We start from the raw sequence: 56,611 nt of genomic DNA on the forward strand, positions 1-56,611 counted from the left end.
CCTGGCTCAACCACTACAACACTCAACGCCCACACACCGCACTCGGCGGCCGACCACCCATCACCAGACTGCAACCAACCTCATGACCGGGTACAACTAGACCGTCAACTGGCCGAAACGGAGCATGCCGGTGGCAGCGTCCTGCTCCGGTGGGAGGTACACACGCTGGATGGCGACCACGATGGCCTCGGCGATCACGTCGCGGAAGGCCGGGTCGGCCAGGCGAGCGGAGTCGTGCGGGTTGGTCACGTAGCCGATCTCGAGGCGGACCGCGGGCATCTTGGTGCGCCGCAGAAGATCCCAGGTCTTGGCGTGGGTGCGGCAGTTCAGCAGGTCCGTACGGGCGACGATCTCGCGTTGCACGAGGCCGGCGAACTGCTCACCGACGCTCGACGAGGCGCCGTGCAGATCGTTGCCGTAGTAGTACGTCGCCACACCCTGGGCCTCCGGGTTCATCGACCCGTCGGTGTGCAGCGACACGCACAGGTTGGCGTCCGTCTCGTTCGCGAACGCGGCCCGGGCCAACTCGTCCGGACCCTGGTCCCGCCCCCGGGACAGATACGCCCGTACGCCGGTCGCACCCAGGCGACCCTCGATCCGGGAGGCCAGGTCGTACGCGACGTCGGACTCGCGCAGGCCGTAGCCCTCCCAGCCGTAGTCGAAACCGCCGTGACCGGCGTCGATCACCACGGTCTTGCCGGACAGCCGCGGGCCTGCGGCGCGAACGGCCTCGGACGCGCGCAACGCATCCGGCCGGCCGCCCGTCGCCATCGGCTTGATCCGCTGCAAGGCCTTGAAGGTGGACGGGCCACAGGTGCCGTCGCCCGGCAAACCCATGTTGCGCTGGAAGTCGGTCACCGCACGTTGGGTGTCCGGTCCGAAGATCCCGTCGATCCGGGCGACCGCGAACCCGAGCTCCTGCAGTTTCGCCTGAAGGGCCAGTACGTCGTCACCGGTCAGCGGGTGCGAGACGACGTACGTCAGCAGCCGGTCGCCCAGCCGCCAGCGTGCGTCGTCGATCGCCCGGTACGTCTGCGGGCCGACAACCCCGTCGATCATCAAGCCCCGTTGCTGCTGGAAGCCCCGAACGGCATGGGCGGTCGCTTCGTCGTAGACGTCGTGACCGCCCGTGAGCAGTCCTAACCGCTGGAGCTTGCCGATGATCTCGGCGACCGCCTCACCGCTGTCGCCGATCCGGTACACGCCCTGGGGGCCAGACGGTGACACTGTCATCAGAAACTGCTCCTTGCCGTGGCGGACGGGGTCCTACCGAGCTTTCAGGACGTGAAGTCAGCCAGCTCCTTCAGCAGCGCCGCCTTCGGCTTGGCGCCGACGATGGACTTGGCCAGCTCACCGTTCACGTAGACGTTGATGGTAGGGATACCCGTAACACGGTAGTTGCTCGGGGTGACCGGGTTCTCGTCGACGTTCATCTTCAGGAAGGTGAGCTTGTCGCTGTGGTCCTGCGCCAGCTCCTCGAGGATCGGGGAGACCTGGCGGCACGGGCCGCACCACTCGGCCCAGAAGTCCACCAGCACCGGCTTGTCGCTCTTCAGCACGGTCTGGTCGAACTCGGCGTCGGTGACGGCGTTCATCTTCTCGCCCACGGGCGTAACTCCTTCAGTGGTTGTGAGGTTCAGACGGAGACAGGCTCGGTGGCCGCGGCAGCCGCGGCCGTCGCCTCGTGCTCCAAGGTGGCCAGGAAGCGCTCGGCGTCCAGGGCGGCGGCACAGCCCGTGCCGGCGGCGGTGATCGCCTGCCGGTAGGTGTGGTCGACCAGGTCACCGGCGGCGAAGACGCCCGGCAGGTTGGTCTCGGTGCTGCCTTCCCGGACCAGGACGTAGCCGTCCTCGTCCAAGTGCACCTGACCCTTCACCAGCTCCGAGCGTGGGTCGTGCCCGATCGCGATGAACAGGCCGGTCACCGGCAGCTCCCGGGTCTCACCGGTCACGGTGTCCCGCAGCGTGACGCCGGTCAGCTTGTCGTCGCCGTGGATCGCGGCGATCTCGGAGTTCCAGGCGAAGTCGATCTTGTCGTTCGCGAACGCCCGGTCGGCCATGATCTTCGACGCGCGCAGCTCGCCGCGGCGGTGCACCAGCGTGACCTTCTTGCCGAACCGGGTCAGGAAGGTGGCCTCCTCGACCGCGGAGTCGCCACCGCCGACGACGGCGATCTCGTGCTCACGGAAGAAGAATCCGTCACAGGTCGCACACCAGGACACGCCGTGGCCGGACATCCGGTCCTCGTCCGGCAGGCCCAGCTTGCGGTAGCCGGAGCCCATGGCCAGGATGACGGCCTTGGCTCGGTGCTCGGTGCCCGCGGAGTCGGTGACCACCTTGATCTCGCCGGTCAGGTCGACCGAGACGATGTCGTCCGCCACCAGCTCAGCGCCGAAGCGCTCGGCCTGCTGGCGCATCTCGTCCATCAGCGCGGGACCCATGATGCCCTGCGAGAAGCCGGGGTAGTTCTCGACGTCGGTGGTGGTCATCAGTGCGCCACCGGCCGTGACGGAGCCCTCGAACACGAGCGGTTCCAGGCGGGCGCGTGCGGCGTACACGGCGGCCGTGTAACCGGCCGGACCGGAGCCGACGATGATGACGTTGCGAACTCCTGAGTCGCTCATGCAGGCGTTTCCTCGTTGTCGTCGAGACTGGTACGTCGTACTCAACGGATCCTAGAGGCCGACCATTCCCACGGTACCCATCGTCGGGCCGTGGTGCCGCATCGCCGCCTCAGCGATTGCGCAGCGTCACCGTGGTGTCGTAGAAGGGGTCAGCGGCGCCCCCGGAATCGCTACATCCGGTCACCACGAAGACCTGGATGTCCTGGGGCGACCCACCCTGCAGACCGATCACCGTGGCGCGCTTGTCGTCGACCTTGGCGGGCTGCACCAGCCGGAGCTGCGGGTTGGGCCGGCCGGCCGCGAAGTTCTTCGCGCAGGCGAGCTCGTCCGGCGAGCCGTTCAGCAGCGTGCCACCGGAGTTCTCCATCCAACGCTGTGCGTCGGGGCCGACATCCGAGGTGGAGATCGTCGGCGCACCGGTCGGCAGCGCGGTCGTCGGGGTCGTATCGGCCGTGTTCCCGGGCGCGTTGTCCTTGGTGGCGAAGACCACGCCGACACCGATCGCCGCGACGACCACAACGGCCGCCGCGGCACCCAGCAGCTTAGGGAGATGCCGACGCGGCTCCTCGCGGATCTGCGCGAGGGAGTGCACGCCGATCGTCGACGAGCGCAGCATCGACTCCGAGACGATCACGGCGTCGAGGTGCTCGGCGACGTCGGCCGGCATCGGGATGTCCGTCCGGCCCTCGTCGGCCAGGTCCGCGGACAGTTGCAGCAGCGCGTCGAAGGTCTGCTGGCAGTCCGGACAGGCCTTCACATGTTCACGAGCCCGGTGGGCCTCGGGTGCGGGTAGCAGGTTCTCGATCAGGTCGGCGATGGTGTCCGGGTCCAGGTGCTCGAGGTGCTCACTGGTCGGAAGACCGGAATCGGTCATCGGGAACTCGCCTCCTCACGGGAGGTGCCCAGGATCGGGCGCGGTGTGCTCATGGCTGAAGTGCTCCGGTCGAGGCATCGGGCAGCGTAGTCGCCAGAACGAGGCGACTTCGCTTCGACGGTGTACCCGCTCATTCGGTTCCCACCGCCTCGGCAGCAGTTCTCGCGGGTACGTCGGGCGCCTCGGAACCGGCTCGAGTTGTCTGCCAGTGTCTGAGCAGCGGCAGCAGCCGGGCCCGTCCACGGGCACAGCGAGACTTCACCGTGCCGGGTGCGCAGCCCAGGATCGCGGCGGCCTCCTCGATCGAGTAGCCCTCCATGTCGACCAGGACGAGCGCACTGCGCTGGTCGGAGTTGATCTGCTTGAGCGCGTTCAATACGTCGAGCCGGCGTTCGCGGACCTCGGCCGGATCGTCCTCGGCGGGGCCGGCCAACTCGGCGGCGCGGTCCTCGTCCTCCGGCAACGGGTCCGCGGCCCGGACCTGACGGCGACGGATCCGGTCCAGGCAGGCGTTCACCACGATCCGGTGCAGCCAGGTGGTCACCTTGGCCTCGCCGCGGAACGAGTCGGCCCGGCGGAACGCCGAGATGAACGCCTCCTGCAGCGCGTCGGCGGCCTCCTCCGGCTCACCCAGGGTGCGGATCGCGACCGCCCACATCCGGTCCCGGTGCCGCCGCACCAGGTACCCGAACGCGTCCGGGTTGCCCGCGACGTGCAGCCGGAGCAGCTCGTGGTCGTCCAGCTGGTCGTAGCTGACCGGTCCAGCCGGTGCGGCAGGCTGGCCGACGGGTTCAGGCGGCCCGATCCGACTGATCTCGGGTGTCATTTCTGGATTGTGACCTCCGAGATCTCGCCCCGGTACCCGCTGCCGTCCTTCGGGATCTTCGTCAGCCACACCAGAACGTACTGCGTCTGGGTCGGCGCCGACGGAGTCAGGGTCGTCGTCCCCTCGGGCTGGTCCTCCGCGGTGGCGACGGACGTCCAGCCGCTGACCGTGGTGGGCGACTTGGTCGTGTCACCCTTCGGCACCATCAGCTCCAGGCTGGTCTTGTCGCCCTTGAGCGCGACCTGCACCTTCGACACGGCCGTCGGCTCGCCGAGGTCGTAGATGATGCCGACGCCCTCCTTCTGGCCACCGAAGTTCGGCTTGTTCTTGTACGACATCGTGGTCCAGCTCGTGTCCTGCTTGCCGTCGTAGGACTTCCCGACGTCGTCCGGGTGCTCGTTGCCGTTGCCGTCCGGCGGCGGGTCGAAGTCCTTGGCGCTGACGATCGTGGCCGGGCCACCGGTCGCGGACGGCGTCGTACTCGTGGCCGGCGGCTTGCTGGCGCCGCTGTCGGTGCCGTCGTCCTGGTCGTTGTTCATCGCGCCCTTGAGCAGGAACTGCGCCATCGCGACCACGGACAGCAGCGCGAGGATGGCGAGCAGGATCAGGATCCGGCCGCCCCACGAGCCCTTCTGCTTCGGCTTCGGGTCGTCGGCCCGGCGCCGGCCGTTCCCGTTCGACGGCGGTGGTGGCGGTGGCTGCCGCCGCATCGGCCGGGTCTCGGCCGCGGTCGAGTACGCCGAGTGCGTCTCGTGCCCGTTGCTGCTCTGGTACGCCGGCGGCGTCGGGTCGAGGGCCGGCGGCGGCGTCTGCGGCACCACCTGGGTGGCGTCGTCGATACTGCCGTTCTGCCGGGCGACCTGAACGGTCTCGTCCATCTGGTTCGGCGGCTCGTGTGAACTGCCGACGACGCCGGACAGCGCGGCGGACAGGCCGGCGGCGCTGGTGATCGGCGGAGTGTGGTGCCGCGGCGGGTTGCTCAGCAGCCGGTCGCAGATGTCGTCCAGGGAGCGCGGTACGCCGGCTCGCACCTGGCGGGGACTGAGGAGCCGGCCATGCTCGAACGGCGCCGGCTGCATCCCCCAGGCCGGGCCGGGACCGGGCCAACGGCCGGTCAGGGAGGCGTAGAGCAGCTCACCGAGCGCATGAATGTCGTGCTCAGGCGAACCCGGGCCGGTGGACCGCAGCGCCGCCTCGGTGGCGAGTCCGACGACCTTGATCGCGCCCGCGTCGGTGACCACGACGGTCGACGGGCTGATCGAGCCGTGGGACAGACCGGTGCGGTGCAGGTTCTCCAGCGCCTCGGACACCTCGCGCGCGAGCCAGCCGGCCTGTTGACCGGTCAGCGGGCCGGTCGCGAGCATCCGCTCCAGTGGACGGCCGCCCGCCCATTCGCGGACGCAGTAGGTGACGCCGTCCTGCATGTCGCAGTCGAGCACGCGGAGGAAGCGGGGGTCGGCCGCGGCGGCCGCGCGCCGCGCGGCATCGAAGAGCAGGTTGGTCCTGGGGTCGCCGACCGGCAGGATGTCCACGACGACGGCCCGACTGAGTACCTCGTCCACTGCCCGCCACACCCGTGCACCGTCGATCTCCGCGAGTAGCTCGGCGATCCGGTACCGGCCGGCAAGCAGGGCACCAGGACTGACGGTCTGGTTCGACACGGTGTCTCTCGCCCTCCTCGATGCACTGGTCGGCCTGCGTCTGACGCCCCGGATCCGGTCGGCGGGGACCCGGTCACGATCAGCTGGCGGTCAGCCCCATCGTAGTGCCCCCCTGATCCCTCAAGTGGTGCACGAGTGCACAAGCCATCGGGTCAGCGGCGTCCGGGCAGTTTCGATGTGACCATGGACACCACGTCGTTGACTTCGTGGATCCTCAGTACCCTCGCCACCCCGGCGTACACCGGGAGCATCACGACGGCGGCCACCGCGAGTTCGAGGATCGCGCCGAGGGGTCCGGACCACTCGACCGCCATGCCCAGCAGCCAGAGCACCCCGCGCCCGGCCAGCACCGCGAGGACGGCGGCGATCACCATCGCGAGCAGCGGCAGCCCGATCCCGGCACCGTGCACCGCCGGCACCTTGCGGCGGAGGACCGGCCGGGACACCAGTACGGCGATCAGGTACGTCAGCGCGTACGCCCCGCCGAGGACGACACCGCTGAACCGGAGGTTCTCCTGGTCCAGCACCACCCGGACCCCGATCACGGCCGCCGCGATGTTCGTCGCCGCGATCACGCACTGCAGGAAGAACGGCGAGCGGGTGTCCTCGAACGCGTAGAAGGTGCGCAGCTGGAAGTACTGCACGGTGAACGGCACGATGCCGAGCGCCAGCGCCATCAGCGTGTACGACATCAGCGTCAGGTTGTCCTTGCCCGAGCCGTAGCCGGCGATCACCGTGACGATCGGGTACGCGAACGCGACCATCGCGGCCGCCGCCGGTACGACGATCGCCAGCGTCTGCCGGATCGACCGGGCCGACAACCGTTCCACCTCGGTCAGCTCGCCGTCCGCCGCGAGCGCCGACATCTGCGGCAGCGCGGCGGTCGCGAGCGACACAGTCACGATGCCGTGTGGCACCAGGATGATCAGCATCGCCGTGCTGTAGGCGAACAGACCCGCCTTCGCGCCCGGGTCGTCCGACGCGCTACCCGCGATGGCGAGCCGCGTGACCACGGCCAGCGTCACCTGGTTCACCGCGACGAACAGCACGGTCCAGATGCCCAATCGGGCAGTGTGACCCAGACCAGTACCGCGCAGGCCGAACTTCGGCCGATACAGGTGCCCGCTCGCCCTCAGGTACGGCAGCAGCACCAGCAGTTGGACGGCGATGCCCACCGTGTGCCCGAGACCGAGCAGCAGCTCCTCGCTGTGGCTGTACGTGGCTGGAGGGTCGCCGGTGCGGTAGATCATCAGGAAGATCACGATCGACGCGCAGGCGACGATGTTGTTCGCGATCGGCGCCCACATCATCGGGCCGAAGCGACGCCGCGCGTTCAGCACCTGGCCGACCAGGACGAACGCGCCGTAGAAGAAGATCTGCGGCAGGCAGAGCCGGACGAACATCACCATCGACGCCCGCTCGGACGCCCGGGACGGGTCGTCCAGCTCCGACGGCATGTAGATCTGGGCGATCGCCGGCGCCAGCAGGACACAGCCGACCGTCACGACAGCCAGTACGACGAAGCCGAACGTGAGCAGACGGTTGGTGAAGTCCTGACCGCCGTCGTCGTGGTTCTTGATCGCGCGGACCAGCTGCGGGACCAGCACGGTGTTGAACACGCCGCCGGCCAGCAGGATGTAGAGGCTGTTCGGGATCGTGTTCGCGGCGGTGAAGATGTCGGCGCGCAGCGCGGTGCCGACGGCGGCCGCGAGGAGGGCGATCCGGACGAATCCGAGCAGGCGGGACAGCACCGTTCCGGCTGCCATCACCCCCGCGGAGCGCAGGGTGCGGTCAGCCATCCTTCGAACCGACTCCTTCTATCAGCGACGCCTCGGGCACTTCGTCGGGGGCGGGGTCACCGGTCGTCGTGTCGGTCGTCGTGTCGGTGGTGGTGTCGGTGCTGGTCTCGAGGGGAGCCGGGTGCAGCGGATCGGGGGTGGTGGCCTCAGTCAGGGGTTGTGACGGGCTCCGGCGCTCGGTCCGGATCCGGCGGTAGATGCGGACGAACGACGTACCGAACAGCAGGGCGCAGGCTGCGCCGACCAGGACCCAGCCGACGCTGCCGTACTGGCTGGCCTGGATCAGCAGCTCCTCGGAGTCGCCGACCGGACGACCAGACGACGTGATCACCTGCGCGTTGGCGCGGATCAGGCCGTTCTGCTCCGCGCTCGCGTTGATCCGGGGCGTCCACTTCTGGCCCGCGGCCAGGATCCGGCTCTGCTGTGGCTCGATCCGCAGGTCGGTGCGGTTGGCGGGCGTCACGATGATCCCGACCCGGACCGACCACTGCGTGCTGTTCGTGATGGTCAGCGGGAACGTGCCTTTACTCCCGGCCAGGTTGACCTTGATCTCCCGGCGCTCGCCGTTGACCGGGTTGTTGACCAGGTGCACCTTGTTCAGCTGCAGGTTGACCGAGCCCAGCTCGACCGCGGCGAAGTACCGGGACTCGTCCGGGAAGCCGCGCCAGCTGGTCGAGGTGGAGCGCAGCAGCGCCTGCGGCATGACCTGGGGCAGATCGTCCGGGTTCGCCAGCAGGTTCTGCATGGTCGTGATCGCTTCGTCGAGCTGCTTGATGCCGTCGAGCTGTACACCGGTCAGGCCGCCGTTCGACTTCGGTGCCGCGGGTGCCTTGGTGGTCGGCGGCCTCGGCGTGCTCGCGACCGCCTGGGCGACGTCGGTGGCCGTGATCCACGGCAGAGTCAGGCTCCCGGCCAGTGCAGCGGTGGCCTGGCCCTCGACGTCCCAGCCGCGCGGCGGTAGCGCGACCACGGTGGCCGGCTTCTTGTCATTGCCCTCGGCAGCGATCAGCGCGGTCTCGGCGGCGAACCGCTGCCGGACCTGGAGCGGGCTGTCGTCGCTGTCCGCATCCGGACCGCCACTGGTGAGCGCGGAGTCCGCGATGACGGTGCGGACGGTGCGGTTCGGCCCCTCCGGGGTGATGACGTCGTACACCGGGCTCTTGGTCAGCGCCGGACGGTCGTCAGCGGACCAGGACGAGCTGCTGAGCAGGTTCAGGTCCTGGTCGGTGGCACCGGCGAAGCCGCCGGACGCGGCGGCGAGGTAGCGGCTGGCCGCGGCACCGCCCTCGAGCCAGAGCCCATTGGTGAAGGCAGGGGCCAGGTTGTAGCGCTCGGTGGTGGTTCGTGCCTGCGCGACCAGTTTCTTCAACGGTTCGCCCGAGTCGAGCAGGCCGGCCACGTCCGGGTCGCCGTACGGGAGCAGGATCACCTGGTCGCCGCGGATGCGGCTCGCCTCGAACTCCTTGAGCCACGCTGCCGCGGTCGCCTGTCCGGTGCCCTTGGTCGTCTGGCCGCCGGCACCGACGATCTCGTACCCCTTGGCCATCTGGCGGACCTCGTCGATCATCGCGGGATCGACGAGCCAGCTGACCGTGTGCTGCTTGCCCAGGGCGAGCAACCGGCCGAGGGACCCGGTCGGTGACAGCGACTGGGCCAGCGAGTCGTTCGTGAACCTCGACCCGCCGAGCTGGGTCGGCCGGTGCCGCAACGGGATGACGAGCGCGGTCTTCACCTTGCGGGGCAGCGGTTCGGAGCCGATCACCGGCATCAGCGTGCGGGCACGGCCAATGGTGATGCGGTCGCTGTCCGGCGGCTGACCGCGGAACACGACGCCGACGACGTACGCGCCGGTGCGGTCCGAGATCCGCCACTGCTCCCACGGCACGGTAAGGGTGAAGTCCACCGAGGCCTTCGGTGCGAGCGGCTGCTCGAAAGGCTGGAACGCCGTTCCGTCGGTCAGGTTGGCGCAGCTGTCCCGGTCCCGCATCGCGACGTCCTGTTCGGCGGACACGTCGGCGATGTCGGCCGAGCTGGCCAGCCGGGTCCGGTCGATGCAGGCGAGCGCCTGGGGCTCGTCGAACGTCACCGAACTGGTGTTCGTCACCCGGCCCTTGATCACCACGGGGTCGCCGGGTTTCGGTGCCACCGGCGCGAACGAGTCGATGCTGACGTCGACAGTCAGTTCGTCGCCGGGCGCCGCGGCGGTCGGCTGGACGCCGAGGAACGCTGCGCAGGCAACAACCAGCAGGCCCGCACCCGCCGCCGCGGAGAGCCTCAGTCGCCGTCTGAACACGCCGTCACCGTAACCTAGTTCCCCGTGTCACCCTTTGCCGACCAGTCAGCCTCTGCCGGATCGTTGTCCGCCGTCCAGCAGCAAGCGGTCCAGTCCCTGCTGCGGATCGCGCCGGTCGTCGACGAGCTCGGCAGCCGGTTCGCCGCCGCCGGCCACGAAATCGCCCTGGTCGGAGGACCCGTCCGGGACATTCTCCTGGGCCGGGGAAGCAAGGATCTCGACTTCGCCACGTCAGCGCACCCGGACGTGGTCGAGCGGTTGCTGTCCGGCTGGGCGGACCATGTCTGGGACATCGGCAAGGCGTTCGGCACCATCGGTAGTCGTAAGGGCGAGTGGGTTCTGGAGATCACGACCTACAGGTCGGAGTCCTACGATCTCACCTCGCGCAAGCCGCAGGTCGCGTACGGGGACAGCCTCGAGGGCGACCTGGCTCGGCGCGACTTCGCCATGAACGCGATGGCGATACTGCTCCCGTCGCACCGGTTCGTCGACCCGTACGGCGGCATCGAGGACGTCGCGCGCAAGACGATCCGTACGCCGGGCACCCCGGAGGACTCGTTCTCCGACGACCCGCTGCGGATGATGCGGGCGGCCCGGTTCGCCGCGCAGCTCGGGTTCACCCCGGACCCGGCGGTCGTGGCCGCGATGACCGCGATGGCCGAGCGGATCACGATCGTGTCGGCCGAACGGGTCCGCGACGAACTGGTCAAGCTGATCTGCTCCGACCACCCGCGGATCGGCCTCGACCTGCTGGTGTCCACCGGCCTGGCCGACCACGTCCTGCCCGAGCTCCCCGCGCTGCGGCTGGAGGTGGACGAGCACCACCGGCACAAAGATGTGTACGAGCACTCGCTCACCGTCCTCGATCAGGCCATCGACCTAGAATCCCGCCTCACTGTTCCGACGCCCGATTTCGTCGTCCGGTTCGCCGCACTGATCCACGACATCGGCAAGCCGAGGACCCGGCGCTTCGAGGGCGCTGGCAAGGTGACGTTCCATCACCACGACGTGGTCGGCGCGAAGCTTGCCCGGAAACGCATGAAGGCGCTGCGCTTCAGCAACGAGCAGATCGACCAGGTCGGCAAGCTCGTCGAGCTCCACCTGCGCTTCCACGGGTACGGCACCGGCGAGTGGACCGATTCCGCCGTACGGCGTTATGTCCGCGACGCCGGCGACCAGCTCGACCGGCTGCACATCCTCACCCGCGCCGACTGCACCACCCGCAACCGGCGCCGGGCCGAGGCGCTGCGGGCGGCGTACGACGACCTCGAGGCGCGGATCGAGCGGCTCCAGGAGCAGGAGGAGCTCGATGCCCTGCGCCCCGATCTCGACGGCAACCAGATCATGGAGATCCTCGGCATCGAGCCCGGCCGCGAGGTCGGCGAGGCGTACAGGTTCCTGATGGACCTCCGCCTCGACCAGGGCCCGATCGGCCCGGAGCGCGCTCGCGAAGCACTCCTGCAGTGGTGGTCCGAGCGCTCCTGAGCGTTCCGCGCGTGTACTCACGGCGGTACCGTCGGTGGATGGAGTGGCTGTTGGCTGCCCTGGGGGCCGGTGGGTTGGCCCTGGCGGCCCGCTATCTGTGGGTCCGGCGGGGATCGAGGCGCCTCGATCGCGCCGAGCTCGAGCAGATCCGCGTGCTCGCGGACGACGATGTCACACTGCTCGGGGAAGAGCTCCGGCGGCTGGGCGAACGCGTCGCGGGTCGTGATCTGGATGCCGAATCGCGGCAGGACTATCAGCAAGCTCTCGACGCCTACCAATCCGCGCAACGATCGGTGCGGCAGCTGACGTCGGCGGAGGACATCAGCACAATCACCGACACGCTCGCCGGCGCCCGCTACGCGATGGTGTGTGTCCTGGCTCGCGTCGACGGCCGGCCGGTCCCGGAGCGCCGGGTGCCGTGCTTCTTCAATCCGCAGCACGGCCCGTCGACGACGGACGTGGTCTGGACCTGGCCGGGTCGAGGCACTCGCACGGTGCCGGCCTGCGCACAGGATGCGGCCAGGGTGAAGGTGCGCGACGATCCCGAGATTCGCTATGTCCGCTATGGCACGCGGCGGGTTCCGTACTGGGAGGCCGGCACCGCTGTCGCGCCGTACGGCCGCGGCTACTTCACGCACGGCGGGGGCTCCACCTTCATCGCGTTGGCTGCGTTCGAAGGCCAGTCCGGCGCGCCCGGCGGATGGGGAGGCTGGGACGGCGGGATCAGCCACGGCGGGTTCGACGGGGGCCATGGCGGCTTCGACGGGGGAGGCGACGGCGGCGGAGGCGGCGACGGGTGAACGCCTGGAACCTACGAGCCCTGCTGGGGGCACGACGCGCCAGCACCCTCGCACTGATGCGGACCCTCACCGAGGAGGACGTCTCGGAGCTGGGCACGAAGGTCGGCAGGCTGTCGACCCAGGCGATGGACCGTGAGAGCCGACGCAACTACGTCGCCGCCCAGCAGGCGTATGCCACCGCGAGGGGAGCGCTGGCCGAACTACAAGGCAACCAGGCAATACATGCCGCGACGGAGGCCGTGGCGACGGGACAGTACGAGCTGCTCTGTCTCCGTGTCCGGCTTGCCGGAGAGCCCGTTCCCGAGCGCCGGGTGCCGTGCGTCTTCGACACGAGGCACGGCCAGTCCACGACCGATGTGCTGTGGAGCGAATCGGATCACGGTCGGCTCCCGGCCTGCGCCGACGACGCTGCCCGGCTGGAGGCAGGCGACGAACCGCTCGTCCGCGACGTGGAGTACTCCGGACGTCGGATGCCGTACTGGCAGGTGGGCGCCGGGCTCGCGCCGTACGCGACCGGTTACTTCGGCTCCGGTGCGGCGGGCGCCGGTCAGCAAGCGCTCGCGCTGTTCGAGGGTGGACCGACTGCGCGAGTTCACACGGCCGGCTGACGCTCAGATGGGTTGTGGGTGCAGGGCTGCGTAGGCCTTGGTAATCGTGTCGCGCGAGGGCGGATGAGCAACGTACGTCGTGGTGCCTTGCTCGGTCGTGATCGACGCGACCGGGAGGGCCGGGTCGATCGAGTTCGTCAGGTAGGCGGCGTCGTACGACGGGAGGTCCGCGAGGGGGATCGGGGTGGTGGCGAAGTCGGGCAGGCCTTGCTGCAGGAGTTGCTGGCGGATGCCTGGCAGGACCGGCGCGGCCGGGAACACGATCGTGGTGCCGCGGGCGAAGCAGATGTTCCAGATCGAGGCCTCGGAGATCTCGCCGGTGGTGGTGTGGAAGATCGCGTCGTCGTACCCGGCGGCCTCGGCCCGGCGGCCGTAGTACACGAGGTCGAACGTGCCGGTGTGCTTGAGGTGCGGGACGGCACGCTCATGCTCGAACGCGAGCAGGCGTGGCGGCTGTACGCCGGGCTCGATCGGTGGGCTGACGCGGATGAGCAGACCGGGCTCGCCATCGGAGGCGAAGACGTTGACGCGGACAGAGAGGTCGCCGGAGCCGGCGTGGTCGAGTGCGGTCCGGAGGTCGGCGCGGACGCGGTCGGCAGGGACGGGGCGGCCGAAGACCTCGCGGGAACTGCGGTCGAGGCGGTCGAAGTGCAGGTCGAGCCCGTCGACCCGGCCGGCCCGGACCTGCATCGAGGTGAAGTGTCCGTAGCTGGTTGCCCGGAGCAACGCAGCGTCGACGGTGCGCAGCGGTTCGCCGTTGAGCAGGAGAAAGTCGGTCACAGCGACAGTCTGACCTGAGCGGACCACCGGCCTGTCTGGTCTACCCTCGCGCTGTGGACGTCTTGAGCATCATCGGGTGGGGCGGATCCGCGCTGGTCGTCGCGTCCCTGCTGCAGGCGCGGATCCTGCGACTGCGGGTGCTGAACCTGATCGGCTGCGTGATCCTGGTCGGGTTCAACCTGGCGATCGGGGTGTGGCCGATGGTCGGCATGAACGCCGTCCTGGCGGTGATCAACGTGGTGCACCTGTGGCGCCTGCTCCGGCACAGGCACGACGAGGCCGAGTACCAGGTGCTTCAGGTCAACGACACCGACGCGTACCTGGGCCACGTACTGGCGCAGCACGAGAAGGACATCAGCCGGTTCAACCCCGGCTTCACACCGAGCGCCAGCCCGTACGCGTTCCTGGTCCAGCACGGCGACCGCACCGTCGGCGTCGTCCTCGCCCACGACGCCGGCGACGGCCGTGCGCAGATCGACCTCGACTACGTGCTGCCGAAGTACCGCGACTTCACCCCCGGCGAGTTCGTCTACCGCCGCAGCGACGTCTTCACCGACCACGGCTTCCGCCAGGTCCTCGCCCCACCCCGCATGCGCGACTCCACGCCATACCTCAACAAACTCGGCTTCCACCCCGAAGGCGAACACCTCGTCCTGAACCTCTAGAGATCCTTCGCGTAGCAGAGGGAGGCTGGTTCTGTTTCGAAGGGTGGGTACGGCGGGGTGGGGGTGTAGCCGTGGTTCGTGTAGAGGGCGATGGCTTGGGTTTGGTGGGTGCCGGTCTCGAGGCGGAGGCGGGTGAGGCCGGTGGCGCGGGCCTGGGACTCGACCGCTTCGAGGAGGATCCGGGACAGACCCCAGCCGCGTGAGGACGGTTCGACGTACATGCGCTTGATCTCGCCGACGCCGGGGGAGACGGGTTGCAGGCCGACGCAGCCGACCGGAGTGCCGTCGAGGACGAGCAGGGTGAAGGAGATGTCGGCGTGGAGAGCGACGAGCGGCTGGTCCTCGCCGTACATCGCGGCGAGCTCGGCCTGCTGAGCGGTGGTCAGCGCGACCAGTGCGGGGTCGGTGCCGGGGACCGCCCGGACCTCCAGACCCTCGACCTGCTCCGTCGTCATGCATCCGGACGGTAGCAACCTGGCATGACGCTGCTGTTTCCGTTTCCTCTCAGGCGCGACGGACAAGCGTGAGGACTGCCAGGGACAGCTCCACGCTCGACGTGCTCTGATGAGCGGGAGCTGCCGCGAGGCCGGCTAGGCGTCTCGGACGGGTTGGTAGGTGAGGAGGGCGATGCCGCTTCCGATCGTGCGGGTTTCGATGAGGCGCAGGGGCTTCACGAGACTGGTCTCGCCGAAGAGCCGTCCGCCGGCCCCGACCACGATCGGGTAGGTCATCAACCGCAGTTCGTCGACGAGGTCGTGCTCGATCAGCGTGGGCACGAGGCTGCCGCTGCCGTAGACCACGATCTCCCCGTCCACCTGTTGCTTCAGCGCCGCGACCTGCTCCACCACGTCACCCTTCAGGACTGTCGAGTTGCTCCAGTCGGGACCCTCGAGGGGTGAGGACGAGACGACGTACTTCGGCACCGCGGCCAGCCGGTTCGCCCAGACGTCGGTGCGGGTTGTCCAGCCGCGTGCGATGAACCAGTGGTACGTACGTCGCCCCATCAGCAGCGCGTCGGCTCCCAGCGCCTCCGCGATTTCAGCCTTGGCCCACTCTTCGCGGTCGCGGTCGGTGATCCAGGTGAACCAGCTGCCGCGCCCGAGGCCCTCGTCTCCGGTCGCGTCCTCGATGACTCCGTCGACCGAGATGTTCTCGCTGACGACGATCTTTCCCATGTCATGCTCCTTCGTCGATTTGTCGCTACGACTGGTGCAGACGCGGCGCCGGCGAAGAAGGGGGCGCCCCTTTCGGGACTCGGCCGGCGTCTGTAGAGAGTGGAAGGACCAGCGAGGGCGAGAGTGGAGTCGATGAGAGCAGACCTGATCAGCAGGGCGCGGGGCGGGGACGGCGACGCGTTCCGGGCGTTGACCGAACCGCACCGCCGCGAGTTACACGTGCACTGCTACCGGATGCTCGGTTCGTTCCAGGATGCCGAGGACGCCCTTCAGGACACCCTGTTGTCGGCCTGGCGAGGTCTCGGCACGTTCGAGGGCCGCGCCTCGATCCGCACCTGGCTCTACCGGATCGCGACCAACAGATGCCTCAGTGCGCTGCGCTCGGCCAGTCGGCGTCCGGCCAAGGAGTGGGACATCCCCGGTATCGAACCGCCCGAGCCGACCCGGCTCGGCGAAGTCGCCTGGCTCGAGCCGTACCCGGACGAGCTTCTCGAGGATGCGGTCAACCTGCCGCTCGGCCCGGAGGCCCGCTACGAGCAGACCGAGTCCATCTCGCTGGCTTTCGTGACTGCGCTGCAACTGCTGCCGCCACGTCAGCTGGCCGTACTCGTCCTGCGCGACGTCCTCGGATTCCACGCGCGGGAGACGGCCGACATGCTGGACACGACCGTCGACTCGGTCAAGAGCGCCCTCAAGCGGGCGCGCGCCGGCCTGCAACAACGGCGGCCGGACTCTGCCGTCGCAGGGTCGCCTGCCGACGATGCGCTCGTGGCCAAGTTCGTCAGCGCGTACGAAGCAGCCGACATCGCTGCGCTGGTGGACCTGCTGACGGACGACGTGTTCATGTCGATGCCGCCGCTGCCGCTCGAGTACCAGGGCCGGGACGTCGTGGGCCGCTTCTGTTCCGACTTGTTCGGCACGGGACGCAGGTTCGATCTCGTACCGACCCGGGCCAACAGGCAGCCGGCGTTCGGGATCTATCTGCACGCTCCGACCGGCGTCCGCCATGGCACCGGGCTGCTCGTCCTGACTGTTGCCGGTGACCGGATCTGCGCCATGACCCGGTTCGAGAACAGTGTGTTCCCGTCGTTCGGACTGCCCCGATCACTGCCCGGACCGCGGGACTTGGGATAGGGCCGACGTGGTGTGATGAGAGCGTGCAATCGCTGGAGGAGATCGCGGCCGATGTCAGGGCCGGCAAGGTGGATCCTGTTGAGCTGGTCCGGACCGCGCTGATCCGGGCCGAGGAGACGGCTGAGACGAACGCTGTCGTCCACCTCGACGCCGATGGATCCTTACAGCGCGCAGCACGTCACGACCGGACTGGCGCGCTCGCGGGTGTGCCGGTTCTGATGAAGGAGATCGTCGAAGTCGAGGGATGGCCGTACCGTTGCGGGTCGGCGTCGATGGACGAGGTCGGGCAGCAGGACGCTGACGTCGTACGCCGGTTGCGGGCGGCCGGTGCGATCGTCATCGGGCTGAGTCACACGCACGAGTTCGCGTACGGCTGCACGGGTACGTCGAATCGCCTCGGGCCTTGCCGCAATCCGCATGACCCGTCGCGGATGACGGGTGGGTCCAGCGCGGGCGCCGGTGCTGCGGTTGCGGCTGGGGTGGTTCCTTTGGCGATCGGGACGGATACGGCGGGGTCGGTGCGGATCCCCGCGGCGTTGTGCGGAGTGGTCGGCTTCAAACCGGCGTACGGGACGCTGCCGGCCGACCGGGTCTTCCCGTTGTCGCAGAGCCTTGACCACGTCGGCGTACTGACCTCGACTGTTGCCGATGCGGTCTATGCACTATCTGTACTTTCTGACACCGCGTTTGTCGCCGCCCGGCCGACGCGGCTTGGTGTGGTGACCAATCCGGAGTACCTCGAGTTCACTGACGAGGTTGGTGCGGCGTGGGCCGCCGCGCTGGGTCGTCTCTCGGCGGCGGGCGTGGAGTTGGTAGACGTCGAGTTGCCCGATTGGCGAGACAGCTTTACTACTGCCGCTCAGATCCAGGGCCCCGAGGCGGTGGCGAATCATGCTGGACGGTCGATGGCGCAGTACCAAACCGACGTGCAGGAGCGGCTCCACGAGGCGGCTGAGGTCACGCCCTCGGAGTACGACGCTGCCCGGTCCAGAGCGATCGAGATCACGGCCGAGATGGAGCGCGTCCTCGCACGGGTGGACGCCGTACTCACTCCGACCGTTCTCTGCACGGCGCCCCTGATCGCCGACGCCGCCACACCCGAAGGCAGCAAGGCGATCCGGTCCCAGCTACTCAAGAACACCCGCCTCGCCAACCTCACCAAACACCCAGCCATCAGCCTCCCCCTCCCGACCAACGGCCTCCCGGTCGGCCTCCAGCTGATCGCCACCACCAACAACCAAGCCGCCACCACAGCCCGCTGGATCGAATCCCAACTGTCGTAGCAGGGTCAGCGGTAGAGGCGGAGGTCGGCGAGGGTCCACCAGTGGTCGCTGGTGGAGGTTGAGGTCAGGCGGATGTACCTGGCGAGGGTCGGGTGCAGGGTGACGGTCGTCAGCTGGCCGGTTGAGTTGCCGGTGATCGGCTTGGACCAGTGGGTGCCGTCGTTGCTTACGGCAACGTTCCAGGTGGCGGCGAAGTCGCCGAGTTGGCCGCCGCTGTCGAGGGCAAGCTGGCGGAAGACCCGAGGCGAGCCCAGGTCCACCTGCACCGATTGACCCGGAGCCTGTGCCTCCTTGCTCGTCCACACCGTCGAGCCGTCGGCGTCGATCGCCCTACCGGCCTCGGCGCCGTTCACCGATGCAGTCGCCGTCGCGCCCTTGAGTGAGACAGGCTGCGGCACGTCCGCCGACACGCCTCCCCAGGTGAACGTCGCGATCGCGCCACCCGGCAGCTCGTACTCGAAGGACTTGTCACCGACCGCCACCGCGAAGCTCCGGGGGTCGTCGTTCTCGTTGTGTACGACGAGCGCCGTCGTACCGTCCGGGTTGCGGAAGGCCGCGGACATCAGCTGCCCGTTCCACCCGGTCGTCCCGTACGACGTACTGCCGATCCGGACCGCACCCGTCTTCACGAACTTCGACAGGTGGCCGATCGTGTAGTACTCCGCATCGGTCGTGACCGTGCCGTCCGGCTGCAGCGTGACCAGGCCGGTGCAGGTGTCGCAGCCGCCGAGGTGCGGGCCGCCGGTCGAGTCGAGCGCGATGTTCCAGTTGACCACCGACTTCGCCCAGTTGCGGGTGGTGCCGAGCATCAGGTTGCGCGCGTGCCAGGTGAGCGTGCCGCGGAAGATCTGCGGCGGGGTGTCGTCCGGCCCGTGCGATCCGGAGCACTCGCTGAACCAGATCCCCTTCGACGGGAACGCGTTGTGCAGTGCGGTCTGGGCCGAGGCGTCACCGGAGTAGCAGTGGTACGCCGTACCCGCGATCCACCTCGCCGCCGGTGTCTGCAGCAGCTTGTACGGGTAGTCGGTCTCCGGGTCTTCGCCGGGCGGTGTGGACTCGATGTCGCCGGGGTGCGTGGTCCAGTTGTGGTCGTAGCCGAGGATCTTCGTCCGCGGACTCGCCTTGTGGAGCAGCGGTCCGAGCGCCGAGATCACCGCGGCCTCCTGACGGACGGGCATGTCCGTGCCGGGGTACGCGCTGGGCTTGCGGTTCTGCGGCTCGTTCTGCACGGAGATGAAGTCGACCGGTACGCCGGCCTTGGCATACGCCTGGACGAACTTCACCAGGTACCGCGCATAGGCGTCGTACACCGCGGGGTCGTCCTTCAACCGGCCGCCGACGAGCGAGTCGCCGGTCTTCATCCACGCCGGCGGGCTCCACGGGGTCGCCATCACCTTCAGCGTGGGGTTGAGCTGCTTTGCGCGGCGGAGCAGCGGGAGTACCTGTTGCTGGTCGTGCGCGATGCTGAACTGCTTCAGCGCGAGGTCGGTCTGGCCCGCCGGTACGTCGTCGTACGTGTAGTGCTCGGCCTCGGCGGTGAAGTCGGACGACCCGACCGGTTGGCGCAGGAAGCTGACGCCGATGCCCTGCTTCGGGTCGAACAGCTTGCGCATCGTCTGCTCGCGGTCCTGCGGGCTGAGCCGGTACAGCACGTTCGCGGACGAGTCAGTGATCGAGGCGCCGAAGCCATCCATCGTCTGGTACGACGTCCGTGGGTCGACCGTGATCGTGGTCAGATCGCTGGCCCCGCGCTGGAACGCAACCGGGGCCCGCTCATGCAGCAGCTCCACCCGATCCGGAGTCGTCACCCAAACCCGCGCCTGACTGGTCGAGGGCTGGGCCTCGGCGGCGGGAACGGTCAGCGAACTCACGGCCAGCGCCAGCGCAACCCCGAATGCCTGCGTCCTCATCGCACTCCTTACGTCGACCCCGACTCCCACGAGCGGCCCTCAGACAACGCTCGGGTGTGGGGTCTGTCAAGAGTGCGGCGGTTCGGCTTACAGCTTCCGCAACAAATGGAGGGCTTCTATGGCGTGGGTGACCAGTTCTTTGTCGGTTGACTGGCGGTCTTTCTCCGGGAGGCCGGACCATTCGATGGCGAGGTCTTCGGTGTACGCGAGCCAGGCGTGAACCCGGGTGTACTCGCTCGAGGCCGGTGACTCCGCGACCTCGGGGAGGCCCAGGTATGTCAGGACGCGCTTGGTCAGGCCGGCGCGGGTCTCGTCGTACACCTTGACGGCGTAGTCGTCACCGCCGGCGGCGCCCCGGACGAAGGAGATGTACGCCGTGCGCCGGCGGGTGATGAACGCGACGAACTGGATCAGCATCTCGTGCAGTTGCTCGTCGGGCGGGAGGGAGTCGTCCGGCTTGGTGACGCGCAGGAGGCGGCGGCCGGCGGCTGAGATCACGGCGACGTAGTAGTCGCGCTTACTCGGGAAGTAGTGGAACAGCAGGCTGCGGGAGATACCGGCCTGCCCGGCGATCGCGTCGATCGACAGCTCGTGGATCGGCTGGGTGCGCAGCATCATCAGCCCGATCCGGACCAGTTGCTTCTTGCGGTCCTCCGCTGTCAGTCGGTGATCCATGCTATTGAGCATTGCTTAGGCGCTGAGCTACGGTCAAGGCGACCTGAAGGAGTCTTGATGGGATTCGAACCTTCCGCCCGGGCGAGTGAGCTGATCGGCCGGGTAGCGGAGTTCATCCGGACCGAGATCGAGCCGGTCGAGGCGGAGATGCAGGCCGCCACCCGGGCGGCCGCCGATCCGTGGCAGCCGCAGCCTGTCTTCGCGGAGCTGCAGGCGAAGGCCCGCAAGCAGGGACTCTGGAATCTCTTCCTCCCGCCGGCCGAGCCCGGCAACGAGCAATACGGCGAGGGCCTGCCGAACCTGGACTACGCCCCGATCGCCGAGCTCACCGGCCGGTCGTTCATGGCGCCGTACGTGTTCAACTGCAACGCGCCCGACACCGGCAACATGGAAGTGCTGCTCCGGTACGGCGACGCCGAGCAGAAGAAGCAGTGGCTGGAGCCACTGCTCGACGGCGCGATCCGGTCGGCGTTCTGTATGACCGAGCCGGGCGTCGCGTCGGCGGACGCCACCAACATGGCGGCGACCGCGGTCATCGAGGGCGACGAGGTCGTCATCAACGGCCGCAAGTGGTGGAGCACCGGCGTCGGTCACCCGGACTGCCAGCTCCTGATCTTCATGGGCCTCACGGACCCGGACGCCCCTCGGTACGCGCGGCACACGATGGTGCTGGTCCCGCGGGACACCCCTGGTGTGAAGGTCGAGCGCCTGCTCCCGACGATGCACCGGTACGACGAGCCGCACGGCCACGGCGAAGTGTCGTTCACCGATGTCCGCGTGCCGGCGTCGAACATCCTGGTCGGGCCCGGACGGGCGTTCGAGATCGCGCAGGGGCGGCTGGGTCCGGGCCGCGTTCACCACTGCATGCGCTTGATCGGCCTGGCGGAGATGGCGCTCGAGCTCGCGCTGGAGCGCGGCACCACCCGGACCGCGTTCGGCAAGCCGATCGTCAACCTGGGCGGCAACCGCGAGCGGATCGCCGACGCCCGGATCGCGATCAACCAGGCCCGGTTGCTCGTGCTGCAGACGGCGTACCTGCTGGACACCGAAGGGCTGGCGGGTGCGCTGAGCGAGGTGAGCCAGATCAAGGTCGCGGTGCCGCGGATGGCGCAGGACGTGATCGACATGGCGATCCAGTTGCACGGTGGCGGCGGGCTGTCGGACGACTTCCCGCTCGCGGCCGCGTGGACGAGTGCGCGGGCGTTGCGGCTGGCGGACGGCCCCGACGAGGTGCACCGTGGAGTCATCGCCAGGCTCGAACTGGCGTCGTACCTGCCCCGGGAGGTCAAGTGAGCCGCGTCCTCGTCACCGGCGGCGCCAGCGGGCTCGGCGCCGCGCTGGTCGCCCGGTTCGTTGCCGACGGCCACCAGGTGCTGTGTACGGACGTCGCCGACGACGGGCCCAAGGACTATCTGCGGCTGAACGTCCGCAGCTCCGAGGACTGGGCCGCGGCGGTCGAGTGGTGCGAGCAGAACTGGGGCGGCCTGGACATCCTGGTGAACAACGCCGGGATCGCCACCGGCGGCCGGATCGACGTCGAGACGCTGGACGAGTGGGACCGGGTCGTCGACATCAACCTGATGGGTGTCGTCCGCGGCTGTCGTGCGTTCACGCCGGTCTTCAAGCGGCAGCGCTCCGGTCACATCGTCAACACCGCGTCCGCGGCCGGTCTGGTTCACCCACCGATGATGAGCTCGTACAACACGGTCAAGGCCGGTGTCGTCGCGCTCTCGGAGACGCTGTCGCACGAGCTGCATCCGTACGGCGTCAACGTCTCCGTCGTCTGCCCGTCGTTCTTCCGGACGAATCTCGGCGACTCGATCCAGGGCGAGGACACCGCCATGGGCGCGACGGCGCGGCAGCTGATCGAGAAGTCTCCGCGTACGGCGGACGACATCGCGGCCGGGGTGATCACGGGGATCAAGAAGAAGCAGTTCCTGATCATCCCGGACCGGCCGGCGCTGATGGCGTGGCGGACCAAGCGGTTCGCCCGGCCGCTGTACAACCGGCAGATGCGCAAGATCGCCGCCCGGGCCCGCGAGCGCGCCGAGGCCGCCGCCCGTGGGTGATGGCGCGCGGGCGGTCCGCGAGGAAGACGCCTTCGACGTACCGGCGGTGGACCGCTGGCTCCGGCAGCAGACCGAGTTGCCGACCGGGCTGCCGGAGGTCAAGCAGTTCTCCGGCGGTGCGTCCAACCTGACCTATCTCTTGCAGTACGACGGCCACGACCTGATCCTGCGCCGCCCGCCGGCCGGGACCAAGGCGAAGGGCGCGCACGACATGGGCCGCGAGTACCGGATCCAGTCCGGTCTCAAACCGGTCTTCCCGTACGTCCCGACCATGGTTGCCCACTGCAACGACGACGCGGTGATCGGTTCCGAGTTCTATGTGATGGAGCGAATCGTGGGCACGATCCCGCGGACGTCCGCGCTCGGCGTCGACCTGACCGCCGACCAGACCCGGCAGCTCGGCTACACGCTGATCGACACCCTGGTGGAGCTGCACGCCGTCGATGCCGGGGCCGCCGGCCTGGCCGACCTCGGCCGAGGCGCGGGGTACGTCGAACGCCAGGTCAAGGGCTGGTCGGATCGGTACCGCAAGGCCAAGACCTGGAACGTGCCGAGCTACGAGCGCGTCATGGCCTGGCTGGCCGAGAACCAACCGGCCGACGTCCGTACCTGCGTCATCCACAACGACTTCCGCCTCGACAACGTGGTGCTGGCGCCGGACGACCCGCTCCGGGTGGTCGGCGTTCTCGACTGGGAGCTCGCGACCCTCGGTGACCCGTTGATGGATCTCGGCAGCGCGATGGCGTACTGGGTCCAGGCGGACGACGACTGGGCGTTCCGCCGGTTCCGCCTGCAGCCTTCCGACGTACCCGGCATGCTGACGCGGGACGAGATCGTCGCGTACTACGCCGAGCGGTCCGGACTGAAATCGGAGAACTGGGCCTTCTACGAGGTGTTCGGGTTGTTCCGGCTGGCCGTGATCGCGCAGCAGATCTACTACCGCTACCACCACAAGCAGACCCACAACCCGCGGTTCAAGACCATGTGGCGGCCGGTCAACCTGCTCGAGTGGCGCTGCCGCCGGATCATGCGGCGAGCCTGATGGCCGTCATCTACCTCGTCCGGCACGCCCAGGCGTCCTTCCGCCGGACCGACTACGACCAGCTCTCGCCCCAGGGCGAGCAACAGGCGATCGTGCTCGGCAAGGCTCTGCTCGCTCGCGGGGTGACCGCGGATCTCGTGCTGCGTGGTTCGATGCGGCGCCACGCCCAGACCGCGGCGCTCGCGCTCGCCGAAGCGACCGCGGAAGAGGACAAGGGCTTCGACGAGTTCGATCACACCGAGCTGATCGTGGCGCACAAGCCCGCCTACAAGCGACGTGCGGTGATGCTGGCCGACCTCACCCGGACAGGCCACCCCGAACGTGCCTTCCAGCAGATGTTCACCGCCGCAACCCAGCGCTGGGTCGAAGGCGGTGACGGCTACACCGAGACGTTCCGCGCCTTCTGTGACCGGTCCGAAGCCGCAGTACGACGTACCGCCGAGCGACTGGGCAAGGGCGAGACTGCTGTGGTCTTCACGTCGGGCGGTCCGATCGCGGCCGTGGTGAGCCGGCTGCTGTCCGGTAGCGATGAGCTGTGGTCACGGCTCAACCCGATCACGATCAACACCGCGATTACCAAGGTCGTGTCCGGCCGGAGCGGACTGACTGTGGTGAGCTACAACGAGCACGGGCATCTCGACGGCAGCGAGTTGCTCTCCTACAGATAGGGCTCCCGATGAGACGCAACATCTTGATCACCGGCGCCAGTGCCGGGCTGGGGGAGGAGATGGCCCGGCAGTTCGCCGCCAAAGGCCACAACCTCGCGCTCACCGCGCGGCGCGAGGACCGGCTGGAGGCGCTCCGGGCCGAGCTGACCGAGCGGCATCCCGGGCTGACCGTGGTGATCCACAAGCTCGATGTCACCGATCACGAGCAGGTCTTCGAGGTGTTCCGGAAGGCAGATGCCGAGCTCGGCGGACTCGACCGGGTCATCGTGAACGCGGGCCTCGGAAAGGGCGCACCGCTGGGCACCGGGCGGTTCGACGCGAACCTGCAGACCGCGGAGACCAACTTCGTCGGCGCACTCGCCCAGGCCGAGGCGGCGATGGAGCTGTTCCGGGCACGGAACGCCGGGCACCTCGTGTTCATCTCGTCCGTCTCGGCGGTGCGCGGGCTGCCGAAGACAGTCACGACGTACGCCGCGACGAAGGCCGGTGTCGCCGCGCTGGCCGAAGGGCTCCGGTTGGAGCTGCTCCGCAAGCCGATCAAGGTCAGCACGATCTTCCCCGGGTACATCCGCTCGGAGATGAACGAGCATGTCGCGAACACCCCGCTGATCGTCGACACTGTTCCCGGCGTCCGTGCGATCGTCGCGGCGATCGAGGCCGAGAAGGCGACGGCGTACGTGCCGCCGTGGCCGTGGAGCCCGCTCGCCCGGGTGATGCGGTACGCACCACTGCCGTTGCTGAAGAGGATGATCTGACTGATGCGTTGGGGTCTGACCGTTCCGTTGACCGGGGTGCCGCTGCGCGACCATCGGCCGCTGGTCGCCGAGCTGGCGTCGCTGGGCTATACCGATCTGTGGTCGGCCGAGGTGGCCGGCGCGGACGCGTTCACCCCGCTCGTGCTGGCGTCCGAGTGGGATGACCGGTTGCGGCTGGGGACTGCCGTCGTACCTGTGCACACGCGGGGGCCTGCTGCGTTGGCGATGAGCGCGGCCGCGCTCGCGGAGCTGGCGCCGGGGCGGTTCGTGCTCGGGATCGGGGCGTCGTCGGAGACCATCGTGACCGGCTGGAACGGGATCGCGTACGACCCGCCGCTGGCCCGGACCCGCGACGTACTGCGGTTCCTGCGGCAGGCGTTCGCCGGGGAGCGGGTGGACGGGGAGTTCGACAGCTTCACCATCCAGCGGTTCCGCCTGGAGAAGGCGCCGGACGTGCCGCCGGCGATCATGCTCGCGGCGCTGCGTCCGCAGATGCTGAAGTTGGCCGCGCGGGAGGCGGACGGCGCGATCACCAACTGGTTGTCGGCCGACGACGTACGCCAGGTGCGGGCCGAGCTGGGCCCGGACAAGGAACTGGCCGCGCGGATCTTCGTCTGCGTCACCGAGGACGCGGAGATGGCGCGCAACATCGGCCGCTTCCTGATCGCGACCTACCTGACCGTGCCGGGGTACGCCGCCTTCCACGACTGGCTCGGCCGGGGCGCCGCGATGAAGGAGATGCGCGAGGCCTGGGCCACGGGCGACCGGAACGCCGCGATGGCCGCCGTACCGGTCGAGGTCCTGGACGACCTGATCGTCCACGGCACCCCGGACGAGTGCCGCGAGCACATCGCCCGGTACGTCGCCAACGGCCTGGACACCCCGATCATCGCAACCTTGCCGACTGGCACCGACCTCCTCGACACCGCCCGCGCCCTCGCGCCGCTCAGCCTGGGGTGACCGAGAAGGCGCGGACGCAGGTCGGCTCCGGCGCAAGCTGCTGGATCACGACGATGCCCGACACCGTCGCGCCTTTGGTGATGCCCGACAGTTGGACGACGAACGTGATCCGCTGACCGATCGGGGTCGTCGCTGTGGTGAGCCTGGTCGGCGGCTTCAGGTACTGCTGCATGAGGAAGGGGATCACCTGCTTCGCGCTCCGACAGGCCAACGCGGCCTGACGACGAGGACGCCGCCCGTGATCAGGACCCCGACCAGGAGCGCCACGAGCAGGGTGATGATCAGACCGGCTCGGTTCTTGCGCGGTGGTTGTCCGTAGTTGGGCGCGGCCGGTCCGCCCGGTGGGTAGCTCACCTGCTCAGTTTGGCAGTCGGGAGGTCAGCTCAGCCGATGGTCGGCGAGCCAGGTGGTGGCGCGGCGGTTGGAGGCCTGGGCGAGCCAGGCGTCTTGGACGATCTCGGTCAGTTCCTGCTTGGTGAGCTCGCCGATCCGGCTCGCCCGGACGAGGACCGAGGGGTGGCCGTCGAAGTGCGGGGTGGTGAAGAACGGGTTCGACTCGTCCGCCACCAGCGCGAGCTTGTCGTCCTGGGACTCCACCCAGAACACGATCACGTCGTCGTACCGCTCGCCTGTGTCCGGGTCGAACGCATCCGGTCGCGCCGTCCGGAAGAACACGAACGACTTCCCGCCGACCTGGTACACCGGGCGTTCGCTGTCGGTGTCCTTCTTCCAGACGGTGACGTGCGGCATCCCCAAGGCAACCTCATGCACATCCGCCACTCGCGCTTTCCGGCCCGCCACAGGCCGAGTTAACCAGCCGGGACCCAGATCGTGAAGACCGATCCGTCGCCGGGGCGGCTGGTGACGGTGATGCGGCCGCCGTGTGCTTCGGCGAGGTGTTTGGTGATCGCGAGACCCAGGCCGCTGCCGCCGGTCGTCCGGTTGCGGGACTGCTCAGCGCGGTAGAACCGGTCGAACAAGTGTGGCAGGTGCTCGTCCGCGATCCCGCTGCCGTTGTCGGTGACGGTCAGGTCGTAGCCGTCGGCAACACGTCGTACGCCGAGCACGACCTGGCCGCCGGACGGCGTGAAGCGGATCGCGTTCGAGACCAGGTTGCCGAGTGCCTGGCGGATCCGGGCGCTGTCGATCGAGGCCGGAGCCGACTCGGGTACGTCGGCCGTCAGCGATACGCCGGCGGTCTCCGCGGCCGGTCGATGTGCCGACACCACCTGCTGCGCCAGCTCGGACAGGTCGCGCGGAGCGCGGTGCAGCCGGAGCATGCCCGCGTCCGCGAGCGCCAGATCCTGCAGGTCGGCGACCAGATGCTCGAGCAGTCCGGTCTCCTCCAGCAACGACGTCACCAGCTCACGATCCAGCGGTACGACGCCGTCCTCGGACGCAACCAGGTAGCCCTTGATATTGGCCAGTGGGGTCCGCAGTTCATGGGCGACATCGCTGACCATGGCCTTGCGCTGGTGGTCGTGCTGCTGGATCGACTCGGCCATCGCGTTGAACGCGTGCCCGAGCCGGGCCACCTCGTCCTTCCCGGTCACCGGGACCCGAGCCGCATGGTCGCCGTTCCGCATCCGCTGGGCCGCTCCGGTCAGCGCCACGATCGGACGGACCAGCCGGCGCCCGGCGAAGACCATCACCAGCGCCGCGATCAGCAGTACGCCGAGCGCGGTCGCCGCGGTCCGCAGCATGCCCTCACCGGAGAACACGTTGAACGTGCTCTTCGCACCCAGGTAGAGCTTTGCCTCCGGAGCGACGTACGGCGTCAGGGCCTGTGTGCGGGCCTCCGTCGTACAGTTGGCGAACGTCGGTGTGACATCGGTCTTGTTGTCCGGCAGCACCATCCGAAGGCCGTTCTCGGCGGCGATCGTGTACGTCTCGCCGGCCTTGTCCAGGCACTCGGTCGACCGGCGGACCTCGTCATCGTTGACCACCTTGGCCTTCGCGCTCGGCGCATTCAGCCCGGCCGGCACGCACTTGTCCTTGGCCTCCTGGCCGGGCTTGGCGAACTGCATCATGCTGACGCCGTCGACCGACCGGTCCGACTCGACCATCACCTGGGGCGTGCCCTGCATTTTCGACACCACGGTGCTCTTGCCTTCGGCCTGATAGCAAGCGGCGGCCTTGTCCGCGAGCCGATCGCGTGCGCGCGACTCCTCGTCGGTCATTCCCCAGCCGAAGTACATCGGTGGGAGCGGCGCGGACGGCTTGCTGGTGATCGCCTGGCCTGCCATCACCACCGCGGCCTTGCGGAACGCGACAGCGCTCACCGCTCCGGTGTACGCGAAGCCGCCGCCCTGGCTTCGTGCGTCGATGGTTGCCGCCGGCACTGACGGGAGCGCCGGCCCGGCACCGAGCATGCGGGCCGAGTCGGCGATGACGGTGCCGTCCGGCTCGGTCAGCGCGACCCGTCGCCCGAGCTGGTCCGCGAGCCGGTGGACCTCTCGGTCGACACCGGCCCAGGTCGGGTGGTTGGCCGCGTAGTCGGACAGGGTGCCGAAGATCTCGCCGTCGACCTGCAACTGGCCGGTGTTCGCGTCGATCTCGCCCTGGAGCTTCTCCGAGGTGCTGTACGTCGCGATCACCGCGGTCGCGATCACCGCGCCGAGCGCGACCGCGAGCGACAGGCCGAGGAAGCGGACCAGCACACTACGACGCATCCGACGCCACCACCTTGTCCGCCAGTTTGTAGCCCACGCCGTACACGGTTTTCAGGTACGCCGGTGTGCCGGGCGACGGCTCGACCTTCTTGCGCAGGTTCATCACGTGAACGTCGATGGTCCGGTCGAAGACGTAGTGGTCGAACCCGAACGCGTGCTCCAGCAACTGCTGCCGGGAGAAGGCCCGCCCGGGTGAGGCGGCCAGGCAGGCCAGGATCTTGAACTCGGCCGGTGTCACCTCGAGCAGGCGACCGGCCAGCCGGACCTCGTGCCGGCTCGGGTCGATCTCCAGTTCGCCGACGCGGTACACCTCACCCTCGGCCTTGCTCCGGGTGCGCCGCAGTACGGTCCGCACCCGGGCCACCAGTTCGCGCGGGTTGTACGGCTTGGTCAGGTAGTCGTCGGCGCCGAGGTCCAGGCCGAGCAGCAGGTCGTCCTCGGTGGAGCGCGCCGTGAGCATGATGATCGGCACCTCTGCGCCAGTGTCACGGTCCGCCCGTAGTACCCGGCAGACGTCCAGGCCGTCGACCTTCGGCATCATCACGTCGAGCACCAGCAGATCAGGGCTGCGCCGGCGGGCCTCGTCGATCGCGGCCCGTCCGTCGTGCACGACGACGGTCAGGTGCCCCTCCCGCTCGAGGTACCGCCGGATCAGCTCCGCCTGCTTCAGGTCGTCTTCGGCGACGAGAATCCGCGCTGGCATGCCCTCAATGTGAACCAGATTCATGAGAATCCGATGAAGATCGACTGAGAGCATCGGGTGCAAATGGCTCCTTCACACGTTCTTCACCGGCCGGACGGCACGCTCCACAGCCATGAGAACCTCACGGAAAGCACTCGCCCTGGTGGCGGTCCTGGCGCTGGCCGGCTGTGGGAGCGGCCAGGCTCCGGCCGCGAGCGGCGATCAGAAGGACAGCGACAAGAGCCCGCTCGCGGAGTACATGGGTGAGGGGTTCATGAGCTCCGGTGGCGGCGGGATGCGGATCTCGATCCGGGCCGGCGGCGGGCAGGGGTCGTCCGAGGAGGAGCTGGCCAAGCAGCGCAAGGTCGAGGACGCCACCGTCGCCTGCATGAAGGACGCCGGTTTCGAGTACGTCGCCGTACCGCCGGAGTCGCAGCCGAAGAACAAGTTCAACGACGCCTTCAACCTGCCGCCGGACAAGTTCGCCCAGCAGTACGGCTACGGGATCAGCACGATCGACTGGTCCAAGGCCGCCGACGGCACTGACCCGAACACGAAGATCCGCAACGCCCTGTCGGCGAAGGCGAAGAAGGCCTACGACACCGCCCTGAACGGCCCGAACGCGACCGCCAACGGCACGGTCGTGATCGCACCGAAGGAGGGCGGCGGCCCGGCCGACAGCGGCAAGCAGGACCTGGGCTGCCGCGGGAAGGCCGTCGAGGAGGTCTACGGCAAGTCCCAGGACCGCGCGGCCGAGTTCCAGGAGTACGAGTCGCTGTTCAAGGACATCCAGGCGCTGCAGAAGCGGATCGACGACGACCAGCGCGTGGTCGACGCGACGACCGCCTGGGCCGGCTGCTTGGCCGACGCGGGCCACTCCGGCTTCACCAAGATCGACGACCCGCGGCAGAAGGTCGAGCAGAAGCTGAACGAGCTGACCGGCACGCAGCCGCCGACCAAGTCGGGCGCGGGCAAGACGATCACCGGCCCGCCGTCGTTCGACAAGGTGGACTCGGCCAAGCTGTCCGAGCTGCGCAAGTTCGAGACCGACCTCGCGGTGGCCGACCAGAAGTGCCGCGCCAAGGTGTACGACGAGTCGTACAAGACGGTGCAGTACGCGATGGAGAAGGAGTTCGTCGACCAGCACAAGGCCGAGCTGGAGGCCTACCGCGACGGAATGGCGAACCGGTGACCGCATCGCCCAAGTCGCGGCGCCGGGTCCTGGTCGGGGTGTCCACGGTGGCGGCCGTCTCGCTCGGGGTCGGCGTCGTGGCCGGCACGCGGATCACCTCACCGGAGGACGCGGCGGCGAAGACCGCGGCACCGAAGGCCTCCCAGATCACCGTGCCGGTGGAGAAGAAGGCGCTGTCCAGCAAGGTGGTCGGCCGGGGTGACGCGTCGTTCGACGGCGCGGTGAACATCCGGGTCGAGACCAGCGGGTTGACCACCCCGGCGATCGTCACCGGCAAGGTGCCGAAGGTCGGGTCGACCATCACCGAGGGGAAGGCGCTGCTGGAGATCACCGGCCGCCCGGTGATCGGCCTGGCCGGCGTACTGCCGATGTACCGCACGCTCACGCCGGGCAGCAAGGGACCGGACGTGCTCCAGCTCGAGCAGACCCTCGACCGGCTCGGCCTCGACCCGGGCACGGTCGACGACGAGTACGACGGCAGCACCTCGCGGGCCGTGGAGCGCCTGTACGAGGAGGCCGGGTACGACGCTCCCGAACCGGACGAGCGGCTCACCCAGGCGGTCGACGCCGCGGAGAAGGGGGTCGACGCGGCGAAGAACGCGCTCCGCCAGGCCAAGGCTGCGTTGAAGCAGGCCAAGGCCGCGAAGGCCAACGACGTGAGCGTTCAGCAGGGCGCGGTCGACGATGCGGAGGAGAACCTGGACGACGCCGAGGACGAGCTGGCCGATGCGCAGTCGAAGGCCGGCACCCCGCTGCCGGTGTCCGAGGTGGTCTACGTGAAGACCCTGCCGCGCCGGGTCGATGACGTGAAGGTCGAGCGGGGCGGCACCGTGAACGGCGTGGTCATGTCGGCCAGCGGCGCCTCCCTGGTCGTCACCCTCAAGGTCGACACACAGACCGCGGAGCGGCTGAAGGCAGGCATGACCGCGAGCCTGACGCTCGGCGATGGTACGTCGGTCGCCGCGAAGGTCCGCCGGGTCACCCGCAACGGCGAGCAGTACGACGTCGTGGTCGGGCCCAACACGCTGACGGCGAAGCAGTTGGAGCAGCTGCGGGACGCGAACGTCCGGGTGACGATCCCGGTCAAGAGCACGAACGGCAAGGTACTCACGGTTCCGGTCGCGGCCCTGTCTGCCGGCTCGGACGGCGGATCCCGGGTCGAGGTGCTGCGCGACGGAAAGGTCGAGCTCGTGCCTGTCACGGTCGGATTGTCGGCCGACGGGTTCGCGCAGGTCAGCCCGAGTGGCGACGCATCATTGGCCGACGGCGAACAGGTGGTGGTCGGACGATGACCGCCGTGGCTCTGCCGGCGCCGGTGGTCGAGATGATCGGCGTACGCCGATTCTTCCCCGGTCCACCCGAAGTACAGGCGATCCGGGACGTCGACCTCACCATCGGGCAGGGCGAGTACCTGTCGATCGTCGGGCCGTCCGGATCGGGGAAGTCGACGCTGCTGCATCTGCTCGGGCTGCTCGACAACCCGACCGGCGGCGTCTACCGGCTGGACGGGGTCGACACGATGAGCCTGCGGGAGCGGCGTCGCGCCGTACTGCGAGGAGAACGGATCGGGTTCGTGTTCCAGTCGTTCCACCTGCTCGACCACCGGACCGTGCTGGAGAACGTCGCACTCTCGATGGTGTACGTCGGGGTGCCGCGGCGCGTGCGGTTGGCCCGGGCGCGAGTCGCGTTGGAGCGGGTCGGTCTGGCGCACCGGATGGACTTCGCGCCGACCACGCTCTCGGGCGGTGAGCGGCAACGGGTCGCGATCGCGCGAGCGCTCGTCGCGGAGCCGAGTCTGCTGCTCGCGGACGAACCGACCGGAAACCTGGACAGCGCCAACGCGGAGGCGATCCTCGCAGTGTTCGACGAGTTGCACCACGAGGGGATGACGCTGGCCGTCATCACCCACGACGATCACGTCAGCCGCCGCGCCCAGCGCCAGGTCCGCATCGTCGACGGAACCCTCCAGTGGTAACCCCAGCAGGCCCCCCGGATCCCGCCGGCGGGCCGTCCACCACCAGGCGCGGGCCGCGGCGGCCGCGGCCCCGCCTGGCGCTCGCCGGTCTCATCCGCCGTGCGGGCTTGCCCCGTCCCAGCCGGTCGCGCCTTCGATCTCGTCCCGCTGTGCGGGACCTGCTCGACGAGGCGCTGGCCGGGGTGGCCGCCCGGCCGACACGGCTGATTCTCACCACGCTCGGGACTGTGCTCGGTATCGCCGCCTTGGTTGGAACTGTGGGGCTCGGGCAGACGGCGGCTGGGCAGATCACTCAGCGGTTCGACCTGGCCGCGGCGACGCGGGTCGTCGTACAGCCGGACGACAAGGGCGGGCAGGAAGGCGAGGCGGCGACGCAGTTGCCGTGGGACGCGCCGGAGCGGATCCAGCGGCTGAACGGCGTCGACGCGGTGGGGACCGTCAGCAACCTCGACATCGGCGACGACCTGGTTCGCAACGTCGCCGGGGTGAACGGCGGCGAGGGCAAGGCGCTCCAGGTGATGGCGGCGTCCGCCGGTCTGTTCGACGCGGTCCGCGGCGTACTGGGCACCGGACGGTTCTTCGACGCCGGTCACGACCAGCGCGGCGACAAGGTCGTTGTGCTCGGCAAGCATGCGGCCGAGCGGCTCGGCATCAACCGGGTCGACGCGCAACCGGCGGTCTTCATCGGCGACGAGCCCTACACGGTCATCGGCATTCTCGAGTCCGTCACCGGCCGGGCCGAGCTGAACGACGCGGTGATCATGCCGAACGGTACGGCCAAGGCGGCGTACGACCTGGAATCGCCGGACGCGGTCGAGATCCGGACCCAGGTCGGCGCGGCGCAACTGATCGCCGGTCAGGCGCCGATCGCGATCCAGCCGAACAACCCGAGCACGCTGAAGGTCGACGCGCCGCCGAAGCAGGGCGCGGTCCGCAAGGGCGTCGAGTCGGACTTGAATGCGCTGTTCCTGCTGCTCGGAGCGGTCGCACTCCTCGTCGGCGGCCTCGGTATCGCGAACGTGACGCTGCTGTCGGTGCTCGAACGCATCTCCGAGATCGGCCTGCGCCGCGCCCTCGGAGCCGCGCGGCGGCACGTCGCGATCCAGTTCCTGGTCGAGAGCGTGATCGTCGGCTTCCTCGGCGGGTTGCTCGGTACGGCGGTCGGCGTACTGCTCACTGTCGGGGTGTCGTGGGTGCGCGACTGGACCCCGATCCTGGACAACCGGCTGGCCTTCGGTTCACCCCTGCTGGGTGCGTTCATCGGCCTGGTCGCCGGCACGTACCCCGCCTGGAAGGCCTCCGCCATCCAGCCGATCACGGCCCTGCGTGGCACCTGACCCGTCCCGGCTGAGCCGTGCGTAGACGAAGGCGGTGACGGCGAAGCCGAGGGCGACGAAGGCGAGGACCGCGTACGACTTCCCGCTGTCGGGCAGGATCACCGCGCCGAGTGCGGCCGCGGAGACCTGCCCGACGTTGAAGATCATGTCGTAGAGGGAGAACACCCGGCCGCGATAGACGTCGTCGACACCCGTCTGGACGAGGGTGTCGACGCTGATCTTCACGCCCTGCGCGCAGAAGCCGGTGAGGAAGCCGAAGGTGATGATCGCGGGCTGCGTGTAGAGGCCGCCGGGCATCGCGGTGACCACGGCGGCAGCGACGAACAGCAAGGTGATCCACTGCCGCAGCGTCATCACCCGGGTGGCCCACGGCGTGACGAGTGCGGCGATGAACAAGCCGGCCCCGACCGCGCCGGTGGCGATGGCGAGCGCACCGAACGCCTCGTCGAGCCGGTCGGGTCCGTAGAAGTAGTTCCGGTACAGCAGGATCATCGCGACGGTGATGAGCCCGAAGAAGAAGCGCAGCGCGCCGATCGCGGCCAGTCCGAGCGCAGCCTGCTTGCGCTGTCGCAGATGCCGGCCGCCGTCGACGAGTCCCTTGGCGATACCGCGGACGGCTTCGATCACGCCGGGCTCGTCACCTGTCAGGTCCGGGCCGAGCTGGTCGCGCCGCAGCCTGAGCGCGAGGAACGCGGCGGTCAGGTAGACGATCACGGTGAGTGCGAGGACGGCGAGATCCGAGTCGACGATCAGCTTGACCCCTGCGCCGACACCGCCACCGATGAGGAAGGACGCCGTACCGGAGGTCGGAGTGACGGCGTTCGCCATCACGAGCTCGTCCCGCTCGACCACGTGGGGGAGGCCGGCGGACAGACCCGACAACAGGAACCTGTTCACGCCGAGGGTGAGCAGGACCGCCAGGTAGAACGGCACGCCCGCGTTGCCCACTGCAACGATGGCGCCGATGCCGACGACCAGGACCGCCCGGGTCAGGTTGGCGCCGAACAGGATCTGCCGCCGCGACCACCGGTCCAGCAGTACGCCGGTGAACGGCCCGAGGATCGAGTACGGCAGCAAGGCCACCGCGAACAGCCCCGCGATCGCCCCGGCGTCCGGCGCCCGCTCCGGCGAGAACAGCACGTACGACGCCAGCGCGACCTGGAACACCCCGTCGCCGAACTGCGACGTCAACCGCACCGCGAACAGCCGCCGGAAGTCGCGGCGCCGCAGCAGCGTCCCAAGATCCCGGATGAACCGCACGCCTGCACTGTAACCGCCGGGCCAGTCGAGCCTGGTCGGCTCAGTCCTGCCCGGCTCAGTCCTGCCCGGCTCAGTCCTGCCCGGCTCAGTCTTGCCCGGTTCAGTCGTCGGCTGGTCGGTGCAGGCGTTCGGCGGCTGTCTCACCGCGCTGGCCGACCGGGACCACGCCGGCGACCTTGCCGAGGCCGATGGGCGGCATGTTGCCGTAGACGGTCTCGGTGTTGCCGGCCGGGACGATGTACGTCTCATGCCAGATGCCGGCGCCGCCGCCCTTGAACGAGGTGCGGAAGTAGTCCAGCCAGGCCGGGCGGTGCGTCCGGTTGCTGTCATTGGCGAACGCCTCCAGCTTCTCGACCGACTCCCAGTACTGGATCATCGTCACGCCGCGCCACGTCGGCAGCGTCCGGAACCCGAGCAGCCCGCTGTCCGGATCCTTCGACAACTCCCGCAGCATCGGGTTCATCGCCCTCCCCACCGGCAACCACGCCTTGAGCGCGCGCAGCGAGTTGATCCGGAACCCGATCAGAAACACCACGATCTCGCCCTCGTACGCGGCCGTCTGCCGCCCCTCGACCACACTCATCCCTGGCCCCTCCCCTTCAGCTCAGCAGATACTCCACCAGCGCCACCGGATGCCCGAGCACCATCGCCGCCGGGTCATCGCACGGCAGGTCGACCGGAGTCACCGCGGCGCCGCGGCGCCGCGGTTCGTCGGTGACCGGGTGCCAGTGCCACGACGTACAGGCGGCGCCCGGAAACAGGACGTAGTGCATACCGATCACCTTATGGTGGGCGGATGGATCGGACGTCGTTTCCGCATTTTCTGGCGATCACGTTGCGGTGGAAGGACAACGACGTCTACGGGCATGTGAACAACGTCGAGTACTACAGCTTCTTCGACACCGTGATCAACGACTTCCTGGTCCGGGCCGGCGGGCTCGACATCCACCGCGGCTCGGTGATCGGCCTGTGTGTGGACTCGCAGTGCACCTTCAAGGACTCGCTGGAGTTCCCCGGCACGGTCGACGCGGGATTGCGGGCCGGACAGCTGGGTAACTCGAGTGTGCGGTACGAGATCGGCCTGTTTCGCGAGGGCTCGGACCAGCCGGCCGCCACCGGGCGGTTCGTGCACGTGTTCGTGGCGCGGGAGGACCGCCGGCCGGTGCCGATCCCGGACCGCATCCGCCAGGCCTTGGAAGGGATCACCGGATGATCGTGCGCGGCGCCGTACTGCGAGAGATGGGTCTGCCCGGTCCGTACGCCGAGTCACGGCCGCTCCGGATCGAGGAGCTCGAGCTGGCGCCGCCCGGCCCCGGTGAGCTCCTGGTCCGGATCCGCGCCGCCGGGCTGTGCCACTCGGACCTGTCCGTGATCGACGGCTCGCGACCCCGGGTCATGCCGATGCTGCTCGGGCATGAGGCCACGGGTGAGGTCGTCCGGTCGGAGGCGCCCGGGTTCGCCGTTGGTGACAGTGTGGCCTTCGCCTTCGTACCCGCCTGTGGCGAGTGCGGTCCGTGTGCCGAGGGCCGGGCGGCGTTGTGCGAGCCGGGTGCCGCCGCGAACACGGCCGGCACGCTCCTGTCCGGCGTACGGCGGCTTGAGGGGGTGCACCACCACCTCGGGGTGTCCGGGTTCGCCGACCACGCTGTGGTGTCGGCGCGGTCCGCGGTCAAGATCGACCCGTCGTTGCCGCCGGAGATCGCGGCGTTGTTCGGCTGCGCGGTGATGACCGGAGTCGGCGCGGTCGTCAACACCGCACAGGTCCGGGCGGGGCGTAGTGCGGTCGTCTTCGGCCTTGGCGGTGTCGGGCTGTCGGTGCTCCTCGGTGCTGCGCTGGTCGGCGCGCATCCGCTGGTCGCGGTGGACGTCGTACCGTCGAAGCTGGCCTTGGCCCAGTCCCTTGGCGCGACGCACACAGTTCGTGCGGGTGAGGGCGCCGTCGAGGAGGTGCGGGAGGCGACCTCAGGTGGAGCCGACTACGCCTTCGAGACCGTCGGGAACGCGAAGGTGCTCGAACAGGCGTACGCCGCCACCCGGCGCGGCGGCACCACGGTCACGGTGGGGCTGCCGCATCCGTCGCAGACGTTCAGCGTGCCCGCGGTCAGCCTGGTCGCCGAGGAACGCACGGTGAAGGGTTCGTACCTCGGCTCGTCGGTCCCGAGCCGCGACATCCCCCGCTACATCGCCCTCTACCAAGCCGGCCGGCTCCCGGTCGACCGCCTGCTGAGCGCGACGGTCGGACTGGACGACCTCAACCAGGCCTTCGACAACCTGGCCGCCGGGACCTCGGTCCGTCAGGTGTTGCTCTTCTGAAGGTTCTCCGCGGCCTTCAGGAAGGTCGCCGCTTCGCGGGCGCGGGCCTCGGGAGTGAACTCATCACCGAAGTCCTCGGGGGCGGCGACCTGCCGGAGCTCGAGCGTCCCGGTGTTGCCGTCGTCGGCCGCCAAGCAGCGCCAGCCCCATTCGACCGCCTCCTCGCGGGAGGCTACCTCGATCAGGCAGAACCCGGCGATCAGTTCCTTGGTCTCCGCGAACGGGCCGTCGACCACCCGCCGCTTGCCACCGCCGTCCAGCTGCATCCGGAAGCCCTGGGAGCTCGGCAGCAGACCCTCGCCGGCCAGCAGGACACCCTTCTCGGCCATCTCCGCCATCACCAGACCCATGTCGGTCAGGCTCCGCTCGCTCGCCAGCTCGCCGCCCTCGGATGTGTCCGTGGCCTGGAAAATCATCAGATAACGCACTGGGAACCCCTCCCAAGTCGCTGTTAAATCCTGGGAAGAATCTAGACCCGGCGGCAACCCTTCAGGCAGGCTACGCACAGTGTGTTCACGGGCACCGCTCGTGAGGAACGTCAAGTGATACACGCGGAGTCCCTGAGGAGGACCCCAGTGATGCAAACCCGCCCCCGCCGCATCGGTGCCGTCATCGCCGGTGCTGCCGCCTTCGGCGTGATCGCCGTCATCGCCGGTAACCAGGCCGATGCCCAGCAACCCGCCCCCACCCCGATCGACCAACTGCTCGGCCAGGAGCTCCAGGGCAAGTCGGCCCTCGGCCGGATCCAGTCCCCGGTCACCGAGCTCGCCGACCGCAACGGCATGCCGGCCGCCCAGCTGGAACAGATCCTGGCCACCGACAAGACCAGCTGGCTGGACCGCGACGGCAAGCTCTTCTACCGCGAGCCAGTCTCCGGCGCCAAGCAGACTGCCGCCGCGCCGTCCCCGCGCTGGGCGACGCGTGCTGTTGCCGCCGCGACAGGTCCGGCGTTCGAGCTGCACAGCAAGCCAGGCTCCAACCGGGTGATCTACCTGGACTTCGACGGCCACACCATCAGCGGTACGGCGTGGAACACGAACGGCAAACCCGCCACCGTGAACGTGACGGCGTACGACACGAACGGGAATCCGGACACCTGGAGCACCGCCGAGCAGGACGTCGTCCGTGACGTCTGGGCCCGGGTGGCCGAGGACTACGCGCCGTTCGACGTGGACGTGACCACGCAGCAGCCGGCCGCGGCGGCGATCACCCGCTCCGGCGCGTCCGACCAGCAGTACGGCACCCGCGTCCTGATCGACCCGACCACCTGGTACCAGTCCGGCTGCGGGTGCGGCGGCGTCGCGTACGTGGGTGTGTACGACAACACCAGCCAGCACTCGTACTACCAGCCCGCTCTGGTGTTCACGAAGGGCGTCGGCACCGGCGCCAAGAACATCGCCGAGGCAGCGTCGCACGAGGCCGGCCACAACGTCGGCCTGAGCCACGACGGTACGGCGTCCGTCGGGTACTACGCCGGTCACGGCGCCTGGGCTCCGATCATGGGCGTCGGCTACTCCAAGGCGATCAGCCAGTGGAGCAAGGGCGAGTACACCGGTGCCAACAACAAGGAAGACGACTTCGCCGTCATCGGCCAGAACGGTCTGGCGCTGCGCGCCGACGACCACGGCAACACCACCGCTGCCGCCACCGCACTCACCCTCGGCACCAGCGCCAACGGCATCTACGCGAATGACTCGGACGTCGACATGTTCCGGATCGACCTGTCCGCGGGCACCTTCAGCTTCGCGGCGAACTCGGCCGCGTCCGGGGCCGACCTGGACATCAAACTGCAGCTGCTGAACTCGTCGGGCGCCGTCGTCGCCTCCGCCGACCCGGCGGCCGGCCAGTCCAGCTCCGCCACTCCGACCGGTCTGAGCGCGAGCATCAGCCGGCAGGTCACCGCGGGCCGCTACTACATGCGGGTCGACAACACCGGCTACGGCAACCCTGCGAACACCGGTTACTCGACGTACGGCAGCCGTGGTGCCTACACGGTGCGCGTCAGCGCCGGCTGAAACACCTGAGTCACCCGGGGCCGTCGTTCCCACCGAGATCGACGGCCCCGGGTCATGGGGGGACCCGCCCGCCCCGGGGGGAATCTGTGAGGAGATTCCTGAATGAAGAGCAAGTTCCGCCGCACCGGCGCGCTCGCATGCGCCGGTGCAGTCGTGTTCGGAGGTCTGGCCGTCGCGGCCGGTACTCAGGCCGACGCAGATCAGACGCCGATCGACCAACTGCTCGCCGAAGCCACGCCCGGCAGTTCGGCGCTCGGCAAGGTCCAGTCGCGGCTGGACGAGATCGCCCAGCGCAACGGTCTGGCCGAGGAGCAGTTGCAGCGCATCCTCGCCACCGACAAGACCAGCTGGCTGGATGCCGACGGCAAGTTGTTCTTCCGCGAGCCTGGTCTGACGGCCGCCCAGAAGGCACCGGAGGCGTCGCCGCGCTGGGCCACCGAAGCCGTTGCCGGAGCCACCGGTCCGGCGTTCGAGCTGCACAGCAAGCCGGGCTCCAACCGGGTGATCTACCTGGACTTCGACGGCCACACCATCACCGGTACGGCGTGGAACGCGTCCAAGGGGATCGATCCGGTCAACGTGTCGGCGTACGACACCGATGGCGATCCGGCGAACTACAGCACCGCCGAGCAGGACGTCGTACGCGAGGTGTGGGCTCGGGTTGCCGAGGACTACAGCACCTTTGATGTGGACGTGACCACGCAGGAGCCACCGCAGTCCGCGATCGACCGGTCCGGTGCGTCGGACGAGCAGTACGGCACGCGCGTGCTCATCGATCCGGACACCTGGTACCAGTCCGGGTGCGGTTGTGGCGGCGTCGCGTACGTCGGTGTCTACGACAGCACCAGCCAGCACGACTACTACCAGCCGGCGCTGGTGTTCACGAAGGGCGTCGGCACCGGTGCGAAGAATCTCGCCGAGGCTGCCTCCCACGAAGCCGGCCACAACGTCGGGCTGAGCCACGACGGCACGTCGACCGTCGGCTACTACCAGGGCCACGGCGCGTGGGCCCCGATCATGGGTGTCGGCTACTACCGCGGCATCAGCCAGTGGAGCAAGGGCGAGTACGCCGACGCGAACAACAAGGAAGACGACTACGCGGTCGTCGGCTCGCACGGCCTCGCTCTGCGCGCCGACGAGGCCGGTGACACGACGGGTGACGCCGCCGCTCTGACCGTCGGTACGCCGGCGTCCGGTGTGGTCGCGGCCGAGGACGACACCGACGTCTACCGCGTCGACGTCAGTGCCGCAGGCAACTACACCGCGACCGCAAGTGCGGCCGCTACCGGTGGCGACCTTGACATCAAGCTCGACCTGCTCGACAGCGCGGGCTCTGTCGTCGCCTCGGCCGACCCGGCGTCGGGCCAGAGTGACGCCGGTACGCCGACCGGCCTTGGTGCGAGTGTTACCAGCACCCTCCAGCCGGGTACCTACTACCTGCGGATCGACAACGTGGGCTACGGGGACCCGCTGAACACCGGGTACTCCACCTACGGCAGCCGCGGCGCCTACACCCTCGGCATCGCGCCCTCCTGATCCCTGTGGCTGGCCGGTCTCTGGCGGACCGGCCAGCCACAGGCTCTCACGTCAGGTGCGAGACAGCGAGATGCGCAAGGGCCGCGGACTGGTGAGCCAGAACGTCGTCATCGAAACGGACGATGCTCGAGTGGTTCGACGGAGCCTCGTCCTCGGAGACGTCGTCGGGGCGGGCGCCGAGCATGATGAACGTGCCGGGCACCTCCGCGAGGACCATCGAGAAGTCCTCGGCTCCCATCAACGGGTTCGCCAGCGGCTCGACCCGCTCTGGTCCGAGCAGGTCGGTCAGCTTTGACTGTGTCTCCGCCGTACGTCCGGCGTCGTTGATCGTGACCGGGTACTGCCTGGCGAGGGTCGCGTCGACGGTGCAACCGTGGGCCGAGGCGATTGATTGGGCCAGCGCCGGTAGCTCGTGGGAGAGCTGCTCGAGGCTCGCGTCGGACAGCGTCCGTACGGTGGCGCCGAGCGTGGCCGAGTTGGGGATCACGTTGATCGCGACCCCGGCGGAAAGTTGCGTCACGGTGATGACGACCGGGTCGAACAGGTTCACGCGCCGCGTCACGTAACTCTGCAACGCCAGCACGATCTCGGCGACGACCGGCACCGGGTCGATCGACTTCTCCGGCTGCGAACCGTGCCCGCCCTTGCCGTGCACGGTGATGTGCAGCCGGTTCGAGCTGGCCATCATCGTGCCGGGCCGGGTCTGGAAGACCCCCTTCGCGGCCAGGGCCCACACGTGCACGGCGTACGCGGCGATCGGCTTCTCGCCGCTGGCGTTCAGCAACCCTTCCCGGATCATGTACCCGGCGCCGCCGAGTCCTTCCTCGCCCGGCTGGAACATGAAGACGACGTTCCCGTGCAGCTCCTCGCGATGCGCACTGAGCAACTGCGCGGCACCCACGAGGCCGGCCGTGTGCAGGTCGTGGCCGCAGGCATGCATGTTCCCGTTCTCGGATGCGTAGTCCAGGCCGGTCTCCTCGATCACCGGCAACGCGTCCATGTCACCTCGGAGGAGCACCGTCGGGCCTGGGTGCCCACCTCGCAGCACGCCGACGACCGACGTCACCTCGCGCCCGGTCGTCACCTCCAACGGCAACCCGGCGATGGCGTCGAGCACCAGCCCCTGCGTCTTCGGCAACTCGAGCCCGACCTCAGGATTCCGATGCAACTCCCGCCGCAGCTCAACCACCCCCGGCGCGATACCAGCACTCTCCCGCACCAAATCCATCAGCCACTCCTCACACCTCACCGGACCGAGCCACCGTACCCGCACCCCGCGCGGCCCACCCATCAGTGGCTCCCCGGACCCCACGCAACACCCACGCGCGCTCCCGTCACCGCGCCCTCCACCCCGGTCCGCCGCGCGCTCCACCCCCGTTCCGGCGCGCGTGCTCAACCCCCGTTCCGGCGCGCGTGGCCCCCGTTCCGGCGCGCGTGCTGCACCCCGTTCCTTGGTTGCGCGTGTTCGGGCGTCGACCGGGCCGGGTTGGTTGCGTGGCGTGGCTGCGGGTGGTGTGGTCCCAGCGGGGCGCGGCTACTGCTTCGGGGCGTAGGTGAGGATGACTACGCCGTTGCCGACCTCGGTGACGGCCGCCAGGTTCATCTGCGTCGGCGCGATCCCCGACAGCAAACCTTCCCCGGACCCGGCGACGAACGGGTGCACCCAAAGCTGCAACTCGTCCAGGAGCCCAGCCTCCACCAACGCCTGGCTGAACGAGCCGGTGCCGTACTTGAGCAGCGTCCCCTCACGCGATGCCTTCAGTTGCGCGACCGCCTCGACGGCGTCGCCCTGCAGGACCTCGGTGTTCCAGGTCGCGTCGGTCAGCGTCCGCGACGCGACGTACTTCGGCAGCGGGTTGATCGCGTCGGCCAGTTCGCCGGGCCGGTCCGGCCACGAGGTCGAGAAGACGTCGTACGTCGCCCGCCCCATCAGCAGCGCATCGGCGGCGTTCAGCAGCTTCGCGGCCTGCTCGTTGTGCTGGTCGCCCTGGAAGCCTTGCTGCGCACCCCAGAAGGCATCGCCGGCCACCATGCCGTCCAGCGAGATGTACGTCGATTCGATGAGTCTCATGGCGACGGAAAATACTGACTCGCATCAGATCCGTCTTGTACGGAAACGCAGCTCCGAGTCCTCCCAGTCCAGCTCTCGGGTCCAGCTCCCGATCCCCCTCACAATCCTAGGACCACGCTGCCGTTCGCCACCTCCGCCGGGGTGTGGCCGATCAGCTGCCGGAGTGACCGGGTCAGATGCGGCTGGTCGTAGTACCCCGCCTCGGTGGCCACCTCCGCGATCGTCTTACCCGCGTGCAGCATCCGGACCGCCCGTCTTGCGCGTTCGATCAGCTCCAGCGTGCGCAGTGGAAGCCCGACCGCCCGCACGAACCGGCTCTGCACGGTCCGCTTCGGCATGGTGCGTACGACGCCGTGCCGCAACTCGTCGATCAGCGGATCGAACACCATCAGATCCGCACGCCGGAGCCGGTCGAAGAACACGTCGATGTTCTGCGGAGTCGGCATCTCCCACGCCCGACCGTCCAGCAGGATGCGACCGTCCGACAGGACCGGCAGTACCGCATCCCTCATATTGGTGAGCCGGGCCGGCGGGAACATCGGCAGGTACGCCCCGAGGCGGAAGTCAGCTCCGAAGTACTCCGAGTCGGCCGAACACACCATGGTCGTCGCCCTGGTCGCCGGACCGCGCAGGTGCACAGCCCAGGTCCCGCCAATCCGCGCGAACCCAATTCCCGCGGTAGTCGAGGCGAGCGAACTGAACGGGGTCGGACTATCGCACTCCGCAGACCAAACCTGCATCAAGGGCCCAACCGGCCCACCGACAATGCGACTGTCGAGCCCCATGCAGCGTAGTGAAACCCGTCCCTCCACCCCACGCAACCGCCTGCACCATGATGCAAACGTCGACCACGCAGGCCAGCCGGAACGGAACACCTGGCGAAGAGAGCGGCCAGGAACACGCGACGTGGCGCGCGAGTAGTTGACGCGCGGTGCCTGACCACCAGTTGCTGCCGGGCTGAGGGCTAGCGCTGTAGGCATCGCGCTACACCGGGTGGCCGGGTGGTGATCGTGGTCTGTGTCGCCGGTCGGGTGGTGGCGGACGGTGTGAGAGGGGCGATGCCGGCCAGGGCAGTTTGTAGGGGAGATGGGGCGGATCTGTAGGTGGAGTGGGGCGTGGCGGGTGGAGTGAAGGTCAGGCGTTGCGGAGTTGGTGGGGTGGCCTTGAGGGGGCCGGGGGTTGGGGGGAGTGGGGATGGGGCTGGGGGTGGGAGTTCGTGGGTGGGCGTGTGGTGGGACTCGGCTTGGCGGATTTCGGTGGTGAGGTGGTGGAGGAGGGCTGTGGTGGTGGAGCGGGATCGGTCGGCGGCTAGGCCGGCAGGGGCGAGTTCGAAGGTGTCGAGGTGAGCGAAGCCTTGACGGAGGATGGCTTCGAGGTGGTTGCGGGTGCTGGTGCCCGACCGTTCGAGGTCGGGGAGGCGGGTGGAGTTGTAGACGAGGGTGGTGAGGAGGGGGAACTGGCCCTCGGCGGTTTGCTGGTTGAGGGCTCGGAGGACCTCGCCGGGCTGGAGGTCGCCGCGGGTCTCCAGGTCGTCAGCCAGGATGCGGACGGCGGGGACGAAGGCTGCGTAGTAGCCGCCGCCCCGGGCGTCTTCGATGCCGGGGGCAACTTTGTCCACACCTAGGCGGGTCAGGTACTCGTTCAGGTGGTCCTGGGCCCAGGCTTCGGCGACACCTTCCTCGAGCTGGCGACTGCCGGGACGCGTGAAGGCGCCCCGAGCCGCCTCCTGCGTCGCGCCGGCCGGGCCGAGGAAGTGCGCGTGCTCGTGCAGCAACGTGGCGAGCGACTCGCGGTACTGGACGAGGACCGGGAGCGGCTGCTCCTCACCCGCATGTGCGTACATCTGCCGCAGTGGATCGAGGATGCACTCGCTGTCGAGATACAGCGTGCCGTCCCAGTGCGCGAGGCCGAGGACTTCACCGACCGTCTCAACCACCTGCCCGTTCCACGCAGTCTGACCTGCGCCGGACACTTCGACTGCGACCTGCCCACTGCGCGCCAGCAACTCCTCCAAGGAACCCGGTGGCGCGGCAACCACGGAGGCGGTCATGGACGGAAGGCCGTCGCCAGGCGGATCAGGGAATCTGCGGACCGATGAAGGTTCGCCTGCTCATGTGGATTGTCAGTAGACGCCGCGAGTCGGCGCAGCTCCGTGACAAGCCAGTCGGTCCGCGCCTTCCGCTCCGCGGGTGTCGAGCGACTCGGCGGCGGGACCTCCGGCGGCGCGTAGGCCGGTGGGGTGTGCGCCGCATAGTCCGGCGGAGTGTGGCTCGAATGCTCCATGGTCTGTCCTCCCGAGGTGTGATCTCGGCGGAGAACATATGGAGATTCGCCCCTCTCCCAGCGGCGAACTTCTCACCTGTGGATAACTGAACCTCGGACACCTTGTGGGGACCGCGGACAGGTAACAACATGTCCGCGGTCCCCAGATCCTGTCCGCGGCACCCCGAGAACCCCGCCGCACCCCGCGGCACCCCGAGAACCCCACGGCACCCCGGGGCGGTTAGAAGAGGGTTGGAGGGGCAGCGTCGACGGGTGGCTCCGGTAGGGGCTCGACGCCGGGCACGGCTGAGCGGACCGCGGAGTGGAAGCGACGGGCCAGGTTCAGCGCCTCCACGTTGTCTGGTGTGTGCAGGAAGATGGTCGGTGAGCGGCCCTCGGCGAGCCAGTTCACCACCTGCTCCACGAGGTAACCCCAGCCCTCGACCGTCTCGGCAACGGAGTCCCGCCCGATGTACCGGACGATCGGATGCGCGGTCAGCGCACGCGTACGTCGTACCACCCGGGGCTTCTTCATCCACGCGTCGCGCTCGGCGTAGCTGGTCGGCCGGCGTCCGAAGAGCGTGACCGTGTCGAACGGGATCCACTCGGCATCCACGCGCCCGAGAACCCGTTCGAGTTGACCGGCGGCAACCGCGTCGTCGAAGAACGCCGGATGGCGGACCTCTACGGCGTACCGATAACCGCGCGGGGCGTGATGGAGGAACGCGGCGAGCGTGCCGAGGTCGGTGGGGGAGAAGGACGCAGGGAGCTGGATCCACACGGCGTGGTTGCGTTCGGCGAGTGGTTCGATGGCGGACAGGAACGCGCGCAGTTCGCCGTCGACGCCGGTCAACCGCCGTTCGTGGCTGATCACCTGCGGCAGCTTCACGACGAAGCGGAAGTCAGGTGGCGTCTGCGCCGCCCAGCCGGCGACGGTCGACTGTGCGGGCGTCGCGTAGAAGGTGGTGTTGCTCTCCACGGCGTTGCACCACGACGCGTACCACTCCAGCTTCGACCGCGACGGCTGCGGCCAGGCGGCGTGGGTCCACTGCGCACACCCCACATGCAGCCGCATCAGGCCAATCTATAGAACAGCCCCGCAGCCACCACACCGGTGACTGCGGGGCTGTACGACGTACGTCAGCGGTCGACCTCGCCGCGGATGAACTTCTCCACCAGGTCGCGGCACACGTCGTCGGCGTACTGCTCCGGCGGCGACTTCATGAAGTACGACGACGCGGACAGGATCGGGCCGCCGATGCCGCGGTCCTTGGCGATCTTCACGGCGCGGATCGCGTCGATGATGATGCCGGCCGAGTTCGGCGAGTCCCAGACCTCGAGCTTGTACTCCAACGACAGCGGTACGTCGCCGAAGTTGCGGCCCTCGAGCCGGATGAACGCCCACTTGCGGTCGTCCAGCCAGGCCACGTAGTCCGACGGCCCGATGTGCACGTTGCGCGGGTCGATCTCGTCGCGCAGCTGCGAGGTGACGGACTGGGTCTTGCTGATCTTCTTGGACTCCAGGCGCTCCCGCTCGAGCATGTTCTTGAAGTCCATGTTGCCGCCGACGTTCAGCTGGTAGGTCCGGTCGACGGTGACGCCGCGGTCCTCGAACAGCTTGGTCAGCACGCGGTGCGTGATGGTCGCGCCGATCTGCGACTTGATGTCGTCGCCGACGATCGGTACGCCGGCCGCGGTGAACTTGTCCGCCCACTCCTTGGTGCCGGCGATGAAGACCGGCAGCGCGTTGACGAACGCGACACCCGCGTCGATCGCGCACTGCGCGTAGAACTTGGCAGCCTGCTCCGAGCCCACCGGCAGGTAGCAGACCAGTACGTCGACCTGCGCCTCGCGCAGCGCGGCGACCACGTCGACCGGTGCGGTCTCGGACTCGGTGATGGTCTCGCGGTAGTACTTGCCGAGACCGTCCAGGGTGTGACCCCGCTGCACCGTGACGCCGGTCGGCGGCACGTCGCAGATCTTGATCGTGTTGTTCTCACTGGCGCCGATCGCGTCGGCGAGGTCCAGTCCGACCTTCTTGCCGTCGACGTCGAAGGCGGCGACGAACTGCACGTCGCGGACGTGGTACTCGCCGAACTGGACGTGCATCAGACCGGGGACGCGCTCGTCGGGCTTCGCGTCGCGGTAGTAGTGCACGCCCTGGACGAGCGAGCTGGCGCAGTTGCCGACACCGACGATCGCTACGCGGATCGAGGTCATCTGGAACTCCTTCAATTAGGCGGTTGGTGCAGGTCAGGGGGCCGCTGTTGCCGCCGCTCGCCGTCGATCAGCTCGTTCAGCCAGCGGACCTCGCGCTCGGCCGACTCCAGGCCGTGCCGTTGCAGCTCGAGGGTGTAGGCGTCGACTCGCTCCGCGGTCCGGGTCATCGCCGCCCGGAAGTTGGCCAGCCGCTCCTCCATCCGGGCCTTGCGGCCCTCGAGGATGCGCAACCGGGTGGCCGGATCGGTCCGGCCGAAGAACGAGAAGCGGACGCCGAACGTGTCGTCCTCCCAGGCCGACGGACCGGCGTCGTGCATCGCGTGCGCGAAGTGGTCCTTGCCGTCGGCGGTGATCGTGTACACGATCTTCGGCCTGCGACCCGTCCCCGGCGTACCGGGATCGGCCGTGATCAGGCCGTTGCGGAGCATCGCCTTCAGACACGGGTAGAGCGACCCGAACGACAGCACGCGCCCCCAGCCGAACTGGGCGTTGACGCGCTTGCGGAGCTCGTAACCGTGCATCGGCGCTTCATGCAGCAGACCGAGTACGGCGAGTTCCAGGACTCCACTGCGGTTTCCCATGACCCACCTCCCACGGTCTAGTTTGTCATGACCTGATGTATCGGCTCGATACATCGCTTCGCCACTGTAAGCAGACCAGAGGACTGTGGACAACTCCTGACAAAGCCGCCCTTTGTCAGCTTGATCACGCGGCACGCCGAGAAACCTGTTACGTCAGGCGCCGATCTGCGTTTAATCGTGTGACACAGCGTCGTGGTTCAAGAGCGGAGGGTCATGGCCGACAGCCAGGCGAAGCACGCGAAGCAGGACGTCGAGAGCGGTGCGGACGGCGGAGGCCCGCTGGCCCAGGTCTCGCTGCGGTTCACCGCCTCCACCGAGAAGTGGTTGCCGGACGCGTTCGGGTTCGTGCTGGTCGGGACCTTCGTGGTGCTGCTCTTCGGGCTGGTCACCGGTGAGCCACTGCTCGAGCGCCCCGACGATCCGGCCGCGACCAAAGGTTTCGGCCTGGTCGACGCGTGGGGCCTCGGGTTCTGGAGCCTGATCACCTTCACGCTGCAGATGGTCATGATCATCATCGGCGGGTACGCCGTCGCGACCAGTGGACCGGTCGCCCGGTTGATCGCTCGACTGGCCAGGATCCCGCAGAGCCCGCGGACCGCGGTCGCGTTCGTCGCCGCGGTGGCCATGCTGGCGTCGTACCTGAACTGGGCGTTCAGCCTCGTCTTCGCCGCGATCCTGGCGCGTGAGGTGGCCCGCAACGTGCCGAAGGCGGACTACCGTGCGCTGGGCGCCATGGCGTTCCTGGGCCTCGGCACGGTCTGGGCGCAGGGGCTGTCCGGCTCGGCTGCGCTGCAGGTGGCCAGTGCGAGCAGCAGTCCGGCGCCGGTGCAGGAGGTCATCAAAGCGAGCGGCCACGCCAGCGGGCTGATCCCGCTCAGCGACACCATCTTCACCTGGCAGGCCGTCCTGGCGACTCTGGTCGTGTACGTCGTCGGCGTCGGGATGGCGTGGGTCATCGCGCCGGGCGAGGACAACTCACGGACCGCCGAACACCTCGGGATCGAACTGCGGCCACTCGTCGGCCGCGGATCGGCGTACAACGGTCAGCGGGAGGAGAACGAGACCCGCCGGCCGGGGGACTGGCTCGAGCACTCCCCGCTGTTCAGTCTGCTGATCGTGCTGCTCGGAGCGGTCTACCTGGTCCGCTACTTCAGCGGGAAGAACTTCTTCAGCGCGCTCGACCTCAACACCGTCAACCTGATCCTGTTCCTGCTCGCCCTGCTGCTGCACTGGCGGCCGTGGCGGATGGCCCGCGCGGTCCGCGACGGCGCGCCCGCGGTAGCCGGCGTCCTGTTGCAGTTCCCGCTGTACGGCGGGATCTTCGGAATGATCGCCTACACCGGGATCTCCGCCCGGCTGGCCGGCTGGCTGGTGCAGGCAAGCAACCAGTTCCTGTTCCCGCCGCTGGTGGCGATCTACTCCTGCATCCTCGGCATCTTCGTGCCGAGTGGCGGCAGCAAGTGGGTGATCGAGGCGCCGTACGTGCTGCAGGCCGCCAACGAGCTGAAGGTGGACGCCGGCTGGATGGTGGTGGTCTACGATCTCGGCGAGGCCAGCGCGAACCTGCTGCAGCCGTTCTGGATGCTGCCGACGCTGGCCATCCTCGGCCTCAAGGCGCGCGACATCATGGGCTACACGTTCACGATGTTCCTGGCCTGCTTCCCGGCGGCGCTGATCGCCGTGACCTTGCTCGCACCGCACGTCACCGGGTGAGCCGGGCGGAAATCGCTTGCTTCCGCCGGGAAAGATCTGGGTAAGGCCTGGCCCGGCCCGCGCCCGGGTGACCGCTCGGCTTGTTAGCATCCGGAGCGGATTCGGGGCCGTTACCACACCCACCGTAGTCTGTGGGGCAATGACTTCCGCGAGATCGTCGAGGATTGCACAGTGAGTGAAGCTCGTAGAAGGGCCGTCCCGGCCCGCAAGCCCAAGAAGCACTGGGCGCTGCGGGTCCTCGGCTGGGTGACCGCACTCTTCTTCGTCGGCATCATCGGCGCCGTCGCCACCTTCTTCATCGTCTACCAGACGACGGACATCCCGGACCCCAACAAGGAGTTCGCGACCAACACGACGACGGTCACCTTCGCCGACGGCAAGCAGCCGCTCGGGTCCTTCTTCGAGCAGAACCGGCACTCGGTGCCGCTGTCACAGATCCCGAAGCACGTCCAGGACGCGGTGACCGCGGCCGAGGACCGCACCTTCTGGACCAACCCCGGCATCTCTCCGTCGGGCATGGTCCGCGCGGCGTGGAACATCGCCAACGGCGAACAGTTGCAGGGTGGCTCGACGATCACCCAGCAGTACGTGAAGGTCATGTACCTGACCCAGGAGCGGACCGTCTCCCGGAAGTTCCAGGAGTTGTTCATCGCGACCAAGCTGAGCCGGTCGCAGGACAAGAGCAAGACCCTCGAGGGCTACCTCAACACCGTCTACTTCGGTGAGGGTGCGTACGGCATCTCCGCGGCCGGCGACGCCTATTTCCAGGTGCCGGACCCGCGCAAGTTGACCGTGCCGCAGGCCGCCTTCCTGGCCACGGTGCTGAACAACCCGACCCTGTTCGACATCGACGACCCGGACCCGCGCACCAAGAAGCGGATCATCGAGCGGTACCGCTACGTCCTCGACGGCATGCGGCAGAACGGCACCATCACCCAGGCGCAGGCGACGGCGTACGGCAAGGCGCTGCCGAAGATCAACAAGAAGCCGAAGAACGACCGGTACAAGGGACCGAACGGCTTCCTGCTCGACATGGCGCGCAAGGAGCTGCAGCGGCTGGGCTTCGACGAGGACCAGATCAGCGGCGGCGGCCTGAAGGTGGTCACCACCTTCGACCTCAAGGCACAGAACCAGATCGTCAAGGCCGGCACGGAGGAGCTGCCGAAGAAGCGCAACGGCCTGCACGTCGGCATGGCGTCGGTCAGGCCGGGCACGGGCGAGCTGGTCGCGATGTACGGCGGCCCCGACTACCTGAAGAGTCAGTTGAACTGGGCAACCAGACCGGCTCGCCCGGGATCGGGGTTCAAGCCCTTCGCGCTCGCGGCCGCGCTGAAGGACGGTACGTCGATCTGGGACATCTTCCAGGGCGACAGCCCGATCGAGATCCAGGGCCAGGAGCTGAACAACGAGTTCGACGAGGACTACGGCGACGTCACCTTGCTCAAGGCGACCGAGCAGTCGATCAACACCGCCTTCTACGACCTGGTCGACAACAAGATGGAGGACGGTCCGGCGAAGCTCGTCGACGCCGCGGAGGCGGCCGGCATCCCGAAGACCAAGGCGCTCGAGATCGGCCGGAACAACCCGTCGACGGTCCTCGGCCCGGACCCGTACGCGTCGCCGGTCGACATGGCCAACGCCTACGCGACGTTCGCCGCCGACGGCATGTACGCGCCGGTGCACACGATCAAGAGCGTGTCCGGCCCGGACGGCAAGGTGCTGTGGAGCGAGAAGAGCCTGGACAAGAAGAAGGCCAGGAAGTTCGACGAGAACGTCGCCCGGATGGTCAACTACGCGCTGCAGGACGTGGTGGAGAAGGGCACCGGTGAGGACGCCAAGGAGCTGGACCGCGCGGTGGCAGGCAAGACCGGTACGGCCGGTGGTGTGGCGGTCGAGCACCGCAAGGCCAACGCCGCGTGCGACGGCTGCAAGGACGGCGACGACACCCTGACGTCCTGGTGGACCGGGTACACGCCGCAACTGTCCACGTCGGTGCTGTACCGGGCCGGCGCGTCCGGTGAGGGCGACCTCGACCCGTACTCCAGCGACGACGCGTTCTTCGGTGGCGGCTGGCCGCTGAAGACCTGGCTGGCTTACATGGACCCGGCGCTGGCCGGTCAGCCGGACGAGGGCTTCCAGGACCCTGACGAGGACCAGCTCAAGGACAGCCCGACGCCGACGTTCACACCACCCGCGCCGCCGACCAGCACCCCACCCGCGCCGCCGACGAGCACTCCGCCGGCGCCGCCGACCACGACGCCGAGCGACCCGCCGTCGAGCACCCCGACCGGCAAGCCGACGGGGAAGCCGCCCCGGACACCTCCGGGCTGGCCGCTCCCGACGGGTGGCACGCCCGACACGCCGGCCTCACCCGGCGGCGGCGACCAGTAGCCGGCCCTCGTGTTCGAGCGGACGGCCGGCGACGAAGGCAAGCCCGGCCGGGCTCGGCGGGCCCGGGCCGACGGAGTCCGGCTGTCGCGATGGATGCCGACCGCGATGGGCCGGGAGGTGCTCGGGTGGTGGCTGGTCACCCGGGCAGCGCTGTTCATGCTGTCGGTGTCCGCGCCGCTGCTGTTCAACCGCGGCAACGACTACCCGAACGTCTGGCGGGCCTGGCTGCAGTGGGATGTCTGGCACCTCAAGGCGGTCGCGGAGTTCGGCTACAACAACGGTGAGCCGTCCGGGGCGCCGTTGGCCGCGTTCTTCCCCGGGTTCCCGCTGCTGGTCCGGATCGTCAGCTGGACCGGGATCGGTTACGTTGCCGCCGGCATCGTCGTGTCCGCGGTCGCCAGTGCTGTCGCGGGCGTGTACCTGGCGCGACTGGCGCAGTACGAGTTCCCGGAACTGAAGGACCTCGGCCCGCACGCGGCGATGATCTGGTACGGCGCTCCGGTCGGTGTGTTCCTGGCCGCCGGTTACACCGAGGCGCTGTTCTGCGCGTTCGCGTTCCCCGCCTGGCTGGCGGCACGGCAGGGCCGGTGGGCGCGCGCGGCGATCTTCGTCGCGCTGGCCTCGACCGTGCGGGTGTCCGGCATCTTCCTCGCGTTCGCCCTCGTGGTCGAGTTCGTCACGTCGAAGAAGCGGGACTGGCTGTCGCTCCCGTGGCTGGCCCTGCCGGCCGTCCCGGTGCTCGCCTTCATGGCGTACCTGAAGCAGATCCACGGCTCGTGGTTCGCCTGGCAGGAGGCGCAGGAGAAGGGCTGGGCGCGCGAGTTCACCTGGCCATGGACCTCCCTGATGCACACGATCGAGGCCGCGACCAAGGGTCACTTCTCCGCCGACCGCAGCGACTGGACCTGGATGTTCCGGGCCGAATTGGTCGCGCTCGTGGTCGGCCTGCTGCTCCTCGCCTGGCTGATCCGGCGTCGTTCCTGGGGTGAGGCCGCCTGGGTCGCCGCCACTGTCGGCGCGTTCTGTACGTCGTTCTGGATCTACTCGCTCACCCGGGCGTCGCTGCTCTGGTGGCCGCTGTGGATCGGCCTGGCGGTCATGAGCAGGCGCAGACTCTGGCTCGGCCGCCTCTATCTGGCCCTCGCGATACCCCTGGCCGCGATCTGGGCGGCCGCCTTCTTCACCGGCCGCTGGACCGGCTGACGGGCCTGTTCACGCCTGAACTGTCCGGCATGTGGACAGTTTGCGGGGTAGGCAACCCCCGAGGGGCCCCGGACGTCGTTAGGTGTGAAGGGGTGGCAGTCCGGGCGGGGACCGCCACCCCTCTCAAATGTTCCGGCGGAACCTTTCAGGGGCAGGCTCCGCCGGAGAATCGTCCAGCGTGGGCGGTGGCCGGTCAGGCTGCCGCCCATACTGCTGTCGCGCGGCATGCAACCGCCACCGGTGGTTCGCCGGTTCCTGTCATTACAGAGGTGACAGGAACCGGCGATGCGGTCAGCCGTAGTTGCGGTCGATCGACTGGGACGGGGTCGGGCTCGGCTTGGTCTCGGCGACGCGCTTGTCGCTCGGGTGCGTGCCGGGCTCGACACCCTTCAAGGTGCCCAGCAGTTCGATCTCGGCGAGCGTGACGCCGTCAGCGCCCGCCGCCGGGGTCAACACCAGCCGGTACTGCGTGTAAGCCTTCGCCGAAGCGATGCTGAAGGCTCGGGTTGACGACACCCACGGCCAGCTCTGGCCGGTACGGCGATCTACCGTCGACCACGTCGTACCGTCGTTCGATCCCTCCAGCACCCAGGCCGACGGCGCCGTACCCGTGGCACCACTGGTCAGCGTGTACATCCCGACCGGGCGGCCCTGCGGGAGCGCCACCGTGATCGCCGGGGTCGCGCCGGTCAGCGTGACCTGGGTCTTGGAGTCGTTGTCGGTCAGCGCGGTCACGTCCGCGTCACCGGCCCCGATCACCGCACCCTCGTCCTCGGTCGAGTCCCGCCACGTGCTCGGGTCCTCGCCCGGGGTGGTGATCGACGGCGGGGCGTCGTTGCGGCCGGTGCCCCACCGCGACGGCTGGTCGGTCATCTCGAACTCGATCTTGCCGCCGTTCGCGATCAGGTCGTGCGGCAAAGCGGTCGACGTCCACGTCTTGCCGTTGATCTTCACGCCCTTGACGTAGATGTTCTTCGCGCTGTTGCCCGGCGCGCTGATCGTCAGCTTCTTGCCGCCGGCCAGCCGCACCGTCGCCTTCGTGAACAGCGGCGACCCGATCGCGTACGTCGGCGATCCGACCTGCAACGGGTAGAACCCGAGCATGCTGAACAGGTACCAGGACGACATCTCGCCGTTGTCCTCGTCACCCGGGTACCCCTGCCCGATCTCGGACCCGAGGTACAGCCGCGACAGCACCTCGCGCACCTTCTCCTGCGTCTTCCACGGCTGACCCGCGACGTCGTACATGTAGGTGATGTGGTGCGACGGCTGGTTGCTGTGGCCGTACTGACCCATCCGTACGTCGCGCGCCTCGAGCATCTCGTGGATCGTGCCGCCGTACCCACCGGTGTGCAGCGCGTCCTCCGGCGTACTGAAGAACTCGTCGAGCTTCTTCGCCAGGCCGTCGCGGCCGCCGTACAGGGCGGCCAGGCCGGCGCCGTCCTGCGGCGTCGAGAACGCCATGTTCCACGCGTTCGTCTCGGTGTAGTCGTGACCCCAGTCGCGCGGGTCGAACGTGCCCGGCGAGCTGCCCCAGACGCCGTCCGGGCCCTTGCCCTGGAAGAAGCCGAGCGCCGGGTCGAACAGCGTGACGTAGTTGCGGGCCCGGTTCAGGAAGTACTTGTAGTTGTCCAGGTACTCCTGCTTGCGCGGGTCGTTCTTCTTCGCCTTGTCGTACAGCGCCTTCGACATGTTCGCGATGCCGAAGTCGTTGATGTAACCGTCCATCGACCAGCTGAAGCCCTCACCGGTGGTGTTGGCGGTGTAGCCGTTGAAGGTGGCCAGGTCCATGCCCTTGCGGCCGACGTTCTGCGACGGCGGTACGGCGGTCGCGTTCTTGACCGCCGCGTCGTACGCCGCCTGGACGTCGATCCCCTTGATGCCTTTCAGGTAGGCGTCGGCGAAGGCGACGTCGGAGCTGGTGCCGACCATCAGGTTCGCGTAGCCCGGGGACGACCAGCGGGAGATCCAGCCGCCGTCCTTGTACTGCTGGACGAACCCGTTCACCTGGTCGGCCGCGTCGTCCTGGGAGAACAGCGAGTACGCCGGCCAGACGGTGCGGTAGGTGTCCCAGAAGCCGTTGTTCACGTACGTCCGCCCGGCGACGATCTTCGATCCGGTCGTGGTCGGGGTGTCCGTACCCACCTTGGGCGAGGTCGGCGACGCGTAGGTGATCACCGGCTTGTGTGCCGTACCGGTGTTCTCCGAGCCGTTGTTCGGGTAGAGGAAGAGGCGGTAGAGGTTCGAGTACAGGGTGGTCAGCTGGTCGGCTGTCGCGCCCTCGACCTCGATGGTGCGCAGCTTGGCGTCCCAGAGTTGCTGCGCGGTGTCCTTGACCTTGCCGAACTTCGCATCGGCGGGCAACTCGAGCTCGAGGTTCTTCTTCGCCTGGGCCGTGCCGATCAGCGAGGTCGCCATCCGCAGCTCGACCTGCGTCACCTTCGAGCCGAACGAGAAGTAGCCGCCGACCGCCGCACCACCGCCGTCCGACAGCTTGCCGGAGGCAACCACCTTCTGGTCGACCACGCCGTACACGAACAGCCGGCCGGCGCCGGTCGACAGGCCGCTCTTGATGTCGCTGAACCCGGTCACCACACCGGTCTCCGGGTCGAGCGTCAGGCCGCCGCTGTTGTTCACGTTGTCGAAGATCAGCGACGCCTTGCCGGCCGGGAAGCTGAACCGCAGCATCGCGGCGTGGTCGGTCGGCGCGATCTCGGCCGCGTTGCCGTTGTCGAACGTGACGCCGTAGTAGTACGGCCGGGCGACCTCGTTGTCGTGACTGAACGACCAGGCCCGCGCCTTCCGGTCCGCGGTCGGAGTTGCGGCCGTCGACGGCATCACCTGGAACGTCTGCCGATCTCCCATCCACGGGCTGGGCTCGTGGCTGATCGACAGCGCCTGCATCGTCGGCTTGTTGTCCTCGTTGTTGCCCTTGGCATAGTCGTACAGCCAGGACGTCGAGCCGGCGTTCGTCACCGGCGTCCAGAAGTTGAAGCCGTGCGGTACGGCGGTCGCCGGGAAGTTGTTGCCCCGCGAGAAGCCACCGGTCGCGTTGGTGCCGCGGGTGGTGAGTGCGAGGTCCGACGGGTGCTTCGACGCGGTC

Annotated in this window: 54 protein-coding genes (1 of these 54 cut by a window edge); 24 read left to right on the plus strand and 30 right to left on the minus strand. The window is 68.7% G+C overall.

The window, feature by feature from the left end; all coding sequences use genetic code 11:
• The coding region (locus AB0I34_RS29725; protein WP_360447391.1) for an integrase core domain-containing protein at window positions 1-86 on the plus strand (86 nt) is incomplete at its 5' end.
• 10 nt (window positions 87-96) lie between these two features.
• On the opposite strand, the gene AB0I34_RS29730 is transcribed toward AB0I34_RS29725, so the two are convergent.
• The 8 genes from AB0I34_RS29730 to AB0I34_RS29765 all read right to left on the minus strand — a co-directional run bounded on the left by AB0I34_RS29730 (window position 97) and on the right by AB0I34_RS29765 (window position 10,076).
• Window positions 97-1,233: an N-acetylmuramoyl-L-alanine amidase gene (locus AB0I34_RS29730; RefSeq protein WP_360451462.1), complete on the minus strand. Its 1,137-nt coding sequence runs from the start codon at window positions 1,231-1,233 to the stop codon at window positions 97-99.
• Window positions 1,234-1,277: 44 nt separating this feature from the next.
• Complete coding sequence (gene trxA, locus AB0I34_RS29735; RefSeq protein WP_202867696.1) at window positions 1,278-1,595, minus strand: thioredoxin; 318 nt, start codon at window positions 1,593-1,595, stop codon at window positions 1,278-1,280.
• A 41-nt stretch (window positions 1,596-1,636) separates the two neighbouring features.
• Window positions 1,637-2,623 carry a thioredoxin-disulfide reductase gene (gene trxB / locus AB0I34_RS29740; RefSeq protein ID WP_360451465.1) on the minus strand — a complete coding sequence of 329 codons (987 nt, stop codon included), beginning with the start codon at window positions 2,621-2,623 and terminating at the stop codon, window positions 1,637-1,639.
• Window positions 2,624-2,732: 109 nt separating this feature from the next.
• The gene (locus AB0I34_RS29745) at window positions 2,733-3,497 is read right to left on the minus strand and encodes a zf-HC2 domain-containing protein (RefSeq protein WP_360451468.1); all 765 of its coding nucleotides are present in this window, start codon (window positions 3,495-3,497) and stop codon (window positions 2,733-2,735) included.
• Window positions 3,498-3,627: 130 nt separating this feature from the next.
• Complete coding sequence (sigM, locus tag AB0I34_RS29750) at window positions 3,628-4,323, minus strand: RNA polymerase sigma factor SigM (RefSeq protein ID WP_360451471.1); 696 nt, start codon at window positions 4,321-4,323, stop codon at window positions 3,628-3,630.
• Window positions 4,320-5,984 (minus strand): protein kinase family protein, encoded by a 1,665-nt coding sequence (locus tag AB0I34_RS29755; RefSeq protein WP_360451475.1) that lies wholly within the window; start codon window positions 5,982-5,984, stop codon window positions 4,320-4,322. Before AB0I34_RS29755 ends, sigM begins: the two co-directional genes overlap by 4 nt.
• Window positions 5,985-6,136: 152 nt before the next feature.
• Window positions 6,137-7,783, minus strand: a complete 1,647-nt coding sequence (murJ, locus tag AB0I34_RS29760) for a murein biosynthesis integral membrane protein MurJ (protein WP_360451478.1) — start codon at window positions 7,781-7,783, stop codon at window positions 6,137-6,139.
• Complete coding sequence (locus AB0I34_RS29765; protein WP_360451481.1) at window positions 7,776-10,076, minus strand: hypothetical protein; 2,301 nt, start codon at window positions 10,074-10,076, stop codon at window positions 7,776-7,778. Before AB0I34_RS29765 ends, murJ begins: the two co-directional genes overlap by 8 nt.
• A 63-nt stretch (window positions 10,077-10,139) precedes the next feature.
• Here AB0I34_RS29765 and AB0I34_RS29770 point away from each other — a divergent pair, with 63 nt between their 5' ends.
• From AB0I34_RS29770 to AB0I34_RS29780, 3 genes are read left to right on the plus strand one after another with little or no spacing between them, the layout of a single operon-like run.
• A complete protein-coding gene (locus AB0I34_RS29770) occupies window positions 10,140-11,561 on the plus strand; it encodes a CCA tRNA nucleotidyltransferase (RefSeq protein ID WP_360451681.1) in 1,422 nt (473 codons plus the stop codon).
• Window positions 11,562-11,599: 38 nt separating this feature from the next.
• On the plus strand, window positions 11,600-12,361 hold the full coding sequence (locus AB0I34_RS29775; RefSeq protein WP_360451484.1) for a hypothetical protein: 762 nt from the start codon (window positions 11,600-11,602) through the stop codon (window positions 12,359-12,361).
• Between the two features lie 56 nt (window positions 12,362-12,417).
• Window positions 12,418-12,969, plus strand: coding sequence for a hypothetical protein (locus AB0I34_RS29780; RefSeq protein WP_360451487.1), 552 nt, complete (start codon window positions 12,418-12,420; stop codon window positions 12,967-12,969).
• A 3-nt stretch (window positions 12,970-12,972) separates the two neighbouring features.
• Here the strand turns inward: AB0I34_RS29780 and AB0I34_RS29785 are convergent, their stop codons facing one another.
• The gene (locus tag AB0I34_RS29785; RefSeq protein ID WP_360451490.1) at window positions 12,973-13,749 is read right to left on the minus strand and encodes an aminotransferase class IV; all 777 of its coding nucleotides are present in this window, start codon (window positions 13,747-13,749) and stop codon (window positions 12,973-12,975) included.
• A 53-nt stretch (window positions 13,750-13,802) separates the two neighbouring features.
• Here AB0I34_RS29785 and AB0I34_RS29790 point away from each other — a divergent pair, with 53 nt between their 5' ends.
• Entirely contained in the window at window positions 13,803-14,414 is a 612-nt protein-coding gene (locus AB0I34_RS29790) for a hypothetical protein (RefSeq protein ID WP_360451493.1), read from the plus strand.
• Here the strand turns inward: AB0I34_RS29790 and AB0I34_RS29795 are convergent.
• Both AB0I34_RS29795 and AB0I34_RS29800 read right to left on the minus strand, forming a co-directional pair.
• The gene (locus AB0I34_RS29795) at window positions 14,411-14,869 is read right to left on the minus strand and encodes a GNAT family N-acetyltransferase (RefSeq protein WP_360451495.1); all 459 of its coding nucleotides are present in this window, start codon (window positions 14,867-14,869) and stop codon (window positions 14,411-14,413) included. The genes AB0I34_RS29790 and AB0I34_RS29795 overlap by 4 nt on opposite strands.
• A gap of 135 nt (window positions 14,870-15,004) precedes the next feature.
• On the minus strand, window positions 15,005-15,589 hold the full coding sequence (locus tag AB0I34_RS29800; RefSeq protein ID WP_360451497.1) for a dihydrofolate reductase family protein: 585 nt from the start codon (window positions 15,587-15,589) through the stop codon (window positions 15,005-15,007).
• Window positions 15,590-15,721: 132 nt separating this feature from the next.
• On the opposite strand from AB0I34_RS29800, the gene AB0I34_RS29805 reads away from it, so the two are divergent.
• Window positions 15,722-16,723, plus strand: coding sequence for a sigma-70 family RNA polymerase sigma factor (locus tag AB0I34_RS29805; RefSeq protein ID WP_360451499.1), 1,002 nt, complete (start codon window positions 15,722-15,724; stop codon window positions 16,721-16,723).
• A gap of 23 nt (window positions 16,724-16,746) precedes the next feature.
• Window positions 16,747-18,006: an amidase gene (locus AB0I34_RS29810; protein ID WP_360451501.1), complete on the plus strand. Its 1,260-nt coding sequence runs from the start codon at window positions 16,747-16,749 to the stop codon at window positions 18,004-18,006.
• 5 nt (window positions 18,007-18,011) lie between these two features.
• Here AB0I34_RS29810 and AB0I34_RS29815 read toward each other — a convergent pair whose 3' ends face one another.
• Both AB0I34_RS29815 and AB0I34_RS29820 read right to left on the minus strand, forming a co-directional pair.
• Window positions 18,012-19,916, minus strand: coding sequence for a discoidin domain-containing protein (locus AB0I34_RS29815; RefSeq protein ID WP_360451503.1), 1,905 nt, complete (start codon window positions 19,914-19,916; stop codon window positions 18,012-18,014).
• Between the two features lie 87 nt (window positions 19,917-20,003).
• Window positions 20,004-20,591, minus strand: a complete 588-nt coding sequence (locus tag AB0I34_RS29820; RefSeq protein WP_360451505.1) for a TetR/AcrR family transcriptional regulator — start codon at window positions 20,589-20,591, stop codon at window positions 20,004-20,006.
• A gap of 57 nt (window positions 20,592-20,648) precedes the next feature.
• Here AB0I34_RS29820 and AB0I34_RS29825 point away from each other — a divergent pair, with 57 nt between their 5' ends.
• From AB0I34_RS29825 to AB0I34_RS29850, 6 genes are read left to right on the plus strand one after another with little or no spacing between them, the layout of a single operon-like run.
• Complete coding sequence (locus AB0I34_RS29825) at window positions 20,649-21,884, plus strand: acyl-CoA dehydrogenase family protein (protein ID WP_360451507.1); 1,236 nt, start codon at window positions 20,649-20,651, stop codon at window positions 21,882-21,884.
• Window positions 21,881-22,660 (plus strand): SDR family NAD(P)-dependent oxidoreductase, encoded by a 780-nt coding sequence (locus AB0I34_RS29830; protein WP_360451509.1) that lies wholly within the window; start codon window positions 21,881-21,883, stop codon window positions 22,658-22,660. The genes AB0I34_RS29825 and AB0I34_RS29830 overlap by 4 nt, the downstream gene beginning before the upstream one ends.
• A complete protein-coding gene (locus AB0I34_RS29835; protein WP_360451511.1) occupies window positions 22,653-23,702 on the plus strand; it encodes a phosphotransferase family protein in 1,050 nt (349 codons plus the stop codon). Before AB0I34_RS29830 ends, AB0I34_RS29835 begins: the two co-directional genes overlap by 8 nt.
• Window positions 23,669-24,370, plus strand: coding sequence for a histidine phosphatase family protein (locus AB0I34_RS29840; RefSeq protein ID WP_360451513.1), 702 nt, complete (start codon window positions 23,669-23,671; stop codon window positions 24,368-24,370). Before AB0I34_RS29835 ends, AB0I34_RS29840 begins: the two co-directional genes overlap by 34 nt.
• A gap of 8 nt (window positions 24,371-24,378) precedes the next feature.
• Entirely contained in the window at window positions 24,379-25,125 is a 747-nt protein-coding gene (locus AB0I34_RS29845; RefSeq protein WP_360451515.1) for an SDR family oxidoreductase, read from the plus strand.
• 3 nt (window positions 25,126-25,128) lie between these two features.
• Window positions 25,129-26,085 carry an LLM class F420-dependent oxidoreductase gene (locus tag AB0I34_RS29850; RefSeq protein ID WP_360451517.1) on the plus strand — a complete coding sequence of 319 codons (957 nt, stop codon included), beginning with the start codon at window positions 25,129-25,131 and terminating at the stop codon, window positions 26,083-26,085.
• On the opposite strand, the gene AB0I34_RS29855 is transcribed toward AB0I34_RS29850, so the two are convergent.
• Genes AB0I34_RS29855 through AB0I34_RS29875 form a run of 5 tightly spaced genes read right to left on the minus strand, consistent with a single transcriptional unit; the run spans window position 26,072 to window position 29,460 of the window.
• Window positions 26,072-26,272, minus strand: a complete 201-nt coding sequence (locus AB0I34_RS29855; RefSeq protein ID WP_360451519.1) for a hypothetical protein — start codon at window positions 26,270-26,272, stop codon at window positions 26,072-26,074. The genes AB0I34_RS29850 and AB0I34_RS29855 overlap by 14 nt on opposite strands.
• On the minus strand, window positions 26,269-26,439 hold the full coding sequence (locus tag AB0I34_RS29860; protein WP_360451521.1) for a hypothetical protein: 171 nt from the start codon (window positions 26,437-26,439) through the stop codon (window positions 26,269-26,271). The genes AB0I34_RS29855 and AB0I34_RS29860 overlap by 4 nt, the downstream gene beginning before the upstream one ends.
• Before the next feature lie 24 nt (window positions 26,440-26,463).
• Window positions 26,464-26,835: an MmcQ/YjbR family DNA-binding protein gene (locus tag AB0I34_RS29865; RefSeq protein ID WP_360451523.1), complete on the minus strand. Its 372-nt coding sequence runs from the start codon at window positions 26,833-26,835 to the stop codon at window positions 26,464-26,466.
• Between the two features lie 59 nt (window positions 26,836-26,894).
• On the minus strand, window positions 26,895-28,757 hold the full coding sequence (locus tag AB0I34_RS29870) for a HAMP domain-containing sensor histidine kinase (protein ID WP_360451525.1): 1,863 nt from the start codon (window positions 28,755-28,757) through the stop codon (window positions 26,895-26,897).
• Window positions 28,747-29,460 carry a response regulator transcription factor gene (locus AB0I34_RS29875; RefSeq protein ID WP_360451527.1) on the minus strand — a complete coding sequence of 238 codons (714 nt, stop codon included), beginning with the start codon at window positions 29,458-29,460 and terminating at the stop codon, window positions 28,747-28,749. The genes AB0I34_RS29870 and AB0I34_RS29875 overlap by 11 nt, the downstream gene beginning before the upstream one ends.
• Before the next feature lie 112 nt (window positions 29,461-29,572).
• Between AB0I34_RS29875 and AB0I34_RS29880 the strand changes: the two genes are divergently transcribed.
• From AB0I34_RS29880 to AB0I34_RS29895, 4 genes are all read left to right on the plus strand, one after another.
• Window positions 29,573-30,631, plus strand: a complete 1,059-nt coding sequence (locus tag AB0I34_RS29880; RefSeq protein WP_360451529.1) for a hypothetical protein — start codon at window positions 29,573-29,575, stop codon at window positions 30,629-30,631.
• The gene (locus tag AB0I34_RS29885; RefSeq protein WP_360451531.1) at window positions 30,628-31,923 is read left to right on the plus strand and encodes a peptidoglycan-binding protein; all 1,296 of its coding nucleotides are present in this window, start codon (window positions 30,628-30,630) and stop codon (window positions 31,921-31,923) included. Before AB0I34_RS29880 ends, AB0I34_RS29885 begins: the two co-directional genes overlap by 4 nt.
• Window positions 31,920-32,606 carry an ABC transporter ATP-binding protein gene (locus AB0I34_RS29890; protein ID WP_360451533.1) on the plus strand — a complete coding sequence of 229 codons (687 nt, stop codon included), beginning with the start codon at window positions 31,920-31,922 and terminating at the stop codon, window positions 32,604-32,606. The genes AB0I34_RS29885 and AB0I34_RS29890 overlap by 4 nt, the downstream gene beginning before the upstream one ends.
• Before the next feature lie 149 nt (window positions 32,607-32,755).
• A complete protein-coding gene (locus tag AB0I34_RS29895) occupies window positions 32,756-33,943 on the plus strand; it encodes an ABC transporter permease (RefSeq protein ID WP_360451535.1) in 1,188 nt (395 codons plus the stop codon).
• Here AB0I34_RS29895 and AB0I34_RS29900 read toward each other — a convergent pair.
• The 3 genes from AB0I34_RS29900 to AB0I34_RS29910 all read right to left on the minus strand — a co-directional run bounded on the left by AB0I34_RS29900 (window position 33,845) and on the right by AB0I34_RS29910 (window position 35,976).
• Window positions 33,845-35,203, minus strand: a complete 1,359-nt coding sequence (locus AB0I34_RS29900) for an MFS transporter (protein WP_360451537.1) — start codon at window positions 35,201-35,203, stop codon at window positions 33,845-33,847. The genes AB0I34_RS29895 and AB0I34_RS29900 overlap by 99 nt on opposite strands.
• 100 nt (window positions 35,204-35,303) lie before the next feature.
• Window positions 35,304-35,786 (minus strand): DUF4188 domain-containing protein, encoded by a 483-nt coding sequence (locus tag AB0I34_RS29905; protein ID WP_360451539.1) that lies wholly within the window; start codon window positions 35,784-35,786, stop codon window positions 35,304-35,306.
• Window positions 35,787-35,802: 16 nt separating this feature from the next.
• Window positions 35,803-35,976, minus strand: a complete 174-nt coding sequence (locus AB0I34_RS29910) for a hypothetical protein (RefSeq protein WP_360451541.1) — start codon at window positions 35,974-35,976, stop codon at window positions 35,803-35,805.
• Window positions 35,977-35,999: 23 nt separating this feature from the next.
• Here AB0I34_RS29910 and AB0I34_RS29915 point away from each other — a divergent pair, with 23 nt between their 5' ends.
• Window positions 36,000-36,416, plus strand: coding sequence for a thioesterase family protein (locus AB0I34_RS29915; RefSeq protein ID WP_360451543.1), 417 nt, complete (start codon window positions 36,000-36,002; stop codon window positions 36,414-36,416).
• Complete coding sequence (locus AB0I34_RS29920) at window positions 36,413-37,516, plus strand: zinc-dependent alcohol dehydrogenase family protein (RefSeq protein ID WP_360451545.1); 1,104 nt, start codon at window positions 36,413-36,415, stop codon at window positions 37,514-37,516. Before AB0I34_RS29915 ends, AB0I34_RS29920 begins: the two co-directional genes overlap by 4 nt.
• On the opposite strand, the gene AB0I34_RS29925 is transcribed toward AB0I34_RS29920, so the two are convergent.
• Window positions 37,498-37,932 carry a YciI family protein gene (locus AB0I34_RS29925; RefSeq protein WP_360451547.1) on the minus strand — a complete coding sequence of 145 codons (435 nt, stop codon included), beginning with the start codon at window positions 37,930-37,932 and terminating at the stop codon, window positions 37,498-37,500. The two genes, AB0I34_RS29920 and AB0I34_RS29925, sit on opposite strands and share 19 nt — an antisense overlap.
• A gap of 162 nt (window positions 37,933-38,094) precedes the next feature.
• On the opposite strand from AB0I34_RS29925, the gene AB0I34_RS29930 reads away from it, so the two are divergent.
• Window positions 38,095-39,531, plus strand: coding sequence for a M12 family metallo-peptidase (locus AB0I34_RS29930; RefSeq protein WP_360451549.1), 1,437 nt, complete (start codon window positions 38,095-38,097; stop codon window positions 39,529-39,531).
• 102 nt (window positions 39,532-39,633) lie between these two features.
• Window positions 39,634-41,067: a pre-peptidase C-terminal domain-containing protein gene (locus tag AB0I34_RS29935; protein WP_360451551.1), complete on the plus strand. Its 1,434-nt coding sequence runs from the start codon at window positions 39,634-39,636 to the stop codon at window positions 41,065-41,067.
• A gap of 46 nt (window positions 41,068-41,113) precedes the next feature.
• Here the strand turns inward: AB0I34_RS29935 and AB0I34_RS29940 are convergent, their stop codons facing one another.
• From AB0I34_RS29940 to AB0I34_RS29970, 7 genes are all read right to left on the minus strand, one after another.
• Entirely contained in the window at window positions 41,114-42,295 is a 1,182-nt protein-coding gene (locus AB0I34_RS29940) for a M20 family metallopeptidase (RefSeq protein WP_360451553.1), read from the minus strand.
• 306 nt (window positions 42,296-42,601) lie between these two features.
• The gene (locus AB0I34_RS29945) at window positions 42,602-43,138 is read right to left on the minus strand and encodes a dihydrofolate reductase family protein (RefSeq protein WP_360451555.1); all 537 of its coding nucleotides are present in this window, start codon (window positions 43,136-43,138) and stop codon (window positions 42,602-42,604) included.
• A gap of 98 nt (window positions 43,139-43,236) precedes the next feature.
• Window positions 43,237-43,740: a helix-turn-helix domain-containing protein gene (locus AB0I34_RS29950; RefSeq protein ID WP_360451557.1), complete on the minus strand. Its 504-nt coding sequence runs from the start codon at window positions 43,738-43,740 to the stop codon at window positions 43,237-43,239.
• A gap of 362 nt (window positions 43,741-44,102) precedes the next feature.
• Complete coding sequence (locus tag AB0I34_RS29955) at window positions 44,103-45,188, minus strand: hypothetical protein (RefSeq protein ID WP_360451559.1); 1,086 nt, start codon at window positions 45,186-45,188, stop codon at window positions 44,103-44,105.
• A 453-nt stretch (window positions 45,189-45,641) separates the two neighbouring features.
• On the minus strand, window positions 45,642-46,475 hold the full coding sequence (locus AB0I34_RS29960; RefSeq protein ID WP_360451561.1) for a DUF72 domain-containing protein: 834 nt from the start codon (window positions 46,473-46,475) through the stop codon (window positions 45,642-45,644).
• Window positions 46,476-46,540: 65 nt separating this feature from the next.
• A complete protein-coding gene (locus tag AB0I34_RS29965) occupies window positions 46,541-47,620 on the minus strand; it encodes an inositol-3-phosphate synthase (RefSeq protein ID WP_360451563.1) in 1,080 nt (359 codons plus the stop codon).
• 11 nt (window positions 47,621-47,631) lie between these two features.
• Window positions 47,632-48,201, minus strand: coding sequence for a PadR family transcriptional regulator (locus tag AB0I34_RS29970; RefSeq protein ID WP_131363387.1), 570 nt, complete (start codon window positions 48,199-48,201; stop codon window positions 47,632-47,634).
• A 213-nt stretch (window positions 48,202-48,414) separates the two neighbouring features.
• Between AB0I34_RS29970 and AB0I34_RS29975 the strand changes: the two genes are divergently transcribed.
• From AB0I34_RS29975 to AB0I34_RS29985, 3 genes are all read left to right on the plus strand, one after another.
• Entirely contained in the window at window positions 48,415-49,914 is a 1,500-nt protein-coding gene (locus AB0I34_RS29975; protein WP_360451565.1) for a TIGR00366 family protein, read from the plus strand.
• Between the two features lie 171 nt (window positions 49,915-50,085).
• Window positions 50,086-52,305 carry a transglycosylase domain-containing protein gene (locus AB0I34_RS29980; protein ID WP_360451567.1) on the plus strand — a complete coding sequence of 740 codons (2,220 nt, stop codon included), beginning with the start codon at window positions 50,086-50,088 and terminating at the stop codon, window positions 52,303-52,305.
• A gap of 9 nt (window positions 52,306-52,314) precedes the next feature.
• Window positions 52,315-53,508: a mannosyltransferase family protein gene (locus AB0I34_RS29985; RefSeq protein ID WP_360451569.1), complete on the plus strand. Its 1,194-nt coding sequence runs from the start codon at window positions 52,315-52,317 to the stop codon at window positions 53,506-53,508.
• A gap of 291 nt (window positions 53,509-53,799) precedes the next feature.
• On the opposite strand, the gene AB0I34_RS29990 is transcribed toward AB0I34_RS29985, so the two are convergent.
• Window positions 53,800-56,611, minus strand: partial view of a GH92 family glycosyl hydrolase gene (locus AB0I34_RS29990; protein WP_360451571.1) — the 3' portion only. The gene runs 1,148 nt beyond the window's last position; 2,812 of the gene's 3,960 nt are visible here — the last part of the coding sequence; its start codon lies beyond the right edge, outside the window; its stop codon occupies window positions 53,800-53,802.

The sequence above is a fragment of the Kribbella sp. NPDC050281 genome (assembly GCF_040655855.1).
GTDB lineage: Bacteria > Actinomycetota > Actinomycetes > Propionibacteriales > Kribbellaceae > Kribbella.

Coding starts and splice junctions, on each gene's coding strand:
- AB0I34_RS29925 (WP_360451547.1), bottom strand. CDS start 37,932: ATGATTTTCCAGGCCACGGACACATCCGAGGGCGGCGAGCTGGCGAGC.
- AB0I34_RS29930 (WP_360451549.1), top strand. CDS start 38,095: ATGCAAACCCGCCCCCGCCGCATCGGTGCCGTCATCGCCGGTGCTGCC.
- AB0I34_RS29880 (WP_360451529.1), top strand. CDS start 29,573: ATGAGAACCTCACGGAAAGCACTCGCCCTGGTGGCGGTCCTGGCGCTG.
- AB0I34_RS29875 (WP_360451527.1), bottom strand. CDS start 29,460: ATGCCAGCGCGGATTCTCGTCGCCGAAGACGACCTGAAGCAGGCGGAG.
- murJ (WP_360451478.1), bottom strand. CDS start 7,783: ATGGCTGACCGCACCCTGCGCTCCGCGGGGGTGATGGCAGCCGGAACG.
- AB0I34_RS29850 (WP_360451517.1), top strand. CDS start 25,129: ATGCGTTGGGGTCTGACCGTTCCGTTGACCGGGGTGCCGCTGCGCGAC.
- AB0I34_RS29825 (WP_360451507.1), top strand. CDS start 20,649: ATGGGATTCGAACCTTCCGCCCGGGCGAGTGAGCTGATCGGCCGGGTA.
- AB0I34_RS29815 (WP_360451503.1), bottom strand. CDS start 19,916: ATGAGGACGCAGGCATTCGGGGTTGCGCTGGCGCTGGCCGTGAGTTCG.
- AB0I34_RS29780 (WP_360451487.1), top strand. CDS start 12,418: ATGCGGACCCTCACCGAGGAGGACGTCTCGGAGCTGGGCACGAAGGTC.
- AB0I34_RS29915 (WP_360451543.1), top strand. CDS start 36,000: ATGGATCGGACGTCGTTTCCGCATTTTCTGGCGATCACGTTGCGGTGG.
- AB0I34_RS29775 (WP_360451484.1), top strand. CDS start 11,600: ATGGAGTGGCTGTTGGCTGCCCTGGGGGCCGGTGGGTTGGCCCTGGCG.
- AB0I34_RS29845 (WP_360451515.1), top strand. CDS start 24,379: ATGAGACGCAACATCTTGATCACCGGCGCCAGTGCCGGGCTGGGGGAG.
- AB0I34_RS29890 (WP_360451533.1), top strand. CDS start 31,920: ATGACCGCCGTGGCTCTGCCGGCGCCGGTGGTCGAGATGATCGGCGTA.
- AB0I34_RS29800 (WP_360451497.1), bottom strand. CDS start 15,589: ATGGGAAAGATCGTCGTCAGCGAGAACATCTCGGTCGACGGAGTCATC.
- AB0I34_RS29905 (WP_360451539.1), bottom strand. CDS start 35,786: ATGAGTGTGGTCGAGGGGCGGCAGACGGCCGCGTACGAGGGCGAGATC.
- AB0I34_RS29965 (WP_360451563.1), bottom strand. CDS start 47,620: ATGACCTCGATCCGCGTAGCGATCGTCGGTGTCGGCAACTGCGCCAGC.
- trxA (WP_202867696.1), bottom strand. CDS start 1,595: ATGAACGCCGTCACCGACGCCGAGTTCGACCAGACCGTGCTGAAGAGC.
- AB0I34_RS29865 (WP_360451523.1), bottom strand. CDS start 26,835: ATGCCGCACGTCACCGTCTGGAAGAAGGACACCGACAGCGAACGCCCG.
- AB0I34_RS29975 (WP_360451565.1), top strand. CDS start 48,415: ATGGCCGACAGCCAGGCGAAGCACGCGAAGCAGGACGTCGAGAGCGGT.
- AB0I34_RS29805 (WP_360451499.1), top strand. CDS start 15,722: ATGAGAGCAGACCTGATCAGCAGGGCGCGGGGCGGGGACGGCGACGCG.
- AB0I34_RS29950 (WP_360451557.1), bottom strand. CDS start 43,740: ATGGTGTGTTCGGCCGACTCGGAGTACTTCGGAGCTGACTTCCGCCTC.
- AB0I34_RS29795 (WP_360451495.1), bottom strand. CDS start 14,869: ATGACGACGGAGCAGGTCGAGGGTCTGGAGGTCCGGGCGGTCCCCGGC.
- AB0I34_RS29910 (WP_360451541.1), bottom strand. CDS start 35,976: ATGCACTACGTCCTGTTTCCGGGCGCCGCCTGTACGTCGTGGCACTGG.
- AB0I34_RS29955 (WP_360451559.1), bottom strand. CDS start 45,188: ATGACCGCCTCCGTGGTTGCCGCGCCACCGGGTTCCTTGGAGGAGTTG.
- AB0I34_RS29870 (WP_360451525.1), bottom strand. CDS start 28,757: ATGCGTCGTAGTGTGCTGGTCCGCTTCCTCGGCCTGTCGCTCGCGGTC.
- AB0I34_RS29745 (WP_360451468.1), bottom strand. CDS start 3,497: ATGACCGATTCCGGTCTTCCGACCAGTGAGCACCTCGAGCACCTGGAC.
- AB0I34_RS29935 (WP_360451551.1), top strand. CDS start 39,634: ATGAAGAGCAAGTTCCGCCGCACCGGCGCGCTCGCATGCGCCGGTGCA.
- AB0I34_RS29970 (WP_131363387.1), bottom strand. CDS start 48,201: ATGGGAAACCGCAGTGGAGTCCTGGAACTCGCCGTACTCGGTCTGCTG.
- trxB (WP_360451465.1), bottom strand. CDS start 2,623: ATGAGCGACTCAGGAGTTCGCAACGTCATCATCGTCGGCTCCGGTCCG.
- AB0I34_RS29730 (WP_360451462.1), bottom strand. CDS start 1,233: ATGACAGTGTCACCGTCTGGCCCCCAGGGCGTGTACCGGATCGGCGAC.
- AB0I34_RS29945 (WP_360451555.1), bottom strand. CDS start 43,138: ATGAGACTCATCGAATCGACGTACATCTCGCTGGACGGCATGGTGGCC.
- AB0I34_RS29820 (WP_360451505.1), bottom strand. CDS start 20,591: ATGGATCACCGACTGACAGCGGAGGACCGCAAGAAGCAACTGGTCCGG.
- sigM (WP_360451471.1), bottom strand. CDS start 4,323: ATGACACCCGAGATCAGTCGGATCGGGCCGCCTGAACCCGTCGGCCAG.
- AB0I34_RS29920 (WP_360451545.1), top strand. CDS start 36,413: ATGATCGTGCGCGGCGCCGTACTGCGAGAGATGGGTCTGCCCGGTCCG.
- AB0I34_RS29940 (WP_360451553.1), bottom strand. CDS start 42,295: ATGGATTTGGTGCGGGAGAGTGCTGGTATCGCGCCGGGGGTGGTTGAG.
- AB0I34_RS29960 (WP_360451561.1), bottom strand. CDS start 46,475: ATGCGGCTGCATGTGGGGTGTGCGCAGTGGACCCACGCCGCCTGGCCG.